Source organism: Pontibacter toksunensis (assembly GCF_042686245.1).
Classification (GTDB): Bacteria; Bacteroidota; Bacteroidia; order Cytophagales; family Hymenobacteraceae; genus Pontibacter; species Pontibacter toksunensis.
The window spans coordinates 1-57671 of the sequence record NZ_JBHUOX010000003.1 but is presented as its reverse complement, the minus strand read 5'-3'; the positions used below and the strand labels follow the sequence as shown (position 1 = coordinate 57671).

Here is a 57671-nt window from a genome sequence, read left to right as displayed (position 1 = left end):
CTCTGAGAAGCCGGGTTCTGCCAATGCAGAAGACACCCGAAACGCCATAGACGCCCTGCTGGCAGGCAAACCGGTGCCTGTTGCCAAAACGAAAACATTTGGCTGCTCCATTAAATGGGCCGACAAGAAAGAGATGGCGGAGCGGGCAAGGGCGCAGTGGGCAAAGGAAGAGGTAACGCTGAATGTGATTGATGAGCCAGCGCTGAGGGACCTGCTGAAGAATAACACAGATAAGGTGCGCCTGGTAAATGTGTGGGCCACCTGGTGCGGCCCCTGTGTGCAGGAATTACCTGATTTCGTGGACATCAACCGCATGTACCGCAACCGCGATTTTGAGTTCATCACTATCAGCGCCGACAAGCCGGATAAAAAAGACAAGGCACTGGCAACTCTCAAGAAACTGCAAGCCTCCAATAAAAATTATCTTTTCAACTCAGAAGATAAGTATGCTCTGATAGAAGCCATTGATCCGGAGTGGCAGGGCGCGCTGCCTTATACCCTTCTGATAGAGCCGGGAGGGAAGGTGCTGTATCGTAAGCAAGGCACCATTGTGCCTGCTGAGATGAAAAGAAAGATTGTAGAAAAAGTGGGAAGGTATTACTAAGCTTAGTCTTGGGGAGAAAAATTCAGGAAAGCCTATTTAGGTACTGTCACTGGAGGCATAGAAAAAACCTCATACAGATATACCTTTAACAAGAACTCCTACATTCTTTTTCTATTGAGAAAGTTGAAAAATACATATTAGCTCTTGTTCAGCATTTTATTTAAACCATGAAGAACTTTAAAATTTCAATTCTTGTGCTCCTGCTTTTAGGAATTAGCTCCTTCCTTCTTTTAAGCGCCGCTAATCCTAAAGAAAAAAAGCTTCGGCATGTTGTAGCTTTTAAATTTAAACCGGAAGTTACCAAGGAACAGATGCAGAAAGCTACTCAAGACTTTCATGCTCTGAAGGGAAAGGTGCCACAGATTATTGAATTTGAAGGAGGGCCTGATGTGTCCTTCCAAGATAAGAGCGGGAAGTTTACCCACTGCTTTATTGTCACAGTCAGAAATGAAGAAGATTTAGCTGCCTACGGGAGTCATCCAGACCATCAGGCCTTCAGTAAATCTGTAGACCCTCTTTTGGAAGAAGTAATGGTGGTTGACTATTGGACAGAGTAGAATATGGATGATGCAGGGAAAGGCTAGCAGTATTAACCTGTACATAGCTGTCTCAATTTGTCCTACAAGTTAACTATTGCCGCCGTACAAATAAAAGAAGGCGGCTACATCTTATCAGGTGTAGCCGCCTTCTTTTATTTGTTTAAGCCTCTCCTGTTATTCTTTCGGCTTATTCTGCCCTCCACCTCCTGGGTTGGCAATGGAATTGCGCATATCAGTGTCTGACTGGATGTTCTGCATGCGGTAATAATCCATAATGCCCAGGTTGCCGCTGCGGAAGGAAGCTGCAATGGCCTGCGGCACTTCTACTTCTGCCTGAATTACGTTGGCACGGGCCTCCTGCGCTTTGGCGCGCATTTCCTGCTCTACGGCTACGGCCATGGCGCGGCGCTCTTCGGCTTTCGCCTCAGCCACTTTTAGATCGGCCCCGGCCTGGTCTATCTGCAGCTTGGCACCAATGTTCTCACCTACATCTATGTCGGCAATATCAATAGAAAGAATTTCGTAGGCAGTACCGGCATCCAGGCCTTTCTGTAATACCAGTTTGGAAATAATGTCCGGGTTCTCCAGAACGCTCTTGTGAGAGGTGGAAGAACCGATAGATGTTACAATACCCTCTCCCACACGCGCCAGGATGGTTTCTTCGCCGGCGCCACCTACCAGTTGGTTGATGTTGGCGCGCACCGTAACACGGGCCTTTGCGATAAGCTGGATACCATCCTGCGCCACAGCGGCCACGTTAGGCGTATTGATTACCTTCGGGTTTACGGAAGTGGTTACGGCCTCAAACACGTTACGGCCTGCCAGGTCTATCGCGGTAGCCTGTTTGAAGGAAAGCGGAATGTTTGCCTTATCAGCAGAAATAAGCGCCTTGATAACAGTGGGTACATTGCCGCCTGCCAGGTAGTGCGTTTCCAGTTCTGTTGTGGTCAGGTCGATGCCCGCTTTGGTGGCGTTGATCATGGAGTTGACAATAAGGCTGGGCGGCACCTTTCTAATGCGCATGAACACCAGCTCCGCCAGGCCAACCTTTACGCCAGAGAAAAGGGCGGTTATCCAGAGGCTGATAGGCACAAAGTACAGGAATATCATCAGGGCCACGATGACTCCTGCAATAATTAATAATACCGATAGGTTTTCCATCTGTGTTTTTTAGCTGACTTCTTCTACTATAATTTTATTTTGACTCAATCTGATAATGCGGATAGCTTTGTTTGGTGCCACAAACTCTCCCTGGGTCTGCACCTCATGGTGGCGCTCAGCAAACAGCGCAGTTCCCTGGGGGCGCAGCGCCGATACGGTTTTGCCAACCTCGCCTTCCTCCAGCAGGTGTGGGTTGTCTTCGTTTACATGGCCGCGGTTCTGGTTTTTCAATGCAAAGTGCGACCAACTGTCGGATCGGAAGCTGTAGACAAACGCTAACGCACCTACGAGTACTGTGCCGGCAAGTATAATATGCCCGATAGTAGTGCCCAGTGCCGCATAGCCAATCCATACGCCGATGGCAGTCAGTATGAAACCTATAATACCCACCACAGTAGTGCCCGGCACAAAAACCAGCTCTACAACAATGAGGAGCAGGCCAATGCCAATCAGCAATACAACTGTAACCCAATCTAGTAACATAATGCAGTGCGTTTATATAGGTAAATATAGTGAATTCTTTGCACGAAGCGCTACAAATTGCTGGCTGCAGTATTATTGTTTAACTGCTGCATGCACAAATTGTTAGACGGCTGTTGGATGGGCAGGTGAAAGGAGCAGCAGAAGGACAGATTCCTGCAGAGCACAGCTAGCAGAGGGCAGGGTGTTTCCAGCGCAACAGAAGGCGCTCAAGGCAAAAGTGCCGCCCCCGGATAGGGAGGCGGCACTTTTATAATGCTATTGCTACGGCAGTTGCCGAATAACGAACACAACAATCTACGAGCAACGAAGCTAGTATGCTTTTGCAAAGTACACGCGCTGCTTGCTTGGCTTTCCTGTGAGCATATCCACACCGTCTTCTTCTTCTGTGTTCAGAGCAATGCAGCGGATGGTTGCCTTCGTCTCTTCTTTGATGCGTTCTTCTGTTTCAGGCGTGCCGTCCCAGTGCGCCAGCACAAAGCCGCCTTTGTTCTCCAGCACCTCCTTAAACGCATCATAAGTGTCTACTTTGGTGGTGTGCCCCTCCCGGTAAGCAAAGGCCCTGTTATAGATGTTTTCCTGTATTTCATCCAGCAGCGCAGGAATGTAGCTGGCAAGCGAGTCAAACTGCTGCGTGCTCTTCTCCTTTGTGTCGCGGCGGGCAACTTCGGCAGTGCCGCTCTCCAGGTCACGGGCACCGATAGCAATACGCACCGGCACGCCCTTCAGCTCCCACTCCGCAAATTTAAAGCCCGGGCGCTCCGTGTCGCGGTTGTCGAACTTCACGCTGATGCCTTTGCTTTCCAGTGCCTTCTTCAGGGCATTCACCTTCTCACTGATTTGAGCCAGTTGCTCTTCGCCTTTGTAAATCGGCACTATCACCACCTGGATAGGCGCCAGCTTTGGAGGCAGCACCAGGCCCTCGTCGTCGGAGTGCGCCATTACGAGCGCGCCCATTAAACGCGTGCTCACGCCCCACGATGTTCCCCACACATGCTCCAGGTCACCTTCTTTAGTAGCAAACTTCACATCAAAAGCCTTGGCAAAGTTCTGGCCCAGGAAGTGCGATGTACCAGCCTGCAGCGCTTTACCGTCTTGCATGAGCCCTTCGATACAATAAGTGTCCAGAGCGCCTGCAAAACGCTCGCTTGGGGTCTTCACGCCTCTCACTACCGGCAGGGCAATATATTGTTCGGCAAAGGTGGCATATACTTCCATCATTTGCTTTGTCTCGGCTACAGCCTCCTCAGCGGTGGCGTGTGCCGTGTGTCCTTCCTGCCACAGGAACTCTGCTGTGCGCAGGAACAGGCGCGTACGCATTTCCCAGCGCACCACGTTCGCCCACTGGTTAATCAGCAGGGGCAGGTCGCGGTAGCTCTGAATCCAGTTTTTGTAGGTGCTCCAGATAATGGCTTCTGAGGTAGGGCGCACAATAAGTTCTTCCTCCAGTTTCGCGTTCGGGTCCACACGCAGCTTACCTGGTTTGTCGGGGTCAGTTTGCAGGCGGTAGTGGGTTACCACGGCGCACTCTTTTGCAAAGCCCTCCGCGTTCTGTTCCTCAGCCTCGAACAAGCTCTTGGGTACAAACAGCGGGAAGTAAGCATTCTCGTGGCCTGTGTCCTTAAACATATCGTCCAGCACGCGCTGCATCTTCTCCCAGATAGCGAAGCCGTATGGTTTGATCACCATGCACCCGCGTACGGCGGAATTTTCGGCTAAGCCAGCTTTTTTTACCAGCTCATTATACCATAAGGAGTAATCTTCGCTTCTTTTAGGTAACCCTTTGCTCATCTTTAAACTAATTTTATTATATATGGCTTACTTATAAGGCTTTTGGAACAGATTTTGCTACTTTATAGACAAAAGCCTGATATCATTCTGGCACAAAATTACGTTAATATATTATACTATAGATAAGGTTTTGCGCCATCGTGTGTTTATCTTTAATATAGATTGAAATAGATCAATTCTTTTACAGCAGATTACAGCAGAGGCCATGAAAAAATATACATTACTTACAGTAGCCCCCATGCTCGCACTGATGGCGGTAGGTTGCAGCAGCCCTATAGCTATGCAATCTACGGAGTATGATGATATGTACTACAGCTCATCAGACAAAACAGAGTATGTGGAGCCAGAGGCAACAGCTAGTCAAAGATATGAGGAAAACAGCACAGAGCAGGCCTTAGCCGAAGGAGAAGTGCTGAACCCGGAATATTCAGGTAGCAACGCCAGAACAGATAACTATGACGGTGATGAGTACTACGACGGACGTTCTTACGATGCCCGCAATAACTGGTACCAGCCAAGCTACTCTTTTGTAGACCCATACTGGGGTGCAGCTTATGCTCCGCGCATGTCCAGTATTGCCTTCTATGATCCGTTCTACGACCCATTCTTCGATGATCCGTTTTATTACAGCTCATTCAGCCGTAGCCCGTACTGGGGCTGGAACAGGGGCCTGAACATTAACATTAACTATGGCCTTGGCTGGGGTATGCCGATGGCCTGGGGTGGTGGTTTTTATAACCGTCCTATGATGGGCATGGGCGGCTGGTGGCCAAACAGCTACGGATACGGTTATTACAATGGCTTCCGCCATGGTTTCAATAACGGATTTTATGGAGGTAACCCATATTATGGAGGCTTCTATGACAGACCTGTTGTGATTGGTAACCCTGTAAGAATACAGAATAGCCCACGCGGATCACGCAGTGCTGTAGTTACAGACAACCCTGCTTCGCGCAGACCTATCAGAGGTGGCGTGAATGAGGGAGAGAGCATCGGCAGACAGACAGTAGGTTCAGAAAGCGTAGGCCGCCCTGCACGCAGAAGCGAGGCCACGACTTCTCCGAACAGAACAGAAGGAAACATAAGAATACAAGAGGGAGAAAAGGCTACATTGCCAACCCGCCCTAGCCGTGCAAGACGCAGCGAGCCTGCCGTTAACCAGCAGGAGCAGCGCGCTTTACCAAACAGAGTTGAACGCCGTAGCCGTACGCAGGAGTATCAGCCGCAGCAACAACAGGAACGTCGTGTTCAACCACAGCAACAGGAAAGGCGCGTACGCCAAATAGAGAGCCGTCCGGCCCGTACGTATGAAAGCCGCCCGGAGCGCACATATGAGAGTCGTCCGACACCTTCTTACGAGCGTAGCAGCCCGATGCAAAGCAGCCCGACGCCACGTAGCAGTGGTTCCTCAGGGAGCAGTGGCGGCGGACGCCCACCAAGAGGGGGAAATTAATCTAATCAGTAAAGCATAAACCAAATAACATGAAGAAGATAGTTTTGGCCAGTCTGGCGCTTGCGCTGGGCTGGAGCGGAACTGCTTTTGCTCAAACCGAGGTGGATGCCCTGCGCTACACTCAACTGGGCGTAACAGGCTCTGCACGTGTACAAGGTTTAGGAGGCGCGCAAACAGCATTAGGCGCTGACATCTCCAACCTTTCATCTAACCCTGCCGGTATAGGCTTGTTCCGCCGGTCAGAGTTTAGTTTTACACCAGCATTACAGTTCAACACAACAGATACCGATATAAACGGGGCGCGGCAGTCAGATGAGCGCAACCTGCTCACGATTCCGCAGGCAGGCATTATCCTGTCTAACCGCAAAGGCGACGAGGATGCCAGCGACTGGCGCGGCCTTAACTTTGGTATAAACCTGACAAGGCTCAATAACTTTAACCAACGCATCAGCTATAACAATACCATAGATCTTGATGAGCGTTTTGAACAGGGTCTTTATGGTAATACAATTGTAGATTACTTTGCGGACCAGGCAAATAACAGAGCCCTGAGCGGAGGCCAAACCCTTCGGCAAAGCTTGGATGCTGAGTTTGGAGAAGAAGTCTCTATAGAAGGCCTTGCCTACAGCACCTACCTGATTGATATTTTTGAAGATGCGCAGGGGCAATATGCAGAACCGCTTTACTCCTTGGGCGATATCGCTCAAAGTGAAGTGATTGAAAGGAGAGGATCTCAGAACCAGATTGACATTGGCGTAGGTACCAGCTACCGTGACCGGATTTACTTGGGGGCTTCTGTCGGCATTGTAACTACAAACCTAACACAGGAGAGCACTTTTCTGGAATCAGGTAACTATGTTGCCAGCTTTGATGAAGATGGCAACCCGGTTAGAGAAGGTAACTATAGCCTGGAGCTATTTGACCAGTTTACAACACGTGGAGCAGGCGTAAACCTGAAAGTTGGTATAATTGCCAGGCCAATTGATGCCCTGCGTTTAGGGGCCTCCATACAGACGCCAACGGCTTATACGCTTACTGACACATATCAGCGTTCTTTGTATTCAACTACATTAAACCCTGATACGGGCGTACCAGAAGATAACAGTGCTTCCGAAGTGCCGGGAGATTTTTCCTATAGCCTTACGACACCTTTCAAAGCAACAGGTGGTGTAGCTGTTTTCCTGGGCAAGTATGGTTTTATTACCGGCGATGTGGAATACGTAAATTACGCCGGCACCCGCTTTTCAGCAGATGACACTTACGGGAACGGTTCCGGTAACATGTTTACAAACCTGAACAACAGCATCTCCAGTATGTACCAGTCAGCTATGAGCTATAGAATAGGGGCAGAAGGCCGTTATGAGTCGTTCAGGGTGCGTGCAGGATATGCCCACTCCGGAGACCCTTATGCAAGCTCAGAGCTGGATGGTGCTATTAACTCTGTTTCGTTAGGTGCAGGTATCCGGCTGCAGAATTACTATGCAGACCTGGCCTATGTCAGAAGCACAAGCGACAGCCGATACTCGCCTTACCAGTTCGGAGATGGCACTGAGCCAGTGGTTGGTATCAGCAACACGCAAAATTCTGTGCTGCTCACCGTAGGGTATAACTTCTAAGTTACTTAAGCAAAAAGAAGCAGGCAGCCTTTTATCAAGGCTGCCTGCTTCTTTTTGCATAGAACTGGTTTTGTGCCGCTGCAGGCGGTACAGGTACGGTTTTGGCTAGATCGTATGGTGAAACGATATTATTCCTATAATTTAGAGGAAGGAAAAAACTTACAAAACACATGTATATTAAACTAAAAACAAATCTTTTAGCTGCCGTGCTTTTGTGCTTCGTTTTTGTGGCACAGGCGCAGCAGAAGAAAGACATTACGCTGGAAGATATTTACCGCAACGGTACGTTCCGGGCGGAGTCGGTGTATGGCGTGAACTGGATGAAAGACGGCCAGTTCTACAGTTCCACTGTGCCAGACGAGAAGAACAGGGTGTATGACATCGTAAAGTATAACGTCACGACCGGACAGCCTGTCAGCACCATTATTGAAGGCGAGAACCTGGTGCCGGCAGGCAGCAACACACCTATCCAGTTCGACGACTATACCTTCAGCTCAGATGAACAGAAGGTGCTGTTCGCAACGGAGAGTGAGCAGATTTACCGCCGTTCTTCCAAAGCAGATTTTTACATATATGATATTCCTACCAGGAAACTGACAAAGCTCAGCAGTGGTGGCAAACAAATGTATGCGTCTTTCTCCCCGGACGCGAAGCGCGTTGCCTTTGCCCGCGAGAACAACATGTTTGTAGTGGACCTGAGCAACATGCAGGAGACGCAGATTACCACCGACGGCAAATTCAACTCTATCATCAACGGGTATTCTGATTGGGTGTACGAAGAGGAATTCTCCTTTGCAAAAGGCTTCCATTGGTCTCCGGACGGGAAGAAGATTGCTTACTATACCTTTGATGAGACAAACGTACCCGAGTTTAATATGCAGAAGTGGGGCGAGCTTTATCCGCAGGACAATAAATTCAAGTACCCGAAGGCTGGTGAGGCAAACTCAAAAGTAAAAGTATCGGTGTATGATGTAGCCAGCGGCAAGGTGGTGAAAATGGACACCGGCAATGAGGCCGATGTTTACATCCCGCGCATCAAATGGACGAATAACCCGAACCTGCTGTCTATCCAGAAGATGAACCGTTTGCAGAACACCCTGGAGATTCTGCATGCTAACGCCACCACCGGTAAAGCTGATGTAGTGCTGAAGGAAACAGATAAGGCCTACATTGATGTAACAGATGACCTGACTTACCTGAACGACGGCAAGAACTTCATTCACTCTTCTGAAAAAGATGGCTACAACCACCTGTACCTCTACAACATGAACGGCAAACTGGTGCGCCAGATTACCGATGGCAACTGGGAGGTTAGCGAGTTTGTAGGGTACGATGAGAAGGGCGACCGCCTGTACTATATGTCTACGGAGGTGTCGCCACTGGACCGCCACCTGTACAGCATCAGCAGCAAGGGCAAAAACAAAAAGCGCCTGACCGACAAAGCCGGTACGCACCGCGTGAACATGAGCAATGACTTTAAGTACTACCTCGATTATTATTCTGCTGCCAATGTGCCACCTACTGTTAGCCTGCACACCGCAAAAGACGGTAAATTAATTAAAGTACTGGAAGATAACCAGAAGCTGAAGAATACGCTGGCGCAGTACGATATTGCAAAGCAGGAATTCTTCAACATGAACACCGCTGATGGTACAAAGCTGAACGGCTGGATGATTAAGCCGACAGATTTCGACCCGAACAAGAAGTACCCTGTGCTGATGTTTGTGTATGGTGGCCCGGGCTCCCAAACCGTAACCAACAGCTGGGGCGGCAACAACTACCTGTGGTACCAGACACTGGCCGACAAAGGCATGATTATAGTAAGTGTGGATAACCGTGGCACAGGTGCCCGTGGTGCTGAGTTCAAGAAACTGACCTACGCTAACCTGGGTAAATACGAAATCGAAGACCAGATTGAGGCGGCAAAGTGGTTAGGCAACCAGCCTTATGTAGACAAAGACCGCATCGGTATCTGGGGCCATAGCTTCGGAGGCTACATGACGTTGCTGGGCCTGACCAAAGGCGACGGTATATTCCGAGCCGGAATTTCTGTGGCTCCGGTTACAAACTGGCGCTTCTACGACAGCATCTATACGGAGCGCTACCTGAAAACGCCACAGGAGAACGCTGCCGGCTACGACCAGAATTCGCCACTATCTTTCGCGGACAAACTACAGGGAAACCTCTTGCTGATACACGGTACCGGCGACGATAATGTGCACTTCCAGAATGCTGTGGCCATGCAGGATGCCCTGATTAGCGCCAACAAGCAGTTCGAGAGCTTCTATTACCCGAACCGCAACCATGGCGTAGGGGGAGGAGTTACCCTGCTGCACCGCTTCAAGATGATGACAGACTTCCTGGAGCGCAAGCTGATTAATCCAGAGAAAGACGGTAATCTATAATGGCTAAAGCCTGTGAACAAAGAAGCCCATCAGAAATGATGGGCTTCTTTGTTTAAACTGTATTTATGTCAGCTACGAAATGACTCCTTCAAAGTACTTACAGCCTGTTGCAGCTGCAAATACTGCTGTTTATGCTCGGGATGCCTGTTCTCTGCCAAGGCTTGCACTTCGCTCCAAATAATGTCTACTAATGGCTGAGCCGATTGAAGCTCATTCCTGCTTTGATCCAGTTCGAGTTTTGTCTTCGCAGCTCCATATACACGTTTACTAGTTTTGCCAGGGCTTTCAACGACTCTATTTTTTGCTCCGCCAGTTCTCTGGGCCGGTTACCTATTACACAGAGAGAATCCAGTGCATGTCCGCATCCCTTCACGGGCACACCGGCATAAAATGCAATATTCGGCTCACCTCTTGTTAATGGGTTATCATGAAAGCGTTCATCATACCTTGCAGCAGGTACTATGAATGGTTCGTTTGGATTCAGAATAGCATGGGCACAGAAAGAATATTCACGGGGAGTTTCTTGTATTTCCATTCCCTGCCTCGACTTGAACCACTGCCTTTCTTCATCTACCAAAGTCAGAAGGGCTATAGGCAGGGCTGCAAAAGGATTTGTGCCGCTCAAATTGCCAGGAAGAATTTAAATCGTATAGTTGTTAAAGTACCATCTGATAAGGCCAGGATTAGGTTGCTGAGAAAAATATGCAAAAATTTAGACAGGGAATGGTGATATTTCAACCTTCAGCCGGATAAACAGTTAAAAAGCATATGCAGACACTAGCAAAACCAGTGATGGCTGCTGACATACGCGAGGCGCTGGTCAGAAACCGGGAGCAGACCCTGGAGGAGATATATGGCAAGGCATACCCCATGGTGCTCCATTATGTGAAACAGCATCAGGGCACAGTAGACGATGCCAAAGACCTGTTGCAGGAGGCCATCATCCTATTTTATGAAAAGGTGGTGCACGAAGAGTTTGTCTTAACGGCATCTGCCACTACCTATATTATGGCTGTCTGCAAAAACCGCTGGCGCCGGGAACTGGAGAAACGCAACCGGCAGCAGGAACTGCCGCCTGATATAAACGAACGCATAAAGGAAGAAGCGAGTGCCGATGTCGATCAACCGCTCTTCAGCATAACGCATTTTGTGGAACAGCTGGGGGAGAAGTGCAAAGCCATTCTGGTGGCATTCTATTACCTGGGGCAGCGCATGGAGCAAGTGGCGGAGCAGCACCAGTACCGCAACGTGCGTTCGGCCACTGTTCAGAAGTTCAAGTGCCTTGAGCGGCTGCGCAAGTCACTGGCCTCTTATTCCATCCACCATTTCAGATAGTACACGATGCGCCCCGAATTAGAAACGATGCAGTTGCTGGAGAACTTCCTGAGCGGCAATCTGGCCGAGGAGGAAGTGGTGGAGGTAGAGATACGGCTGCTCTGGGACCAGGAGTGGCAACAGCAGGTGGCACAGCAGCAGTTGGCTTACCACGCCATCCGGGAGTCCGGCAGGCAGCACCTGCGCCACGAGCTCCGGGCTATCCACCAGAAGCTTTTCGGCTAACGCGCCGACAGATACATACTTTCGCTGTTTCAAGCAGCTGCGGAGGACTGATGGATATAAAGCTATGCCTGCCATCTGCTTATCCGGATATCATACATAACACTAAATCTTCCTTACACCACACCTAAGCTGCACCTTCAAAATTTGCAAGGGTGAGAGACTATTGCCTTTTCTTTTCAATTGATGACTTCAACTTATACATAACCACTATGTACCATTCAGATTATTATAAGCAGGAATTCCGAAAGTTCGCCGTGCACGGGCAAGGCGTAAATGGCTTGCTGGTAGACCAGTATATGCACCGCGTAGATAGCAATGCGCACCTGCACCGCATCGACAATATGACACGATCCGTGATCGAAGAGCGCCCCACACACTTCCGGGAAATCGATGTTTTCTCGCGCCTGATGATGGACCGGATCATTTTCCTGGGTATGCCGATAGACGATAACATTGCCAACGTAATCACAGCGCAGCTGCTCTTCCTGGAGTCTGCCGATGCCAAAAAGGATATCCTGCTCTATATAAACAGCCCGGGCGGCTCGGTGTATGCTGGCTTAGGGATATATGACACCATGCAATATATAACACCAGATGTAGCCACTATCTGCACTGGCGTCGCACTGTCGTTTGGAGCGGTGCTGCTGACGGGCGGCGCCAAAGAGAAGCGCTCTGCGCTGCCACACGCCCGCATCATGATTCACCAACCTTTGGGCGGGGCACAGGGGCAGGCCTCTGATATCGAGATCACGGCCCGCGAAATCCTGAAAATGAAGAAGGAGCTATATGAGATTATAGCCTTGCACAGTGGCAAATCCTACCAGGAAGTCTATGACAACTCCGACCGCGACTACTGGCTCAAAGCTGAGGAAGCGAAGGAGTATGGGTTGATTGATGAGGTGTTGATGCGGGAATAGTAATTAATTGAAATTATACAGGAAGCTGATAGGAGACAGATTTTTTCTTTGGTCGAGATGGCATAAGAAGCATAAAAGGCTACAGCTTCACGCATACATTCTGCGGTTCGGTAAAAAAGCGTAGCGCCTCAAAGCCACCTTCACGGCCAACACCGGAGTTTTTCATGCCGCCGAAGGGTGTGCGCAGGTCGCGGAGGAGCCACGTATTGATCCAGATAATGCCGGAGTGTACCTGGTGCGCCACACGATGGGCGCGGGTAAGGTTTTGTGTCCAGATGGTGGCAGAGAGGCCGTAGTCGGTGCAGTTGGCGTACGGGATTACTTCTTCCTCGGTATCGAAGGGTGTGAGCGTAACCACAGGTCCGAAAATTTCTTCTGTGTTGGTGCGGCAGTTGTAGGGGAGGCCTTCGATAATAGTTGGCGCAATAAACCAACCTTTGGCGCAGCGGCCTTCTACCCGCACCTGTTGCCCGCCAGTTAATATGGTGCCGTCTTCCCGCTTTGCCAGTTCTATGTAAGACAGCACCTTCTGCATGTGCTGCTCGGATACCACGGCTCCTTGCTTCGTGCCATCCTCCAGTGGGTCGCCCACCGTCATGGCTTTTACTTTTTCTACAAAGGCATCCCTGAACTTATCGTACAGCGGGCGCTCGATAAAAATGCGGGAGCCGCAGAGGCAAATCTGTCCCTGGTTTGCAAACGAGGAATGGATAGAGGTATGAAGCGCGTTGTTAAAATCGCAGTCTGCGAATATGATGTTTGGGTTCTTCCCGCCCAACTCCAGCGACAGCTTCTTGAACATAGGCGCTGCCGTAGCGGCAATGGAACGCCCGGTTGCAGTGCCACCTGTGAAGGAGATTACCGGCACCTTCGGGTGCGCTACCATCGCCGCGCCCACCTTGTGCCCGTAGCCATGCACAATATTCAGCACGCCCGCCGGCAACCCAGCTCTCTGGCACAACTCCGACAGCAGGTAGGCGGTCATGGGTGTTACCTCGGAGGGCTTTGCCACCACGCAGTTTCCGGCAGCCAGGGCAGGAGCAATCTTCCAGGTGAACAGGTAGAGCGGCAGGTTCCAGGGCGAGATGCAGCCCACTATGCCATGCGGGTGCCGGATGGTATAATTGATTGCCTCCGTTCCTTCCATGTAATGCGCCTCCGAGGCAAAATGCTGAATGGCGGTGCCATAGAAGCGCATGTTGCTGCTGGCGCGCGGAATGTCCACCGTCTTGGCCAGTTTCAGCGGTTTACCATTGTCCACTGATTCAGCTTCGGCCAAGCGGTCATGGTGCTGGTCAATCAGGTCCGCAATGCGCATCAAAAGCTGACCCCGCTTTTCCGCAGGAGTGGCCGCCCACGCAGGAAAAGCCGCCTGTGCCGCCTGCACCGCTAATTCCACGTCCTGCGCATCAGAGTCGGGAATAAGGGAGTATACCTCGCCAGTAGCCGGGTTGTAGTTGTCGATGTACTGTCCCGTTACTGGCGCAATGAGCTGGCCGTTGATGTAGTTTTGAAGCTTTTGCATGTTGCCTCCCCCTGCCCCCTCCTAAAAACAGGAGGAGGTATTTTGTAAAGTTATTTTTATTTATGTATTCAATCTACCTGTGCTGTACCTGCCGCTGCTTAAATAGTAGGGAAAAAGCTCCCTCTCCTGTTTTTAGGAGAGGGTTGGGGAGAGGTTAATAGGCTGGGGGCTAAATACTCCCCGTTCTGCCTCCATCTACTGCCAGGCTAACGCCATTGATGTAGGCGGCGGCGGGTGTGGCCAGGAAGGCAGCGGCGGCGGCAACTTCTTCCGGTTCGGCAAACCGACGAGCAGGTATAGCGGCTTCCATCTCTTCCTGCACCGCTTCTTTACTGCGTCCCGATTTTTCTGCCCTGCTCTCCACCAGCGACCAGATGCGGCTGGTTTTGGTAGAGCCAGGAAGTACGTTGTTCACCGTAATACCAAACTGCCCCAACTCATTGGCCATTGTTTTGGCCCAACTGGCCACCGCGCCACGGGTAGTGTTAGACACACCCAAGCCCGGAATGGGTTCCTTTACAGAAGTACTGATGATGTTGATGATGCGTCCGTATCCGGCTTTTTTCATCAGCGGCACCACGGCCTGCACGAGCTGGTGATTGTTAATAAGGTGCATGTTGAAGGCCTTGAGAAACTCTTCCGGCGCAGCCTCCGTGATTGGTCCACCCGGAGGACCACCGGTGTTGTTGACCAGAATGTGCACCTTATCCTGCTCCTGCACATACGCCTTTATCTGCAGGTATACTTCATCCGGATTCGAGAAATCAGCCACAATGTAATCGTGCTGCTGACCATTGGCCTGTTCAAGCTCCCGGACTGTTTCCTTTAGCTTTTCCTCATCTCGGGCTGCCAGCGTAACGCTGGCACCTAAAGCGGACAGTTCTTTGGCTACTGCCTTGCCAATGCCCTGCGTGCTGCCGCAGACAATGGCGCGTTTGTTCTTCAGGTCTAAATTCATAATTTCAATGTACGGAAAACAATGTAAACTTGCCTGCTCATACAGCAGCGGGTGCCAGAGGTGTTACCATTTTAAGCCTCTTTTGCGTACCTTCAAATGAACAACATCATCAACTTAACGACACAAAACAATGGCTATAACAAGACCCTTTAACTTTAAAGCTTGGATAGAAGAAAACCGCCACCTGCTAAAACCACCAGTGGGTAACCAGCAGGTGTTTAAAGGCAACGACGATTTTATTGTGATGGTGGTAGGCGGACCAAACGCCCGCAAAGACTACCACTACGATGAGGGTGAGGAGTTCTTTTATCAGTTGGAGGGCGACATTGTGCTGAAGATCATTGAAGACGGCAAGCCAGTGGATGTTCCGATTAAAGAAGGCGAAATATTCCTGCTGCCGCCCCGCGTGCCACACTCCCCGCGTCGCCCGGCAAATACGGTAGGCCTTGTGATGGAGCGTTACCGCAAAGCAGGAGAAAAAGACGGCTTCCTGTGGTTCTGCGAAAACTGCGGCAACAAGCTATATGAGGAATATGCTGATGTAACAGATATTGTAGGACAGCTGCCTGTGATTATGGATAACTTTTGGAAGAGCGAGGAGCGCCGCACCTGCAACAACTGTGGCGAAGTGATGCAACCACCCGTTCAGCCTGCTGAAGCGAGAAAGTAAGAATGTATTACAAAGTAAAAAGCACCCTCGCAAACATGCTATATATACATGTTTGCGAGGGTGCTTTTTGTTTAGACTGCTTTTCTTGATGGTGTCAGTCTTTCATTCCCCTCTTAAAGAAAGCGGCTCTTTCTCACCTTTGTCATCCTGAAAGGAACTTGTGGGCAAGCCGCAGAGGCTTTACTCTCTTCTAACAGGAACAGGATCCTTTCAGGATGACAGGAAACAGTGAACGGATGATTATTGAATGAAGAAAATCGGGTTTATTGCCTGCTCATCGAATCATCTATGTACTGTGGCAAACAAAACTATGCCTGCTCGGCTTTAGTAAGTATAAAGCAATTATGCTACTATGAACAAAATCAGCCTCGGCACATTATCCTTCTTTACTGCTATAGTCTTTCTGTCTGGGTGTAACTCAAAGCATCCGGTGGTGCAGGAGCAGCCTAAAACCATAGAAACGCCTGCAGGGCAGCAGGTGACTTTGCCTCCGCCACATGCCACGGAGTCCAGCCGGAACTTCAGCAACGTCATTGGCTGGGAGAATGGCAGAACACCAAAGGCTCCCGCAGGATTTACCGTAACAAAGTATGCTGATGGCCTGCAGAACCCGCGCTGGCTGTACGTTACTCCGAACGGCGATGTGTTAGTAGCAGAAGCGAGTACAGAGGTAGGCTTCTGGAAGAAGCTTGGCGCGAAAATAATTGGCATTACCAAATCCATGGCGCTGGGCAATAGTGCCAACCAGATTACCCTTTTCAGAGACACCGATAAGGACGGAAAGCCAGATGTACGGGAGACTTTTCTGAGCGATTTAAACCAGCCCCTCGGCATGTTGGTGCTGAACAACCATTTCTATGTGGCCAACACAGATGGCGTATGGCGCTACCCTTACCAAACAGGGCAAACCACCATTACGGCGAAGGGAGAGAAAATTCTGGATCTACCTGCTGGGGGCTATAACAACCACTGGACGCGCAATATTATCGCCAGCGCTGATGGCTCTAAGTTATATGTGGCTGTTGGGTCGGCGAGCGACCATGGCGAGCACGGCATGGAGTATGAAGTGCAGAGAGCGAATATTCTGGAGATAAATCCGGATGGTACGGGCGAGCGTGTGTATGCCAGCGGCCTCCGAAATCCGGTAGGTATGGATTGGGCGCCCGGCACCAACACACTCTGGACGTCTGTGAACGAGCGAGATGATCTAGGAGATGAGTTGGTGCCGGACTATTTGACGAGTGTGCAGGAGGGAGGCTTCTATGGCTGGCCCTACGCTTACTTTGGCCCCAACGAAGACCCGGAATGGCTGGGCAAACGGCCGGACCTGGTGGAGAAAACGATTGTGCCGGATGTGCCACTTATATCACATTCCGCATCTTTGGGCCTGGCTTTTTATGATAAAATCACTTTTCCTGAGAAATACCACAACGGGGCATTTGTGGGGCAGCATGGTTCCTGGAGGCGATCAGAGTTAGTGGGTTATAAGGTGGTGTTTGTGCCTTTCCAAAATGGAATGCCTGCCGGTCCTCCGGAAGATTTCCTGACGGGCTTTTTTGCCGACAGCGGAGATGATGAAGTGTATGGGCGCCCGGTCGGAATTGCGGTGCTGCCAGATGGTTCTATGCTCGTGGCCGATGATACCAGCAATACCATCTGGCGGGTAAGTGCCCAGCGGTAGGGTGGAAGTACAAATGCTGCCAGGGCTTCTTCTTTGCTGCTAAGCTTTTGCTCTGAAACATGCGTAATAAGTAGAAAAGCTGTATATTGATGGATTGCCCTTTGCCGCAATGCCGGCATGCAGGTTGTTTTCATCCCTTTCATATATGCAAGATAAGAAGCCCCAAACCACGCCTACTGGTGGTGCCAACCTGTTTAAGGTCGACATCCACACGCATATTCTGCCGCGCACATGGCCGGACCTGCGGGAACGCTATGGCTATGGTGGCTTTGTGAGGTTGGAGCACCACAAGCCCTGCTGTGCCCGTATGATGATGGATGATAAGTTCTTCCGGGAGATACAAGACAACTGCTGGGATCCCAAAGTGCGCATGCACGAGTGCATACAGTACCAGGTGGGGGTGCAGGTGCTGAGCACGGTGCCTGTGATGTTTAACTATTGGGCCAAACCAGAACACACCTACGATCTCTCCCGCCTGCTGAACGACCACATAGCAGGCGTAGTGGCAGATTACCCCGACCGCTTCGTGGGTTTAGGCACGCTGCCGATGCAGGCGCCAGACCTGGCAGTAAAAGAGCTAGAGCGGTGTGTAAAAGAGTTGGGCCTGGCGGGTGTGCAAATTGGCACCCACATCAACGAGCATAATTTAGATTCCCCGTTTCTTTTCCCAATTTTCCAGGCAGCAGAAGAACTGGGCGCTGCTGTTTTCGTGCACCCTTGGGACATGTATGGCAAAAAGAAGATGAGCAAATACTGGCTGCCGTGGCTGGTGGGTATGCCTGCCGAAACGAGCCTGGCCATCTGTTCTATGATATTTGGAGGTGTGCTGGAGCGCCTGCCAAAGCTGCGGGTGGCTTTCGCACATGGTGGTGGTTCCTTCCCGGCTACCATTGGCCGTATTGCCCAAGGCTTCGAGGTTCGCCCGGACCTGTGTGCCGTCGACAACAACGTAAACCCCCGCGAGTACCTGGGCAAATTCTACTTCGATTCGCTGGTGCATGAGCCAAAGGTGCTGGAGTACCTAGTTGACCTGGTGGGGGCAAACTGCATCGCCCTCGGCACCGATTATCCTTTCCCGCTCGGCGAACTGGAGCCTGGCAAACTCATCGAGTCTATGCCCTATGACCGCGTTACAAAAGACCGGATGCTGCACGGCACTGCCCTGGAGTGGCTGAACCTGAAGAAGGAGCAGTTTTTGCCGCAGCAAATGCAGCAGAAACTAGCGTAAGCCTCTACATTTCATGCTTCTCCTCATATTCCCCAAATACCCTTTGGCAAGATTGGTAGTTCCTTTAGCTACCTAGGAGTGCGTTAATTTATCCTTAAAGTATTTAACTATATAAATGTTAGATTATATTTAGAAGCAAAACATTTTATTAGCTAGCTATATCTATGAAGTTAAAACTTTTACTTTTCCTGATTTTTTGTTCTACTGTTGCATACGCTCAAATTCAGGGCGAGAAAGGAAGCCTGATTTTAAAGAATGGGAATATTCTAAATGGAAAGGTTACTTATTATTATGATAACCCTAACAATATCATCCTAAATGCGCATCAGGATGCAAAAGAAATGTTTTCTCCGGAGCAGGTGACAGAGATAAAGTTAGAGAACGGTGAAAAGTTTGTAGCTAAGCCTTATACCATGGAGGATAGTATTATAATCCTGCAGGTGCTTCTAGAGTCACCAAAAATAAGTCTGTTCAGGAGAGAAGATAATTCTGAGCTGCACTACTATGTTCTGAAAGATGCCACCTTGCACAAGCTTGAGAATAACGATATTGTTGTTTATCAGGAAACGAAAACTTATAGAAAGAAAGACCGCAAGTACGTAGGCACTCTTAGTTCCCTGATGCCAGACAGAATGGACTTGGTTGAAAAGCTAGACAAGGTACAGTTGAACGAGCATGATTTAACAGAAGTAATACTGGAATACAATAAGGGAGATCTTTCCTACTACTGGAAATCAGATAACAAAGTACGCAGAAAACCAAATTGGATAGCTTTCACGCAGTACAGCCAGTACGGTTCTGTTCTAGGCACGCCTACAGCGGGTTACTCATCCGGTATGATGATAGGGCTGCAATATTATTTCTCAAAACATAGCCGCTATTCTTTCAAAGTCTCCCTGGACTACTCTAGTTACATTTTAGATGATGAAGAATTCTCTGTAAAAGGGCTAGGTGTAAGGTATCAGCATGATATAAAAAAGGCAGAAAAGTACAGCTTTTATTTGCTTTTGCATGTTGCCGACATAGCACATTTGACGGTTGTAAACGAGAGGCAGGTAATAACAACAGCAGGACAGTTGGTGCTTTTGCCGCGGTTTAGCCCTGGTGTCGGCTTCGAGGCTAGACCTTTTCCCAGAATGGCAGTTTACTCTGAGATAAACCACTTACTAAACTTGAAGTATTTTCCAAGGTCATTCAGTCTGGGCTTAAAGTATGATTTTGGCCGCACAAGTTGGTAAGCTTTCTTAAACTTTTTGCTTTCCCGGGTCAAACCACCCCTAACCCTTCCTTGTCCAAGGCGGGGAGCCCGTAGTTGCTAATTTATTAGCTGCTTTTGCATTGCATCTGTTTATCTCAGTCGGCCTTTAACTTTTAGTAAGGCTTTGCGGAAATACGCCTGCACCAAAGACCTCGCAGCGTGCGCAGCTCCTGCGAGCGTCTGCGCCAACAGCCTTTCAAGACCTGAACTCGAAACTCAGCACTCTAATTCTTATATTAGCAGCATTCAGAAAACAATAGCTGCGTAAAACAGCTTACTTATAAAAAACATCCGCACAAGCATGAACTATCAGAATACCCTGGCTTTCGCACAGGAGCAGGACCAGCAAGACCCGTTAAGGCATTTCAAAGACCGCTTTTACTTTCCGCAGGTAAACAAACAGGATGCGATTTACCTCTGTGGCAACTCCCTGGGCCTGCAGCCGAAGTCAGCGCAGATGTACATCGACAATGAAATGTATAAATGGGCGAACCTGGCGGTGGAGGGGCACTTTAAAGGCGAAGAGCCCTGGGTAAACTACCATGAACTGCTGACTCCTGGTGCTGCCCGTGTGGTGGGTGCCAAAGAAAGCGAGGTAGTGATTATGAACCAGCTGACGGTGAACCTGCACCTCATGCTGGTGTCTTTTTACAGACCGGAAGGTAAGCGGTATAAGATCATAACCGAAGGCGGGGCTTTCCCGTCTGATCAGTATGCCCTGGAGACGCAAACAAAGTATCACGGCTATAACCCGGACGAAGCCGTGATAGAATTGTTCCCGCGGGAGGGGGAGCACGCCCTGCGCACCGAAGACATCCTCCAAAGTATAAAAGAACATGCGGATGAGCTGGCACTGGTGATGATGGGCGGCATTAACTACTATACCGGGCAGGTGTTTGAGATGGAAGCCATCACAAAGGCAGGCCACGAAGCAGGTGCTTTTGTAGGTTTTGACCTGGCACATGCAGCTGGTAACGTGCCCCTGCAGCTGCACGACTGGAACGTGGATTTTGCCGTGTGGTGCACCTACAAATACCTAAATTCCGGCCCGGGCGGCACGTCCGGAGTGTATGTGCACGAGCGATTTGGCAACGACCCCGGAATACCCCGCTTTGCCGGTTGGTGGGGGCACAATGCAAAAGAGCGTTTCCAGATGAAGAAGGGCTTTAAGCCGATGGAAGGCGCAGCAGGCTGGCAATTGAGCAACGGACAAATTCTTCCCATGGCGGTACACCGCGCTTCGCTGGAACTGTTCGACGAGGCAGGCATGGAAAGCCTGCGCGCCAAGAGTGAAAAGCTGACAGGCTACCTGGAGTGCCTGATTGACGATGTGCCGGTGGGGGAGGATGTGCTGGAGATGATTACGCCGCGCGACCCGCAGGCCCGCGGCTGCCAGATATCCATGCTGGTGAAACAGAACTCCCGCCAACTGTTTGATAAACTGATGGAAGCTGGCATTATCGTAGACTACCGGGAGCCCAACGTTATTCGGGTGGCACCAACGCCGCTTTACAACAGCTTTGAAGAGGTATACCGCTTTTCTGAGATCCTGCACGAAAGTCTGCAACGGCATTAAGATTTTTTAATTTATTACAGAAACGGAGGGGAAGCGCACAGACTGCCCCTCCGTTTTGCGTTGATAGCAGGACGCCGCGGCTTTACTTTGCTCCCCGTTTTCAGTATATAATAGCTAGCATTAAAGCAGCCACAAAATAAGACATGGATTTTACGATTGAAGATATCTTACTTAGTGCGTCCATCCTCCTCTTTCTGAGCATCCTGATTAGTAAGAACCTGGGTAAGCTGGGGATTCCCTCCCTGGCGCTGTTCCTGGGGGTCGGTGTGCTGGCCGGTTCAGAGGGTATCGGCGGCATTTATTTTGATGACTCCCAAACGGCGCAGTCGCTGGGAACCATTGCGCTGACAATTATACTTTTCTCAGGTGGCCTGGACACGCGCTGGGAGAGCACCAGGCCTATACTCTGGCGCGGCATTACGCTGGCTACGCTGGGGGTTTTTCTAACGGCTATGTTAGTGGGGCTTTTTGCCACTTATGTGCTCAACTTCACGTTGCTGGAGGGTCTGCTGCTGGGAGCCATTGTGTCCTCTACCGATGCGGCAGCTGTATTCTCCATCCTTCGCACCCGGAACATTGGCCTGAAACACAACCTGCGGCCAACGCTGGAACTGGAGTCCGGCAGTAACGACCCGATGGCCTACTTCCTGACCGTTAGTTTTACCTTTCTGCTCACAAACGGAGAGGCCAGCATCTGGCAGCTGGTGCCCATGTTCTTTCTGCAGATGACGATTGGTGCCGTGATGGGCGTGGTGATGGGTCGCGTCATGGTCTGGACAATTAACCGCATCCGGCTGGACCAGGAGGGCCTGTACCCGGCGCTGACGCTGGCCATGGTAACTTTTACCTTTGCTTTCACAAACCTGATTAGCGGTAACGGCTTTCTGGCAGTGTACGTTTCGGCGGTTATCCTGGGCAACAATAACTTCATTCACAAGCGCAGCCTCACCAAGTTCTACGACGGCATTGCCTGGCTCATGCAAATCCTGATGTTCCTGACGCTGGGACTGCTGGTGTTCCCGTCGCAAATGCTGCCTGTTATTGGTTCTGCCCTCCTTGTTTCGCTGTTCCTGATTTTAGTGGCCAGGCCTGTCAGCGTATTTATCGGGATGTCTCTCTTTAAAACTACGTGGAAGGACAAGCTGTTTGTGTCGTGGGTAGGCCTGCGGGGGGCGGTGCCGATTGTGTTTGCCACATACCCCCTGCTGGCCGGTGTGGAAAGGTCGGGCATGATTTTCAATATCGTGTTTTTTATCGTGCTCACGTCTGTTATGCTGCAGGGCACCACCTTGAAGCTGGTGGCAGACTGGCTGAACCTGAGCCAGCAGGACAACAGCCCTAAGCGCGTACAATTGGGTGAGGATTTGGGGTACGCGTCCAGCAGTTCACTGGTAGAACTGCTGCTGCCCGGCAGCAGCCCCGCCGTTGGGAAACCACTGGTGGACCTGCAGTTGCCCAAAACTTCCTTGATTGTGCTCATAGACCGGGGCGGCAAGTTTGTGACACCAAACGGTGCCACAGAACTGGCTGCAGGAGACAAACTGATGGTGATGGTTGACCAGGACGAGGCGCTGCACGAGGTAAACCAGGCACTGGGGCTATAATAAGGATGTTCTGATTCTCTTTAGTATAGTATGCCGTATTAGGATATGATGTGCAGCTGCTAAGACTTATTGGAACAACTGCAAAAACCTGGCTATAGCTGGCATGGCTAACAGAAAGAATAAAGCATAGTATAGTCATCAGCATAATCCGCTTGTCAGTCCTTTAAGGTTAAAAAGCAGTTTCATTTTCCGGACACCATCATTGGCAGCAACTAAAGAGATATGATTCGAGCCTACACAAGCAATAATAAGGAAGAGCTCTTAATCTTACTAAGGCTTAACACGCCGCAGTATTTTGATGTATCGGAGGAAGCCGATTTTATAGAGTATCTTGACCACCGCCTGGAAGACTATTTTGTAGTGGAAGAAGATGGGCAAATCATTGGCTCAGGCGGCATCAATTACTTTCCGGAGTCCAAGCTGGCCCGCATATCCTGGGACGTTGTTCATCCTGATTTTCAGGGAAAAGGTGTCGGGAAAAGACTTATGTTGCACAGAATAGAGCATATCAGGAAAAATCCTGCTATAGATTTCATTGTCGTCCGGACAACGCAGCGCGTGTACCCTTTTTATGAGAAGATGGGGTTTAAGCTGGAGAAAACGGAAAAGGACTTTTGGGCAAAAGGCTTTGACCTTTACCAAATGAGGAAAATACTGAAAAGGTAAGTTCAGGTTTGTAGAGGATTTCCTGAAGGCATCTTCGAAAGTAATGACAGGTCAGAATAAAGACCGGACGTATTCGCGAGCGCTGCAAACCTGAAGGTGGCCAGTGCAGCAGATACATACCCTTCAGCGACACCAGCTTACCTTTTCTGCGGTTGTTTTAGAGCCGCTACCGGCTATTCTAATCTTATAAGGGCTGATGCCGTAGAACAATGAGATACATGTTGAACAAAATTATACTACTATGAAAAAGATGGAATTGAATGTATGGAAAGCTCTTCGCACTGGCCTTGCCTGTACCTTGATGGTAAGCATGGTTGCCTGCGGCGGCACCGAAGAAGCAGAAACAGAGGAACTGGCAGAAGTGGATACCATGGAAGAAGATGCCGGTGTAATGGATAACTGGGACACAGAGCGCTTTGGTACTTCGTTTACAGAAACAGGCCGTTTTGGTGGCTGGGACGAGAACGACGACAATATGCTGGACGAAAATGAGTACTACGGCAGCTACTACGACACCTGGGATGTGAATGATGACAACGCTCTGGATGAAGACGAGTGGAACAATGCTTCCAGGGACTTTGGTATGGAAGGCCAGAACTGGGCCGACTGGGACGTCAACAAAGACAACAGATTAGATGAAAACGAATTTCGTACCGGGGCTGCCAGAAACAACAACTACAGCACCTGGGACAGAGACGGTGATAAGATGCTGAACGAGCGGGAGTACTCTGATGGAGTTTTTGGCCTTTGGGATAACGACCGTGACGGTGCACTTACCAACGATGACTATAATACAAGATACAACAGGTACTACGGCAATAGAGAGTAAGACAAGTGCCGGATTAAAAAAGGAAAGCCTGCAGCTATTAACGCTGCAGGCTTTCCTTTTTTAATCCGGGTATGTGTGCCCTTGGCCGGGCTTCAGGCAGGAGAAGCCTTGTCCTTTACGCTTACTACCTATACCTTTAGCTTCTCACTTTCTCTGAACTCCCTCATCCGCCTGAAGTAATCTTTAGCGGCAGCCATTACCTTCGGCGACAACAGCAGGGCAGATGTCATGGTGGGGATGGCCATCATGGCGTACATGCCGTCAATCAAGCTAATGACAGCCGTAATAGAAGCAGTGGCTCCCAGCACAATGGTGAATACATAAAAGTAGTTATAGTAGTACTTATACTTTGCCCCGAAGAGAAAGCCGAAGCACTTGGTGCCATAGTAGGAGTAGGAAAACAAAGAGGTGAAAGCGAAGATGAGCACGCAGAGCACCAGGATGTAGCTTCCGAAGCCAGGCATGGCATCGTTAAAGGCCGCAGCCGTTACCGAAACACCATTGGCTCCCGAGTCATCCCAGGTGCCTGTCACAATAATGGCCACGCCTGTCAGGGTGCATACTACAAGCGTATCAATGAGCGGGCCCAGCATGGCAACCAACCCCTCGCGGATTGGCTCGTCTGTTTTGGCGGCACCGTGCATCATAGAAGCCGTGCCAATGCCGGCCTCGTTCGAGAAAGCAGCCCGGCGTGCGCCAGCTATAATAATGGCTCCTACGGCTCCGCCCAGCATCGCCTCTGCAGTAAAGGCATCTGTAAAAATCAAAGCAAAAGCACCCGGTATGCTGGTGTAGTTAGCCGCCATAATGTAAAAAACCGCTGCCATGTACAGCAGCACCATACCTGGTACCATTTTGCCTGCCACATGGCCAATGCGCTTTATACCTCCGAAAATAACCAGCGAAGTAATCAGCACCAGGACAAGCCCAATGCTGAGGTCGGAGTAGAAAGGGTCTGTGAAGCCTATGCCGTTTGGCACGAGTACTACCTCTCGTATAACCTGAGTAAGCTGGTTTGCGGTAAAAATGGGCAGGGCCCCAAATAAGCCTGCTATGGCAAAGAAAATCGAGAGTGGCATCCACTTCTTTCCAAGGCCTTCTATAATCACATACATGGGGCCTCCCTCTACGTGCCCGTTGCTGTCTTTGCCACGGTACATTACGGCCAGCGAACAGGTGAAGAATTTGGTGGCCATTCCCACAAAAGCGCTCACCCACATCCAGAACAGCACGCCCGGGCCTCCTACGGTAATGGCAACAGCCACGCCGCTTATGTTGCCCATGCCAACTGTGGCGGCCAGCGCACTGGATAAGGCCTCAAAATGATTGATGTCCCCCGGGTCGTCCGGATCGTCATATTTACCGCGCAGCACATCCAGGGAATGCCCCAGGTAGCGGAAAGGCAGGAACCTGGAGTACAGCATGAAAAAGGTGCCGCCCCCCATGAGCAGTAAAAGCAAAGGCAGCCCCCAGGCGGCGTCGCTGAAGGCAACTAAAAAACTTTCTATTGCTTCCAAAATTGTGCGGAATTAGAGTCTGTAGAAACAAATATAACCATTGAAGCAGGTTAAACCCGAATAAATAAAAGTAGAGAGCCCGGCGGCAACAGCTGACTTTACAAAACTATACGGATACAAAGGCAGTAACTTGATTCGTACCAGGTTAAGTAAAGTAGCAAATATCTGGCAAAAGCTACCTGCACCTGCCTGCTTTTACGGCATTACAAACCAGAATGCGTATGTATGCCTATCTGTAACTGACGGTGTGGTAAGGGCCTGGCAGAGCAGAAAACACAATTCCCCTGTTATAAGTGGCCGAATCTAAATAAGAGTACATCTGATGGATGATTATATAATTGCAATGACGGTGATAGGGCTGGCGGCTCTTTCCATGACATGGGTTCCGACACTCATGGAAAAGACGCCCATCTCGTACCCTATCGTATACCTTGCGCTGGGTGTGCTCATTTACCTGCTGCCCCTGGGGCTGCCATCGCCCGACCCAATCTGGCGGGAAGACTATGTAGTGCGGATTACAGAGCTAAGCGTTATTATTTCCCTGATGGGAACAGGACTCAAGATCCGTCGCAGGTTTAGCTTCAAGCGGTGGCGGATTCCGCTGCGGCTTGTAAGCATTACCATGCTGCTGAGCATTGCGGCCATTGCATTGCTGGGATGGACCTTCCTTGGTTTTTCTGTGGCCGGAGCTGTTTTACTGGGTGCCGTGCTCGCTCCTACCGACCCGGTGCTGGCAGAACAGGTGCAGGTGGGCCCCCCGGATGAAAAAGAGGAGGATGTGGTGCGCTTTTCGCTTACGGCGGAGGCAGGCCTGAATGATGGCTCCGCTTTCCCTTTTACCTGGCTGGCGGTGGTGCTGGCCATATCGGCAGGAACGGGTGACGAGTGGTTTACGGATTGGGTATTGCGTGACCTGCTGTACAGGATAATTGTTGGAGCAGGGGCAGGCTACCTGATAGGGCGCGGGTTGGCATACCTGCTTTTCACGCTTCCTAAAAAAACGAAGTTCCCCAAGGCAAAGCACGGCTTCCTGTCGCTTTCAGCTACACTGGCAACCTACGGTGTAACCGAGCTGCTGCATGGCTATGGCTTTATTGCTGTGTTTGTGGCAGGCCTTACCGTAAGCAGCATTGAAGCAGAAGATGAATATAACATCGAGATGCACGATTTTGTGAACCAGGTGGAGCGGATTCTCATGGTGATCCTGCTGGTGCTGTTTGGCGGTAGCCTTGTAACAGGTATCCTGGACTATCTTACCTGGCAGGGCGCGCTGGTAGGCATTGTGTTCCTGTTTCTTATCAGGCCCATTACAGCCCTGCCCAGCATGCTGGGGACTTACTCTACATTTAAAGAGAAAATGGCTGTCTGTTTCTTCGGCATCCGGGGTATTGGCTCGTTCTTCTACCTTTCTTTTGCTTTAGATAAAGTAGGCTTTGCGGAGGCGAACGAGCTGTGGTCTGTTGTGGCGTTTATTGTGATGGTCTCTATTATACTGCATGGCATAACTGCTACAAAAGTAATCACTAACCTGGACCTGGAGCGTAAGCAAAGTGGCCGCCCTGTGCTGGAGACAGACCAGACACCTGACGAGATCCATTAAGAAGCACAAAGCCTCCAACCTGGCCTTTTAAACGTTATCTGATAGTTTAACTCTCTATTTTTGCAAAAGCTGCCCTTACCCAACGCCGAGGTATACTATGCCCCCCGGTTTTTTAGCCCGGAGGAAAGCAATGCTTACTTCCGGGAGCTTGAGCAAGGTATAAACTGGCAGCAGGAAAGCATCCGGATGTTTGGCAAAGAGCTGCCCATGCCGCGCCTCACCGCCTGGTACGGCGACAAAGGGTACACTTATTCCGGCTTGTACAATGAGCCAAAGCCGTGGGTACCGGTGCTGCAAAAGCTGCGGGAACAGGTGAAGGAGGCCACCGGGCAGGAGTATAACAGTGTGCTGCTTAACTTTTACCGCAGCGGCAACGACAGCATGGGCTGGCACTCCGACGATGAGGCAGAACTGGGGAAAGAGCCTTCTATTGCCAGCCTGAGTTTTGGCGGAGAGCGCCGGTTCAGTTTCAAACACCGCACCAGAAAAGACCAGAAGCCGGTAAGTATAACGCTGGAGCATGGCAGCCTGCTGCTGATGCAGGGCCCCACGCAGCACCACTGGCTACACCACATCCCCAAGACCAAACGACCCGTACAACCACGCATCAACCTTACCTTCCGGAACGTGAAAGGATAGCAATCTTTGCCATTCCGGGCCGGAAGCCGTTACTTTACGTCGTCAAGCGGCCGTGGGCCCTGCATGTTATATGACCGAGAAGAAGAACATTGCCATCATGGGAGCCGGTTTGGTGGGCTCGTTGCTGTCTCTGTACCTGGCCAGGCGTGGCCACAAAGTAGACCTGTACGAGCGCCGACCGGACCTGCGCACCACTATAATAGATGGCGGCCGTTCTATTAACCTTGCCCTCAGCGACCGTGGCTGGCGTGCCCTCAAAGGCATTGGCATAGAGGAGGAGGTGCGCAAAGTAGCCATCCCGATGCGCCGCCGTGTGATGCACGACGAACAGGGAAACCTCACATACCAGCCATACGGCAAAGAAGGGCAGGCCATCTACTCTGTGTCCAGGGGCGGCTTGAATATGGTGCTGATGAACCGCTCGGAGCCGAACCCGGATATTACCTACCACTTCAGCCGCCAGGCCATGGATGTGAACCTGCGCACAAACGAGGTGCAACTGCGCAACGTGGAAACCGGTGAGATTGAAACCATACAGCCAGACCTGCTCTTTGGGGCCGATGGCGCTTTTTCGGTGGTACGGGGTGCTATGCAAAAAACCGAGCGCTTTAACTATGAGCAGCATTACCTCGAGTACGGCTACAAAGAACTGACCATACCTGCGACAGCAGAAGGCAGCTGGGCGATTGAAAAAAACGCGCTCCATATCTGGCCGCGCGGCAATTATATGATGATTGCCCTGCCCAACGTTGACGGCAGCTTTACCTGCACGCTATTCTTCCCCTACGAGGGCGAGCACTCTTTTGCCAACATCAAAACCAAGGATGATCTGCTAAGCTTTTTTAATGAAGTATTTCCGGATGCCGTGCCTTTGATGCCGGAACTTTCAACAGAGTACTTTGAGAATCCTGTCGGCTCATTGGTTACCGTAAAGAGCTTCCCGTGGAGCTACGAAGGAAAATCTCTGCTAATAGGCGATGCCAGCCATGCAGTGGTGCCGTTTTACGGGCAGGGTATGAATGCGGGCTTCGAAGACATTACGGTGCTGGATCAGATGCTCGACAGCTTCGACGGAGAAGACTGGGAAGCATTATTCAATAAGTTCGAGCGCCGCCGCAAGCCTAACGCCGATGCCATTGCCGACCTTGCTGTGATGAACTTTATCGAGATGCGCGATAAGGTAGCCAATGCTCGTTTCCTGCTCCGCAAAAAGATAGAAGGTAAAATTTCAGAACAGTACCCCGACAGGTGGATTCCGCTATATTCTATGGTTACGTTCACCGACCTACCTTATTCTTATGCAATGGAAACGGGCCTGAAGCAGGAGGAGATAATGAAGAAGGTGATGAAGCACATCAAAACCGTAGAGGATTACGACAAGCCGGAAGTGCAGCAACTGTTGGAGAAACAGCTTGTCCAGAAAGAGAAATTGAAGCCGTATAAGGCGAAGGAAGTTTAGCGGTCCAGCCAGCTTTTAAACGACTGCACCTTTTCCCGGCTCACCACCACCTCTCCGGCAGGCGCTGAATGATGCAATTCCAGCTTTAGGCGGCTGTTAGACCAGGTGATAATATCCTTGATAGCCTTTTGCCGAACCAGGTAGCTGCGGTTCACCCTGTAAAAGACATCCGGGTTTACCAGTTGCTCTACCTGCTCCATGGTATAGTCAATCGCATAGCGCTTGCCACTGGCACATTGCAGGAAAGTGGCTTTCTCATAGCTATAGAACGAAGCTACTTCCTCCACAGGAATCAGGTGCAGGTGTTCCCCTACTTTCACCACAAACTGGTTCTTGTAGTTCTTTTTGCCGCTAAGCAATTGCAAAGCCTGCTCCAGTGCGCCCTGTTGCGGAGTTGCAGTGGCCTGCCTGTTTAGCTTCCTGAATTTCTCCAGTGCAGCCTGCAACTCGTCCGCATCAATAGGTTTGAGCAGGTAATCAATGCTGTTTACTTTGAAGGCTTTAATGGCGTATGCATCGTAAGCTGTGGTGAAAACAACCGGCACCTCCACCGGCACCTGTTCAAATATCTCAAAGCTCAGTCCGTCGGCCAGCTGTATGTCCATGAAGATGAGGTCGAGCTGCGGTCTAAGCCTTAGCGTTTCCACGGCTTTACAAACTGATGGTGCCGTGGCTACTACTTCTGCGGTGTTGTCGAGTTGGAGCAGCATGTTTGTCAGTCGGTCTGCCGCCAGCTTTTCGTCTTCTATAATAAATATCCGCATTATCCCTTAAAGTATAAAAGAGGCATTTTCACAATAAAAGTATGTGCCGTAGCATGTATCTGTACCTTTTTGTTAGTGAGATAGCTATAGCGGGACTCGATGTTCGGCAATCCTATGCCTTTGGATTCTTTCCCTTCCCGAATGCGCCGCTCCTGCAGGCTGTTCTGCACTACAAGATAGTCATCCTCTACGTATAAATGTATCCGAAGCGGTTCTTCCTCCAGCGCCACGTTGTGCTTAATAGCATTCTCCAGCAGCATTTGCAGGGCAAGCGGCACTACCATCAGAGTCGGGTCTAAGGGTAAATCATTTTGTACCTGCATTGCCTCCCCATGCCGTATTTTCTGCAGGTAAATGTAAGAATTCAGAAAGTGCAGTTCCTCCAGCAACGGCACCACTTCTTTCTGGCGGCTGTCGAGCACGTAGCGGTATACTTCAGACAGCTTCCGGATAAACTTTACCGCCTGCTGCTGGTCTGTCTCAACCAGGCTGGTGAGCACATTCAGGCTGTTGAACAGGAAATGCGGATGTACCTGTGCCTTTAGCGACTCGTACTGCGAGGCGATGTTTTCCTTCTTCAGCCTTTCGGCATTAATAGCGGTTTGCCGCCAGCTTTGCAGGAAGTGCCAGCTATGGAAGCACAGGGAGATGATGAAGGTGACAACGATAGGGACGGTTAAGACATGAACCCAGTCTAGTTCGGTTAGCTCCTGTGGAGAGGAGATAAAAATGATGTGAGCAAATACAACAATAACAACAGTAAGAAGCACAGTCGCCACCACGCTGATCACAAAGCGCTTCGTGGGGTTCTCTAACCAGGGGTAGCGCTTCGCCAGAAAAGGAATAAGCATGTTAGTATTGCCCTTCCATATCAGGATAAAAAGAGAAAAGGAAAACAGGAAGTTATATACAGCCTCTTCTAAACGCTGGCCCAAAATAGGCGGGCCTACGGCTATGGCGCCAACAGCGGATAAAATCCAACCCAGGACCTCCCGTAAAACTGCCCGCAGCTTACCTTTCTTTTTTGCTGCCACTGCGGCTGGTTTAGGTGCTACTAGTTCTTCTTTCAACAATGTCATCCGGAAGTATAAAAGTGAATTTAATTACTTGCAGTGATTTTTACTATCACTGTTTCCGCTGTGGCCTTTCTTCTGGCTTTTTGTTTATACTTTGTGATGAAAAAGCTAATAATAGCAGTGCCAATTACAGTTGGCCCCAGCCATGCCACCAGAGGCGGAAGCAGCGTGTTGTTTACGACCAGAAAAGCGGTGAAAGCGGCAATGTTACCAGCAATCATGCGTGTAATGTGGTCGTAGAGCCAGAAGTTCTTATCGGCCGGAGCTTTGGTATACTTGCGGACATCTTTCGCTGCGAGGGCCAGTGCTATACTTCCGAAAACTACAGACACGGTACTGCTACTGCTACCTGAACCACTCAGTATTCCGGACAGTCCAAGGTAAATAAAGAAAGCCGCAAAGGCAGCCATCGTAAGGGATATCACCCAGTCCAGAAGCGGTGCTTTCTGCCCGCGCGCCAGCCCCTTTAAGTATAAGACGCGGTAGCCGGAACTTACCAGATAGGCACTGAATACCCCGATGATCAGCAGAAAAAGGCTATGGTGCGCAGGCAGGACCGCCATGCTTATGGCTGTACCTGATACGAGCATCATGGCATAGAAAAAAAGCTTGCCCGTGCGGCTGTGTTGTTTGCCTCCTTTCTTGTTAATCATGGAAAGGGGGCCTGCAACCAGGGCTAACGTGCCAGCTGCTATGTGCAGGATGAGCAATGTCTTGAATAAAGCTTCCATGGCTGTTGGTGTTGAAGTTTGATACAGACCAAAGGTGTAAAAGCTTTCTTCTAGTGTAAACTGAAAGTGGATGAACTGTAGATAGGCATGGATGAACTGTATAAAAGAAGCGTTACTACATTGCAAAGCCCCAGCTTTCGCCTGTACACTTAGAGTATTGGATGGACGATGGAAGCGTGCCTGTTGCCTGTTGAAGTGCTATCTATATCCGGAACAGGAAGGTAAGAAGAGTATACTGTCCCCAACAGTCGCATTTGTCCCTGCTTGCCTCCATTTGTACAGAAAATCAGCTGGCCTGAAGCTAATTCTCACGGACTGTGGCGTGAAGAAAATGGAGCCCTGTTATGGAAGGGAGGCACAGATTGCTGCTTGTTCCATTCCTGCTCCTAAAGGCCGCTGCACAACTATTTCCCTCTAAAACAGGTATAAATGGCAGGTATCTGGGAAAGAGCCCTGCCTGACAAATCAATTTTTACACCTCTTACTTATTAAATCCAGAGCTTTATGAACTTTGTAAATAAATTGAAAGGGGCAGCTATTGCTGCGCTTATACTAGGCTTTTCTACTGTTGGTACAGTAGCAACTGCACAGCAAGCCACAACGCCTCCGGCACAGCAGGGGGTACAGCAGAACTTTTCAGATGCCGATCTGAAGCAGTTTGCAGATGCCAGCAACCGCCTGATGGCAGTGCAGCAGGAAGGGGAGAAAACGATGCTGGGCATTCTGCAGGAAGAGAAACTGAGCATCGATAAGTTCAACGAAATGGCGCAGGCGCATCAGCAGCAAAAGCTGGCTGAGGTGAGTGCCACTCCTGAGGAAATGGCTGCTTTTAACAAGGCAGCACAACGTATGATGGAGATGCAGCCCGCTATGCAGAAAGAAGTAGAAACGGCTATCCAGAAAGACGGTATGACACTGCAAAAGTACGAGCAGATCATGATGGCCTACCGCCAGGACCCTGCCCTGCAGGAGAGAATAAATAAAATGATGGGACAGCAGTAAGCGCGCTGTCGCATCATTTAGAGCAACAAGAAAGCCCCGCCGGGATACCTGGCGGGGCTTTCTTGTTTTTATCAATCCTAACTATAATTACTCTTTCTTCTCCGGCTCCTGGCCGTGTGCAAATTCCATGATGCGGAATGTCCTGGCCTTGCGGTCGTAGTAGCCATAGTGCAGCTTATCGCCGTAGCGGTACACCGTCTTGAACTCGGGCTCCGGCTTCAGATCCTGCTCAAAGTTCTCGATCTTTTCCTGCAGTACTTCCGACTCTGCCTTCGACTCCACCTTTGCTAAGCCATCAGCACTGAGCACAGACCTGAAGTAGGTGCTGGTGCCCGGGCCTGAGTTGAAACCGCTTCCCTGGCCATATGGGTCATAGAAGTAGCGGCTGTAGAAAGGCGAATTCAGGTAATACGTCGGAATATTATAAGCTGGTGTCCAGCGTCCCGGCACCATCATCAGCCCACGCGAAGTTCTTATATAGCGGTCTGGTGTGCGCACCATACGGCCCATATCATCGCGGCCATTTCTTTCTGATGGCGCCTTGTAAGAACCAATCGTCAACTGAAGCGTGCTGTCGCTGAAGGCATCCACCGTGATGGCCGGTACACCGTTGGCCAGGTTCTTCATCACCTTCGACGTCTTCTCTATTACTGACTTATCAGAAGAGAAGAGAGACTTAGCGCCGCGCTGCTGTACAGGCGTAGACTTGATGGCAATCTCTTCATCGCCGCTGTAGGCATACTCCTTAATCGGCTTTAAGGTATTGAAGTCAAAAGCCGTCAGTTTAAACTGATCTTTCTCAAGTTGCACCCTGAACAACTTATCCTTATGCAGGAAAGAATTGAAAGTCGGCTCACTCCCCTGCTTAACAGCCGGAAGGGTGCGGTAATTTGTCTCACCTGTACTCCAGTCCAGCGTCAGGATCTCTGTAGTGGCTTCTTTATTGCCTTTGCCTTTCAGGTCAAACCCATCGAAGATCATATGTATTTTCTCACCACGGATATAGATTTTGCTGCGGTGATGCCCCGTAAACACATTTTGCTCAATGTCGTCGCTTACATAGATAAGGTCTGTTTCGCGGGCATAGCGGTCGCGGGTGCGCGGCAACTCAGGCTTGAAAACCCTGTGCTCTAAGCGCGCTGCTTCCTCATCAGTGTCCCGGTACAGATGCAGGTTGTTGTCCTTGTCGGTGTAGAGCATATAAAAGTGCTCCTTATTGCCGAAACCGCCCAGGAAGTTGGCATTGCGGGCAACCTGCAACTGCTCGTCCTGCATGCTGCGGAAGGCTCCCGTTCTGCGGTGAACTGCAAAAGGACGCACATACTCCCGGCGGCCGTTTGTATAGCGGCTGTAGAAAATGAACTCGTCATCTGTTACACGGGTACCCAGAATCTGCGGCTCCTGCGACATACGGTACGGAATCTCGTGCTGCGCAATCTGCTTTCCGTCTGGTGAGAGCAACGAAAAGTTCAGTTTGCCGCCTTGGTAAAAGTATATCACCACGTTACCGCTCTCGTCTGCTACCGTTACTAAATCCTCGGCGCGGTTCATGGGAAGGTCTATATTTGCGAACTCTGTCTGAGCATTTGCCACAGTAGCTACGGCACCCATCAAGAGCAGGCTTAGAAATATTTTACGCATAATATAAGGTGTTGATTGTTATAGAAATATAACTGCAAATTCTTGGCCAAAGTGTAAAAGAAAGCAGGCAAGGCACAGAAAATCTTAGTTGATCCTGTTGCTTTGCCTGCTGTAGCCAGTAGCGCCTTCATGGTTCTACAAAAATTTGCTCATTCCTGTACATACGAATTTCCCCGCAAAAGAAGAGTGCTTCAAAGAGGTGGTATGCCTATAACAGGCTACTATCGGCTCACGCAGAAAGCGATGGACAACTGAATCGTATGATTCTTCGCCTTAACGGATTTGTCGAGCACGTTTGCCAGGCCCAGGTGGTGGCGCAAGCTAACAGTGTACTTGCTTTCGTCTCCGTAAGAAAAGCCGTAGGCAAGGCCATAATCCATTCCTTCTAAGTCTGGAGAGTTACTAAAGGCTTCAAACTCATACTTCTGTGAGACCAACAGTGCGCCATAGGCACCACCCTGTATACTTGTGTTGGGTTCAATAAAGTATTTGGCGGTTACGGGTACTGTAATGTAGTGCAGCAGCAGGTGCCCTCGTTCCATTTCCGATCCCTGTAGCGAATACTGCACCTCTGTCTGGATACCGACCTTGTCGGTTTCCATCGTGAGCAGGTAGACGCCGGCATGAGCACCTGGTTGCCAGTTGGTGCCGGCAATATCCTGGCCTGCAATGGTTGCAAAGTTAAGCCCTAGCCTTATACTGGTGTACTTGCTTTTTTCAGCATTAGGAGGTGTGTCCTGTGCAATAGCAGGGGAAAGACAAAGCAGCAAAAGTGCTGCTAAAACTGCGTATAATCTTATCATGGCCTGACTAAAAGTTGGAAACCCAAATATAGGAAAACCTAATTGCTATGCTATGGCAAATAAAAAGCCCGGCTATTACTACAGCCGGGCTTTTTCATAAAAGTATAAAATGATTTTAGAACTCAGCGTTCTGCGGTGTTCTCGGAAAAGGAATAACGTCCCGGATGTTGCCCATGCCGGTAACAAACTGCACCATACGCTCAAAGCCGAGGCCAAAGCCGGCGTGCGGGCAGCCTCCGAAGCGGCGGGTATCAAGGTACCACCACAAGTCCTCTTCGTGAATGCCTACACCTTTCATGCGTTCTATCAGTATATCCAGGCGCTCCTCCCGTTGCGAACCACCCACAATCTCACCGATGCCTGGTGCCAGTATATCCATGGCAGCAACAGTTTTGTTGTCGTCGTTCACGCGCATGTAAAACGCTTTGATGTCTTTCGGGTAATCTGTCACGATAACTGGTTTCTTGAAATGCTTCTCCACCAGGTAACGCTCATGCTCGCTGTGTAAATCCGCTCCCCAACTCAGGTCATACTGGAACTTCTTCTTTTTATAGTGGTTCGAATTCATTAAGATGTCGATGGCGTCGGTATACGTAATGCGCTCAAAGTCATTGTTAACCACAAACTCCAGTTTATCCAGCAGCGTCATCTCCTGGCGCTCATTCTGCGGCTTGGCTTTATCTTCCTCTATCAGGCGCTGGCCCAGGAACTCAATGTCTTCGCGGTTATTGTCCAGCGCATAGCGGATGATGTATTTGATAAACTCCTCAGCCAGGTCCGCGTTCATCTTCAGGTCGTAGAAAGCCATCTCCGGCTCAATCATCCAGAACTCGGCCAAGTGGCGCGTGGTGTTGGAATTCTCTGCCCGGAACGTTGGCCCAAAGGTGTAGATGTCGCTGAAGGCCATGGCCGCCAACTCGCCCTCCAACTGACCGGAAACAGTCAGGTTGGTGGATTTGCCGAAGAAGTCTTCCTCAAAGTTGATGTTGCCGTCTTCGGTACGAGGCAGGTTGTCCAGGTCCAGTGTGGTGACGCGGAACGTCTCACCGGCACCCTCTGCGTCGGAGGCGGTAACAATAGGCGTGTGCATGTATACAAATCCCTTCTCGTTGAAGAACCTGTGTACAGCGAAAGCAAGTGAGTTTCTGACTCTGAAAACAGCTCCGAAGGTATTCGTGCGGAAGCGCAGGTGCGCAATCTCACGCAGGAATTCCAGCGAGTGTGCCTTCTTCTGCAACGGATACGTTTCGGGGTCTGCCTTACCCAATACCTCTATGCTGCTGGCCTGAATTTCGTAGGCCTGTCCTTTGCCCTGCGAGGCTACTAACTCACCGGTTACGGCGATGGCGGCACCAGTGGTCACATCTTTCAATGTCTCCTCGCTGAACTTCTCAGCGTCGGCAACCACCTGCAGGTTATTTATAGTAGAGCCGTCGTTTACGGCGATGAAGCTTACAAACTTATTGCCGCGCTTGGTGCGCACCCAGCCTTTCAGCAGTACCTCTTTGCCTGCTTCGGCACCCGTTAACAGGTCTTTTACTTTTGTGCGTTGCATGTATATGGTTGTTATGGAGTATCAGGACACAAATAGCAGGATACAAGAACGGATGTTTTCTTTTACCTTCTAATCCGCATGGTCGGGCAGGCACAGGTGTTTACCTGTCAAGTCTTGTATCTTATATCCTGATACTTGTGTCTTCCTAAAAGTCCCTCAAAGTAACGATATTTTAACCTTTTTTGTAAATGCGAGTAAAATTATCCTAAATTTGAATGTGTACTTAACAGCACGTTTTTCTTTAATCAACCTATGCAGCGACTCGATTTAAGACAACTTTTATCTCAGAAGTTATCGCCGCAGCAGATACAATTTATCAAGCTGCTGCAGATACCTACTGTTGAGTTGGAGGCGCGCATAAAAGAAGAAATGGAGATGAACCCTGCCCTGGAAGAGGGGCGTGAGGAATCTGCCGAAGAGTATAACGAGTCGGACGATTATGAAGGGGAGGACGATTATGGAAAGGATGATGACGTTGACCTGAACGACTACCTGAACGACGACGAGATAAGCGGCTACAAAATGCAGGGAGACCGCGGCGGTGACGACGAGGACAAGGAGATGCCCATCGCCATGACCTCCACGCTCACCGATTCGCTGATGGACCAACTGGGCTTCCTGGACATGGACGACAGGCAGTATGCCATTGGGATGCAGCTGATCGGCAGCATCGATCATGATGGCTACATACGCCGGGACCTGAGTGCCATTGCCAATGACCTGGCCTTCTCCCAGAACATAGAGACAAGTGAAGAAGAGATAGAGCAGGTGCTGCACCTGATCCAAAGCTTTGACCCTGCCGGTATTGCGGCCCGCGACCTGCCAGAGTGCCTTCTACTACAGCTTGAGCGCCGGGAGCAGGAACCTACTACGGTGCTGGCGGAGCGTATTATCCGGGAGTCTTTTGATGAGTTCACAAAAAAGCATTACCAGAAGATACAGAGCAAGTTCAACATCTCGGAAGACGAGCTGAAGAAAGCAGTTGACCTGATCATCAGGCTAAACCCGAAGCCGGGTGGTGCCGGTGCCAGCATGACGCGGGTACAGTATATTATCCCGGATTTTATTCTCACCAACGAGAACGGGCAACTGCAGCTGTCGTTGAACTCGCGCAATGCTCCGGACCTGCGCATCAGCCGCTCTTATTCTGAGATGTTTGATGCCTACGACAAGTCAGACAAGAAGGACAAGAAACTGAAGGAGACGGTGACCTTTGTGAAGCAGAAGCTGGATGCCGCCAAGTGGTTTATAGATGCTATCCGGCAGCGCCAGAACACGCTGTTGCGCACCATGGAGGCCATCATCAAATACCAGCACGACTTCTTTTTAGAAGGGGATGAAAGCGAACTGCGCCCGATGATCCTGAAAGACATTGCCGAAGAAATCGGGATGGACATCAGTACCGTGAGCCGCGTAGCCAACAGTAAGGCTGTGCAGACAGAGTTTGGTATTTACCCGCTCAAGTACTTCTTCTCAGAAGGTATTGCTACTGACTCCGGCGAAGACGCCAGTAGCCGCGAGGTAAAGCACATCCTGAAAGAAATCATTGAGGGCGAGAGCAAACGAAAGCCGCTTTCGGATGAGAAAATTGAGAAGATGCTGAATGACAAAGGTTATAACATAGCCCGCCGTACCGTCGCCAAATACCGGGAGCAGCTAAACATCCCCGTAGCCCGCCTGAGAAAGGAATTATAGTCCGCCGCCTTACCTGAATCCAGACAAACCTGATGCTAAATTAGCAAATTTCCCGCTGTTGTGTCTGCTCCTTGTGTCGGTAACGACGAAGCAGGTATGCTGCTTTGTATGTTTCTGCCAGGAAGAAGTAATGTTATATAATTAACCAAAGCCGCACTTTACAACGTACACCCGAGAAACTTAAATAGCAGAGATGAAAGTATCTTTTGAGGAGTTAAAATCAGAATTTAAGCGCGTGCTCCTGAAGGTAGGCTTTGAGGAAGAAAGAGCTGCAATGTGTGCGCGGATATTTGCCGAGAACAGCAGAGACGGCGTGTACTCGCACGGCCTGAACCGCTTCCCGGTTTTTGTGCAGATGGTAAAAGACGGCCTGATTGATGTGCAGGCCGAACCAGAGAAAGTAGGGGAGCATGGCGTAACAGAGCAGTGGGACGGACACCTGGCACCAGGCATGTATACCGCTACAAAGGCAATGGCACGCGCTGTAGCACTGGCAAAAGAAAACGGCATGGGCTGCGTGGCCGTCAGAAACACCAACCACTGGATGCGTGCCGGCACGTACGGCTGGCAGGCGGTTGAGGCCGGTTGTATAGGTATATGCGCCACGAACAGCATTGCGAACCTGCCTCCATGGGGCGGAACCGAACCGCGCTTAGGCAATAACCCCCTCGTGGTTGCTATTCCTCGAAAAGAAGGTCATATTGTGCTGGATATGGCCATTTCGCAATTCTCTTATGGCAAGCTGCAGGAGTATGAGTTGAAAGGGAAAGAACTCCCTGTAGACGGTGGATATGATGAACAGGGGAACTTAACGAAAGACCCGGCTCAGATTAGAGAAACAGAGCGGAGCCTGCCCATCGGTTTCTGGAAAGGATCTGGGCTGTCGCTGGTGCTGGATGTGCTGGTGTCTTCCTTAAGTGGCGGACGGTCTGTAGCGAAAATCACAGAGGCAGGAAACGAGGCCGGAGTTTCGCAGTTCTTCCTGTGCATAGATGCCGGCAGGCTGGATGAATCGATTAGCAACAGCATTATTGAGTATACAAAAAGCAGCGGTGTGATGGACGAAGGCGGAGAGATACGGTATCCGGGGGAGAGTTCCTTAGCCACACGCCGCCGAAATGAAAAGGAAGGCATACCGGTAAATGAGGAAATCTGGAAACAGGTTTTAGATCTGTAAAGGCCTGAATCCAAAGCAGGCTGCAAACTTCAGGACAAAACCTGTATGATGCTGCTGAGTTGTGCTGTTGCAGTAATACAGAAGCTTGTAAACCGACCTCGTTGTGCTTTCTGACTAGCAAGCTGTTGGAGAGAAGTCACAGCAGCGGCAACTTATGATTGAACAGAATTAATTGGAGAATTGCTGCGTAAGTAACAACCACTATATTAAATTTGTCTTATTACTTTACTGGATGCTTTTGCTCAGGAGCCCATTCATCATTCGTGTTTTATAATTCTATCAAGTGAACCGTACCCTTGCGCAGGTGCTGTCGGTTGTATTTCACCCGCTGTTGCTCCCGACGTATCTTTTCGCAGTCATCTTGTACTACATGCCTACGGCTACCCTTACCTTACCCTACCGCATCCGGTGGATAGTGCTGAGCATGATCTTTTTTACCACCTTCATTATTCCGGGTGTGGCCGCTTATAGCCTGGTGCGCCTGGGTCATCTCGATTCCATAGAGATGGACCGGCGGGAGCAGCGCAGCTTGCCGCTGCTGTTTACGGGTATCTGCTATGCGCTTACATCCTACCTGCTCTACCGCGAGCCTTCCTTTGATGCCATTTTTTACTTTGTGATGGGCGTTATTGCTGCTTCAGTTTTCCTGACATACATCATCACGCAGTTCTGGAAAATAAGTGCGCACAGCATGGGCATGGGAGGAGGTTTAGGTTTGCTGCTGGTGCTGAACTGGGTTGCCCCGGACGCTATGATGATAGGTCCGATCGCCTTGGGCATACTGCTGACAGGTGTTGTGCTCTCTGCCAGGCTGTCGTTGCACGCACACACGCCCGCTGAGGTATATGGCGGCTTTGGCAGCGGTTTCCTGTTAGCACTGGGTGCTGCCTATGCAGGTCTTTGATGACAGTTTACTCCGTAAAACTGAAGGCCTTTCACATTCAACATCAGTGCGGTTGCTGAAAAAAAGGTTTATTGCTGTTCCTCAAAAGGCATAGCCAACAGAGAGGTTTAGCTGCGGCAAAGGCACCACAAAAATAGCAGAGTTGTTTTCTGCCGCCACGCTACGGCCGATAATATGCTCTGGCAGGAGCTCGTCAGCGTTATTGGCAAGGGCAAATTTAACCCGCCCACCAATTGCGCCGCCTATATCTGCCGTCAGGTGGTTCGAGAGCTTGAACTGCACACCTAGTTGGTAGCCGAGGTCCAGGGAGTGCTGGTACAGGCGGCCAATAAATTTATAGCCCGGCTCACTGGGGTCTTGTGCTGGCAAGTCGAAAACATTCTGCTCAAACGCCACAAAACGATATCCGAATACAGGGCCGTGGAAGAAGCCGAAGGGCGCACCCTCATTCTTCGCAGTATACTTGCGCTGACTCATCCGGATGCCTAATCCCTTCGCGTTTTTACGTTCCGGAACCCAGTCGTCGCCTTTCAGGAAACTCCAGTAAATGTAGCTTAGGCCAAACTCATTGGAAATACGCTCTGCGCGCATTTTCTCATACCCAAGATATACTTCACCAATCTGTAGCGGGTATAGTTTTACAACGCGGTCATAAGAGGTGTCTATATTCTGAATGTCACGCTCTATCTGTGCCTTGGCTATAGACAGTGGTGCAAACAAAAGTACAGCAGTTAATATCCAGTAGATGCGGTTCTCCTTCTTCATTTCAGGCTACTCATTTCAAGATTGCAACACTATTACAGTAATTTTATTTGAGGGTTTAGATACTCTCTGGTTGTGAAATGTACAAATCAGGTTATCTTGTATTTTGCTAAGAAAAAAAGCTGTGTTATCTTATTTCATTAGCCGACAGGTAGTAATAGCTAAAAGTAATTATTGGTACGTTTAACAACTTGTATAAGCGCAGATCGTATAATACAAGCTGTTTGCTGTAAAACAGCGAAATTTAAATAAAATAAGAATTTAAAAAAAATACAAATATGAAAAAGTTTGCATCAACAGGATTTATAGCAGGAGCCATACTTTTTGGTGTGGCATCCTGTAGCCAGGAGCAGGGGGCTGTAGAAGAGGCGCAGGAAACAAACGAGCAACGCGCTGAGGACACTGCCATGGAAGATCAGATGACGAACATGTCTGATTTTATGACCAGAGCAGCCAGCAGCAACATGCTGGAAGTGCAGGCAGGGCAGTTGGCGCAGCAGAAGGGACTGATGCAGGAAGTGAAGAGCTACGGTCAGATGATGGTGACAGACCATCAGAAGGCGGGTGACCAGATGAAGCAGCTGGCGCAGCAGAAAAATGTTGTGCTTCCTGACAGCATGAGCCAGGAGCATATGGAGCAGTTGGAGGAACTGCGCAACGCAAACGGCGCTGAGTTCGACAACCAGTACATCGACCTGATGGTAAGCTCGCATGAGAATACGGTCAGCTTGTTTGAAGATGCCTCCAATGACATAGAAGACCAGGAGGTGAAAAGCTTTGCCACTACTATGTTGCCGTCACTGCGCCAGCACCTGGAGCAAGCCAGGCAACTAAATGAGACAACGGACAATACTACGAACGCTGGTACGCCTACAGAGCAATAATCAGGCAACGTTCTATATATAATTGAAGTAGTATAAAGCATCTGCAAGGCTTATCTTGCAGATGCTTTATATTTTAAATCAATTCGAACCATGAAAAGAACTATACTCATACTTTTAACCGCCACAACCTTATTATGTACCACTGCCTGTGGCTCCGACGACAGCATTGATCAGGCTGTAGAGCAGAGCATGGAGCAGTTTGAGGCAAATGGCGTGGAAGGCATGCGAAACGACGCCTTGTTTGCGGCAGAGGCAGCCAGTGCCAGCTTGCTGGAAATGCAGCTCGGAGAGGCTGCTGTAGGTATGGCCGTTAGCCCTGAAGTGAAGGAACTGGCGCAGGAAATGATGCAGGCCAATCAGCAGATGCTGAATGATCTGCAGCAGATAGCTACTCAGAGTAATTTCGTGCTGCCCAGCACGCTCGGTGAAAGGCACCATGAAGTATACCAGGAAATAACTGCCAAAACAGGTATTGCTTTTGACCTTGCCTACGTAAACCGCCTCAGCGACGAGCATGAGGAACTAATACAGCGGTATGAAGATATAGCCGAAAACGGACAGGACATGGCGCTAAAGCAGTATGCCTCGAAACAACTGCCCCTGCTGCGGCAACACCAGCAAATGGTGGAAGAACTGGAAGAAACAATCAAGAATGCATAAAGAAACAGCGGCTACCAATAAGTAGCCGCTGTTTTTTTATGCGCCTTCATGCTTTAAGCTTCTTCGCTTTCGCGGTAGTGGCTCGTCTCCAGCTCTTCTTTGAGAAATTTAGCCGTATAGCCTTTGCCTGCGGCCACTACTTCTTCCGGAGTGCCTGTGGCTACAATGGTACCACCTGCATCACCACCTTCCGGACCGATATCGATGATATAGTCCGCTACCTTTATCAGGTCGAGGTTGTGCTCGATGATAAGTACGGTATTGCCCTTGTTCGTTAGCTTGTGCAGCACATCCGACAGGTGCTCAATGTCCTGGAAATGCAGACCGGTAGTTGGCTCATCGAGGATGTAGAATGTCTGGCCTGTATCTTTCTTAGAGAGTTCTGTTGCCAGCTTTACGCGTTGTGCCTCTCCACCAGACAAAGTGGTTGCCTGCTGGCCTAAGGTGATATAACCCAGGCCTACTTCGTTCAGCGTCTGTATCCGGCGCAGGATGCGTGGCTGGCTATCAAAGAAATCTACGGCTTGCTCCACGGTCATGTCCAGCACATCGGTGATAGACTTGCCTTTGAAGCGTACTTCCAGTGTCTCGCGGTTGTAGCGCTTGCCTTTGCAGACTTCGCACGGCACGTATACATCCGGCAGGAAGTTCATCTCGATGGTGCGCATACCAGCGCCCTCGCAGGCCTCGCAACGTCCGCCCTTCACGTTAAAGGAGAAGCGGCCAGGGGAGTAGCCTCTTATCTTGGCTTCCGGCAGTTGCGCAAACAACGTCCTGATATCCGTGAAAACACCGGTATAGGTAGCAGGGTTAGAGCGCGGCGTGCGGCCAATCGGCGACTGGTCTACCTCAATTACCTTATCAATATGCTCCAGGCCTTCTATCTTTTTGTATGGCAGCGGGTCACGCTTTGCCCGGAAGAAGTGCGTGTTCAGGATAGGGTACAGCGTGTCGTGAATCAGCGATGACTTGCCGCTGCCCGACACACCCGTTACGCAAATCATTTTACCCAGCGGCAGCTCCAGCGTTACGTTCTTCAGGTTATGGCCTGTGGCACCAATCAGGCGCAGTGACTTTCCTGTTCCCGGGCGTTTCTCCCGCATAATTGCTATGCCACGGCGGTTGCTCAGGAAGTCGGCGGTGGTGGTGCCTGCTTGCAGCATTTGCTCCGGCGTGCCGGCTGTTACCACCTGGCCACCATGTATACCCGCACCCGGACCGATATCCACTACATAATCTGCCTGCAGGATCATGTCTTTATCATGCTCCACCACAATGATGGTGTTGCCAAGATCACGGAGGTCTTTTAGAGCGTTTATCAGGCGCTCGTTGTCGCGCTGGTGCAGGCCAATGCTTGGCTCGTCCATGATGTAAAGCACTCCCACCAGCTGCGTACCGATCTGTGTAGCCAGGCGGATACGCTGGCTCTCGCCACCGGACAGCGTTCGCACCGGGCGGTGCAGGCTCAGGTATTCAAGGCCCACATCCAGCAAAAAGCCAATGCGCTTCCGGATTTCCTTCAGCAGTTCCCGCGCAATCACGTTCTGGCGCTCACTCAGCCTGTCTTCCAGCCCCTCAAACCACGAAGCCAGTTTGTTAATGTCCAGCACCGAAAGCTCCCCGATATTTTTGCCGTCTATCTTAAAGTGCAGCGACTCTTTCTTGAGTCTGTAACCGTTGCACTCCGGGCAAACGGAGGTCTGGGTAAAGTCCTCAATCCAGGAGCGGATATTGTCAGAGTCTGACTCCATCTGGCCCTTCAGGAAGTGGATGATGCCCTCAAACTCTACAACATAGTTGCCTTTCTTGGTGCTTACCTCCAGGTCCTCCTCCAGTCCATACATCAGGATGTGCAGCAGGTCGGCGGGCAGGTCTTTGATAGGGGTGGCCACAGAAGCCTTAAAGTGCTTGAACAGCGCTTCAATCTGCTTGAAAATCCAGATATCGCGGTACTCGCCCAGCGGAGCAATGCCGCCCCGGCGAATGCTCAGGCTCTTATCCGGAATCACCGTTTCCTCAGTTATCTCCTGTATCTCACCAAGGCCATTACAAACAGGGCAGGCACCGTATGGGGAATTAAAGGAGAAACTGTTCGGAGCAGGGTCGTCGTAGGCGATGCCGGTGGCAGGGTCCATCAGGTGGCGGGAGTAAAAGTGCGTCTGGTTGGTGTCAGCATCCAGTACTAGCGCTGTTCCCTTGCCATGCGTCAGGGCATTCTGAATGGAGCCGGACAAGCGGAAACGGTCTTCCTCCTTCACCACAAGCTTGTCCACTACAATTTCGATGTCGTGGATTTTGTAGCGGTCCACCTGCATCTTCGGTGTTATCTCCACCAACTCCCTGTCTACGCGGGCCCGTATAAAGCCCATCTTGCGGATTTGCTGGAACAGCTCGCGGTAATGGCCCTTGCGGCCTTTCACCACCGGTGCCAGTACGACAAGCCGCTTCTCGCTGAAGTTCTCCAGGATATGGTTAACAATCTGGTCGTCGCTCTGGCGCACCATCTTGTCGCCGGTTACATAGCTAAAGGCCTCGGCGGTACGCGCCCAAAGCAGGCGCATAAAATCGTAGATTTCCGTGATGGTGCCTACTGTAGAGCGAGGGTTGCGGCTCGTCGTTTTCTGCTCTATGGAGATTACCGGCGAGAGGCCTTCAATCTTGTCTACATCCGGGCGCTCCAGGCCACCCATAAACGAGCGGGCGTAGGCCGAGAAAGTCTCCATATAACGGCGCTGCCCTTCGGCATAGATGGTGTCGAAGGCCAGCGATGACTTGCCGGAGCCACTGATGCCGGTGAATACCACCAGCTTGTAGCGGGGCAGCTTAATCGAAATATTCTTGAGGTTGTGTTCACGGGCGCCGTATACTTCTATCTGTTGCGCTTCACCGTCCATGGCAGGCGCGGTGGTGGCAGTATCAGGTGCAGTGGTGCCGGAAACTATTTGTTGCTCTTGGTTGAAAGCCATTCAGCGTGTGTGGTTTTAAATCGCAAAGGTACATAATCTTAGGCTTCTGCAGCAGCAAAATCCTAACCCTTCTTAACAGCAACCAGCAGCAATTGGTTTAGCCTGCAACAAGATAAATAGGCAGTTCTAGTCGACGTTACCGTACTTGGTTGGTTCCTTTTCGTTTAGTTCAGCGTGCTGGTGGCTTGTATGCGTATAATCGTTCCGCTGTCGCTCTATAAGCTTTTGCTTTTGAAGGTATCTGTAGAAGCTGTAAGCAGCGAGCCCAAGCCCCAGGGGCATCGAGATAATACCGATGATCTCGAGGTATAAATGCTGAGAGAGCTTTATGGCGGCAAACCCACCGGCTATAATCGTGATAGCCGTTCGCAGATAAGCCATCAGCGTGCGTTCGTTAGCGAAGATAGTGCGCTGTATGGCCATCTGGTCACGAATTTCTACATTCTTCTTTTCCTGATGCTTCAGCTTCTTCTTCAGCTTCTTTATCTTTTCCTTCTCCGGATCGGACATAAACTCTTCTTTTGTGGGGAAATACCAAGGGCAGGGGAAACAGTGTGTAGCCGCAGCTACGGAGATACGTTCGGTGATCCAGCCTTGTCCTGTTCTGCCACCTCTGCATGTATAGGGCTTGTTGGCGTGTAGGAATAGGTATGGCGCGCCACCTCACGCTTTTTAGTGGAGAACCTGTAGTAGCCAAACAGAGAAATTCCTAAGCCGATAGGAATAAAGACAAGCCCGATTCCAATGTAAAAAGGGTCTTCCTCAAAGACTTTAATGAACGTGAGCCCCGCCAGCACCATAGCCGTGCCCGTACGCATATAAGCCAGGAAAGTCCGTTCGTTGGCTAGCTTAGTCCGCTCCATGGCCAGGCTGTCCCTGATTTCCAGGTTATGCTTTTCCTGAATCTTCAGCTTTTTCCTTAGCCTCCTCTTGGCTCTTTTGTGAAGCAGTTCCTTTATGCTCATGTAAAAGTGTACGAAAGGAGGCAGGTAAAGGTAAAGTATATTCGGCCATACTTCTGTCTTCATTCATTTTCCCTTTCCCTTTCCCTTTCCCTTTCCTGCACCTGCTCATAGCTGCCATACCTGAAAGCTGCATGTGCTTTTCTGATACTGGCCAGGCGACGGATGGGATCTGCCAGTGCCGGATGAGGCTTCTAAATGGAGCTGCTCAGGGTGAAGCGGGGTATCTGCGTCAAGTAGCCTGGTTCCGCTGATTTCCCATTCACTGCCATACTGAACAGCTGGTTGAGCGAGAATGCGAGTGTTCAAAGTAGTTCTTGTCGCTGTGGCCTGAGTAGGGGCCTTGTAGCACTCACAGTTAGTTGGTGGAGCCCAACATCTCCGGGTTTGCCCAGTGGCAACAGCCCCCATGAACCACTTCCCTGAAACCGGCAGTTGTCCTGAAGTCCGCGGCAAAGGCTTGCCAGGTCACGGAGGAAATGTAAGGCCACCTGCTGCTTCCACTATCTGCTGCACTCCCACGGCATTATAGCCTTTGGCGGATAGCAGGCTAAGGGAGCAGTTTAAGATGGCGAGTGATTATCACGTATCAGGGCTTTGTATGAAACACCGTTGAGCGGGTGCAGCAAAAACAGCGTGATTCCGGGCCTTGCCATGTAAAACAGAAAAGCAGGCCCGCGGAGCGCCTGCTTTTCTGTTATGAGCATACCTGAAGTAAGGTAGGATATTAAAAGTTCGGAGACAGCAGGTACTGGCTGTAGAAGTCGTCAATGATTTTAACGGCTTCTGAGGCATCGTCCACAATATGCACCAGGTCCATATCCTCCGGGCTGATGTTGCTTTCCTCTTTAAGCATCACGTTTTCGACCCATTCCATGAGGCCTCCCCAGAAAGACCGGCCCACCAGCACGATAGGGAAGGCTCCGATTTTCCTTGTCTGGATAAGCGTAATCGCCTCAAACAACTCGTCCAGTGTCCCGAACCCGCCTGGCATTACGATAAAGCCCTGCGCATACTTTACGAACATCACCTTGCGCACAAAGAAATAATCGAAGTTGATGAGCTTGTCAGAATCAATGTAAATGTTGTTGAACTGCTCAAATGGCAGCTGGATGTTAAGGCCAACGGACTTGCCACCCTCCGAGTGGGCGCCTTTGTTACCGGCCTCCATAATGCCCGGACCACCACCCGTAATCACACCGTAGCCGTGGCGCACCAGCTTGGCGGCAATCTCTTCAGCCATCTGGTAATACTTGTGGGAGTTTTTAGTTCGGGCAGAGCCGAATATAGAAACGCATGGTCCTATCTTGGCCAGCTTCTCAAAGCCTTCCACAAACTCAGACATCACCTTGAATATCTGCCAGGAGTCTGCAATCTTTATCTCGTTCCAGTCTTTGTCTACAAAGGCCTGGCGTACCCTGATGTCCTCCTCAGAGGCAGGAGGCGCTGTGGACTCGCCGCTTTCGCGCAGATCCGTAATTGAAGTAGCTTTATTCTTGTTTATATCCGGGTTCCGGATAGTCTGGCCACTGCCTGAGTTAACTGTTTCTTCGTGTAATTTGGTTTTACTTGTCTTTCTGAGTTTTGTCATAAGTTCTGTATCTTCTTCAGGAGCTTGCTGCTCCAGAGCACCTTCCTAGCAGGTGCGTTCGTCTCGTTAAATGTAAAATGGCTGCTGTGGTACAGCGAGGCAAACCCTGGAAGCCTGGTGCTAACTATTTAGAGCGGATGGCGATAACTGGGTCTAAGTTCGAAGCCAGAACAGCTGGAATAATGCCTGACAACATCCCTATCACGGCCGATACGCCGAGGCCAAGTATAATGTTGCTTATTGAGAGCCCTATCTCCATCATGTCCTGCGGGATGAGCGTGAGCAGAAACACCAGCAGGATGCCTGCCGCTCCGCCCAGGAGGCTCAGGAACACCGACTCAAATAAGAACTGGAACAGGATAAAATAGTTTTTGGCTCCCAGCGATTTTTGAATGCCAATGATGTTTGTCCGCTCTTTCACCGATACAAACATGATATTGGCAATACCAAAGCCTCCCACCAATATAGCGAAGCCTCCTATCACCCATCCTGCTAAACCCACTACTTCAAAAAATCCGCCAATAGCCTGCGTGGCCATTTCAGGTCGGTTCATGGCAAAGCTGTCTTCATCACGGGGGCGCAGGCCACGTACCGTGCGCATGATGCCGCGTGCCTCATACTCCAGTTCCAACAGGCCCGGGTCATCATCACGACCCTTTACTACAATGGCAGAGCCCACGCCATTAGGCCCGGTAGCAAACATTTTGCTGTACGCCAGATACGGCACAATACCCATCTGGTCGAAAGGAAAGCCGCCAAACATACTTTCTCCCTGCTTCTCCAGCACACCAATGATGCTGAACCGCTGCCCGCCTACCTTAATTTGCTTCCCGATGGGGTCCTGCCTGGGGAAAAGTGTTTCTGCTACTTCGCTTCCGATAAGGATAACGTTACGACCGGCTTCCACCTCCTGTGGTATAAAATAGCGTCCTCTTTCAATAGGCACTTCCATTGCTCTGTTGTATTCATACGACACGCCCATTAAAGTGGCATCGCTAAAGCTGCTGTTGCCATTTTTAAAGGTGTTGCCTCCCCTGTCAGAGAAGATAGCCACACCATCGGCCATGGTAAGGCGCCGCTCTAGCTGGCGAAACTCCCGGATTGTGGGTTCCGGCCGCTGAAAATATTTCCACCAGGGATAATTCGGGCCAAAAGACCAGGGCCATTTCTGAACATAGATTACTTTCTCGCCGATAAAACTCATGCTGTCGCGCACGTTACGCTCAAGTGAGTCTACGAGTGTGAACACAGAGATAATGGCGAAGATACCGATGGTTACTCCCAGCAGGGAAAGAAGGGTGCGCAGCATGTTTGCCCGAAGTGCCTGCCACGCAAACCGGAAGCTTTCTGCAACAAGACGTAAATATATCATAGTTTTTTTCTAAGTCAGGCTATAGCAGGGCGAAGTAGTTTCCTTAAAAGTAAGAAATATTCGGGCAAACTGAGTAAAATTGCGGCTTGATTTTTTGGTTTCTACAGAACAGTTATCTATGAACCCATCCAGGCTTTTTAACTGTTCTCGTATCAGAGGGAGAACGAACTAAATACCATAATATTTACATTGTTGTTCGGCTCAGTGCAAAAGCAGCGCTGAATATAGCTTGAAACGGGTTTAAGTCCCCTCTTAGTTTGCCCCTAACACCTCTAAAACCTGTAATTATTTCCTTAAGGTTTACATGAGATGTTCACCTCAGAGTAGATGCTTTCGCTTAGTTCATCGCACAACTGTGGGTTCATCGCGCAACGGCTTCTTGTGTAACTTTTTCATGTGTGTTTTGTAAAATACAGATATGTATTTCTTGTCGCACCAATTGCTACTCATATGCAGGCATGTAGTGGCTGTATTTCCAATACAATCGGACCTAAGTTAAAGCTGCTTCGGAGCAGGTGGCTCAAAGGCGTGAACAGTGGGGAGTACTGCGAAGGGATGCAGTACACTTGCCAGTTGATAAAGCAGCATCAGCTTGTTTACTGGTTGCACAGCACATGGGGCATTCTATATTTCCGTTGATACGTAAATTATTGTTGCGTTTCAGATGCGTGGCTTATGCAGTTAACAACAGACCTCCTGGCTTGTGAAATAGCCACTGACTCTTCCCTGCTCCGGAGCCGGTGGCTTGGCGAATTGACCAGCAGGACTTACAGGAAGAACCTGCTACACGCTTGTGTACTATTAAAGGTGCACAACCTAAGCTACTGGCTTTACCGCACCTCCAAGCACTATACCCCTGACGTCAGCGATCAGACTTGGATGCAGGACGTGCTATTCCCGCTGCTTAGGCAAACCAACCTCCAAAGATGTGCCGTGGTCGTGTCAGAGGACATTTTCCAGCAACTTGTCGCAGATACCCTGTGCAGCAGGTCAAACCGGGTCTTCAAGGGCAAAATCAAGTAAAAACCTTCATCGATTCAGTAAGCGCAGAGGACTGGCTAACGACACAAGGCTAATAGAGCATCTGTCAAATATTCCCCTTGCTACAACTTCGCCGGAAGCCTAAGTAGTCTTTGATACTATCAGGAGCGGATACCTTTAACCTTGTGGGGCTGACGGAGCATCTTTACGCTTCAAGATAATCTTATCAATCTTATACCCGTCCATGTCTACAATCTCAAAATCATACCCGTTGTGTTCGAGTCTCTCGCCAACAACCGGCAGCCTGCCCATGGTATAAGAAATAAAACCCGCCAGCGTAGCGTAGTTGTCAGAATCCCTCCCGATTACCTCCTGCCTCAACTCCCTGTTTAGCTCATGCACCTCAATGGAGCCGCTGACCAACAAGGAGCCGTCTTCCCTTCTGACAATCTCCGGCTCTTCCATCTCATCCAAGTCGGGCAGGTCGCCCACTATGGCTTCGAGGATGTCATGCACCGTGATGATGCCCTCTATCGTGCCGTACTCGTCCACCACAATGCCAATATACTGCTTAGCCTTCTTAAAGCTGTTCAACACGGCACTTGCCAGCATCGTCTCCGGGATAAAGATTGGCGGCTGCAACACGCCTCTGAGCGGTTCCCCTCTGTTGTTTGTCAGGTACTCGTAGAACCGCTTGGCAGTCAGAATGCCAATGACGTTGTCAATGCCACCATCAGCGGCAGGGAACTTGGAGTGGGCGCTCCTTTCAATTTGTTCTTTAATGGCTGTGAGCGGCTGGTTGATATCGATATACTCTACCTCTTTCCGATGCGTGCGCAGGTTCTTCGCCCGCTGCTCCGAGTAAGTGAAGATGTTCTGGTGCAACTGGATTTCATCCTTTGCCAGTGTTCCCTGTTTACCTGCAGTCTTTAGTATCTGCCTCAGTTCTTCCTCGGACATCTTCTCCTCCGTTGGCTCCTTTATGCCCAGCAGCTTTATGGCGAGATTGGTAGAGCCGGACAACAGCTTCACCAAAGGCATTGTGGCTTTTGTGAACACCTTGACAATGGGCGCAACGGCAAGGGCTATGTTGTCAGCATTGGAGAGCGCTACCGTCTTGGGTATCAGTTCCCCTATCACGATGGAGAAGTAGGTTATCAGCCCCACCACCAGTACAATGGCAAGCGTGTCCGCATAAGGCGCAAGGAAAGGTACACCCAACAGCCACGCCTCTACATCGCCTGACAGGGCTGCCCCGCCGTAGGCGCCGGATACGATGGCGATGAGGGTGATGCCCACCTGTATGGCGGAGAGGAAGTTCTCGGGTGTTTCAAGGAGTTTCACCACATCCTGTGCGCCTCGGTTTCCCTGTTTTGCTTTTTGGGCAATTCTGTTCTTGTTGACCGAGATGATGGAGAGTTCGGAGAGTGCGAAAAATCCGTTTAGCAGGGTCAGGAGTATCAGAATGAGTATTTCCATGTATTCAATGACAGGACAGTAGCAGCAACAACAGTCTATACTTCAATTATAGCCAAAAGGATTACGAAGCCATTTACAGGGAGACCTGAAGATGAAACAGCTACTGCATCCCTGCGTCATGTAGTAGCCTATTTCAAAAAAATGTATGCTCGGGTTTTTGGTTACAAAAGATGTAATCAATAAACAGACTAAAAATAACGCAGAAATCATTCTACCACGACGGGCTGGAACAAAAATTTAGAGCAGGTTCGAAAAGAGAACCATAGGCTGGCTGGTGATTAAATTAGGCTTAGACCCAACCGCACCCGACATGCACCTTGGACACGCTGTTGTACGCAGGAAGTTGAAGCAGTTTCAAGACATGGGGCATCAGATTGTGATTCTGGTCGGAAGCTTCACAGCGGGAATTGGAGAACCTACTTGAAAGAACAAAAGCCGCAAGCCATTAAACATTGAAGAAGTTCAGCGCAACGCAGAAACGTACATCAGCCAGTTATCAAAGGTAATTGATGTAAGCGAAGCCAAAGTTGTGTTCAATTCTAGATGGTTGGATGAACTACCCCACAGGAATTTATTTAGCTGCTCTGACTCGTCCTGAAGAAATTTGACCGTCGAAATAGAAGACATCACTTAAGCCGTATCAAAATTCCCCAGTTGTGCAGGACAAACACACCGGTGACAGACACTCATCAACTGGTGGTTTCGTAAAAGGGGCTGAAAAACAGTAAAACGAAAAGTTACCAATGGATACTGCGAGTTTGATAGAATGGGGCGGCTTCCTGCTTATAGTTGCCTTGGTGTTCATCGAAACGGGCCTGCTGGTGGGGCTGGTGGTACCGGGCGGGGAGACCCTGGTCTTCACGGCAGGCCTCCTGGTGAGTACGGGCGCCCTGAAGGTTTCTATTGCCGTGCTGCTGGCCTCGCTTATCCTGGCGGGCATCGCCGGGGACACCTCCGGGTACTTCATCGGGCGGAGGTTCGGCACCAGGCTCTTCCATAAGGAGGATACCTGGTACTTCAGGAAAAAATACCTGCGCCTGGCGACAGACTATTTCGGGAAGCACCGGAAGGCCTCCCTGGTCTTAGGCAAGTTCCTGCCCATCATCCGGCCGTTCAGCCCTGTGATAGCCGGAACGACCAACATGAAGTTTGCCTCGTTCGCCCTGCTAACACTGGTGGCCAGTCTGCTCTACATGGGGGCATTCGCCCTGACCGGGTATTTCCTGGGCCGCCAGTTCCCTGTCATCAGGGAATATCTGGGCTGGATCCTTCCCATCAGCATCGCGGTGGCGCTTGTTCCTATTGTCCGTCAGATCCGGAAAGACAGCAGGAGAGGGTAAAAGGAAAAGTTCTTTGTTATGAGGAGCCTGCGAACAGGCTGCATCAGTGTTTCTATCCGGAGCCAGGAATAATTTAACCTTCCGAGCCGCTGAGGCTAAAAAATAAGCGTGGCGCTGAAGCCGGCATTTTCCGGGCCCAAATTCGGTGTCATCAGGAGCTTTTGTCTTCGGTTCTTTAGCTTCTGGTCTGCCAGTTCGTATAAGTAGTTCACGCCTTTCGCGCTGAGGTAACCCACCGCGGCGCCTTTCATCACATCAGTAGCCCAATGCACGTTGTCATGTACCCTGGATATGCCGACAAGTGTGGCCACCCCGTAGGCGATGGGCGGAACCAGCTTGTGCTCCCGATACACTGTGGCTATGGAAGTGGCAACTGTAAAGGCTGTCGAAGTATGCGAAGAAGGAAAGGAAGTATGGTCTGAATTCCGGAAAGGGCCATCAAATCTGTCGTTTTCAGTGGCAACGTCCGGACGGTGCCTGCCGAAAGCTCTCTTGAGGGTACTCGTTGCTGCTGCATTCACCAGTATACTGCCTATAGAGACCATGCCTGCTTTCTGCAGCTTCTCATCCTTAAATATCAATCCGGAGGCAAGCGCCACGCCAGCCGCGGGCATCAGGTACTTCTGGCGGCCAAGAGGCTCTACAGCGCCTGCTACATGCTCTGTTACAGTGCTTCTGTAGCGCTGCGAGAAGTTCTGCACAGGCTCATCGAGGAAAACAAACGTGGTGGTCCAGAAGCCAATATCGGTGGCTATCAGGGCAGTGTTCTTTACAGCAGGTGAGAAGAATCCCACTAACTTCCCCGTCTCCGCCCCCTCGTTAGGCTGTAAAAAAGAGGAAACCTGCACCGTGCTATCAGAAGGGACCTGCGCCTGTGGCTGCGCAAAGATGCTGAGAGGGAAGAGCATCGCTGCAAAAAATAACTATACCTGTACAAGTGTGCTTTCAGAGAAGCAGCATGGTGCTGACATGGCTAATAATAATGTAAGAGGAAGAGTACTTGAACTGTTTTTTGTGTTCTAAAGGGAGTGGCACTACTGCTTTGTTCATAAGCTTTTGTTTCTCACCTTTTTCTTCCCCAATGGTAGCACCCAATGTTGTAGTAATTCTGTAGTGCAAAATTAAGTGCGGCAAAGCTTCTTCAATCAGGCAGGGCTTTGGCGAAAAGCAAACCAGCTGAATTTGAATATCGGTAAATCGAAAGGGACCCTTACAACTTGTCGCCAGGTCTGAGGAAGGACACAAGCTGCTTTAAAGGGCAACCTATAAATGGCTTAAGCGCCTTTTGGAAGCCTCCTGATAAGGGCCCAGCCCGCTTTCACTCGCAACGTAGATGTCGCCTGTGTCGCTGAATGCCAGTCCCTCCGGCTGGCGGAGCTGTTTTCTGTCCAGCACCGTTGTTTTCTGTATCAGGCCCTGCTGAATCAGGGTATACATGCGGTGGTTCACCCCATCCAGCAGATACAATTCTACTATGGCTTCATTTAGCTCCAGTGAGGAAGGCAGAAGTGTGTCATAGACGCTCTTCTGCTTCTCGGGCTTAGTTCACTTTTTTGCTTAGCCCGGCTTTGAATGGAGAACAGGAATGCAAGAAGAAGTAAGGTTGATTTCACGTTGGCTGTTTTTAGTTTCCAGCGCAACTCTATCGCTTAATTCTGAAGGAAAACAGTAGCCATCTCAGGTTTCTGCTGTCATCTCTGATTCCCGCCACTGTGAAACACCTTTTCTCCGCTGCCGTTTTACAATCTATGTAGTCATTTCTAACCTAAGCAGATGATGTTTTGAGGCTCCACAGTTTACTCACCGCATACCTTGCCTGGCTAAGTGTGCTGCTGGCGGCACCGCTGCAGGCAGTGGCCCAGGAGCAGGATTCAGCAGGCATCAACATCGTGGTTCCTGCTGACACCGTTCTACCCGGGCAGAAAGCCCCTTTTACAGATGCGCAGCGTCTGGAGGCAAGCGACAAACGGTTCCTGAGAAGGGCGGTTCTTCCTTCGGCTGTGCTGATAGCGGCAGGCGTTTATACGTACGGGGGGCGGGGCATCTTAAGCAGCAACGATGTCTTTGACTACAGGAACCAGACTTTCCCCGACTTCGGGACCAAGGCGGATGATTTCGCCATGTTCGCACCTTTGGTGGGGCTATATGGTTTTAACCTCATCTCGCCGCTGAACCGCCACAAGTTGGGCCGCCAGACGGTTCTGTTCTTCTCTGCCGTAGGAGTTACATCGGCCATAGTCGGGCCCACCAAATTAACCACCAGCATTGAAAGGCCAAACGGGGAGCCTTACGCCTTCCCCTCCGGCCATACCGCCTACGCCTTTACCATTGCCACCTTCATGGATAAGGAGTTCCGGCACACGAGCCCCTGGATTAGCGTGGTGAGTTACGGCATTGCAGGCGGAACGGGCGTGCTGCGTGTGCTCAACAACGAACACTGGATGTCGGATGTGCTGGCAGGTGCCGGAGTTGGTGTACTCTCTGTGAATATGGTATACTGGGTACATGCCAAGTTAACCGAGGGCGGCGGGCTGAACACCGCTGTAGTACCTGTGGTGTTGCCAAACGGCAGCCCGGGAGTCGGTATGTACCTACAGTTCTGATGAACAAAGGGTTTGGCTAAGCTCGAATGAGACCTGTACAGTTCCAACACGTTGTTCCGTGGAACAAAGACATGGCGCGATGGCTACCTTAGAAGCCTGATGCTGCGCATGAGGGTAATGTAACCCTCTCCGTCTTTGTCATTCCCCACCCGCTTTCGATCCTCCGCAAACAGAAAACCAATCCGATTTGCATCATTTCTCCCTTCTGCTACCGTGAGCATTTGCATTATCCCATCATTCCTCTAAGCTGAAATTAGTATAACCTGTAACAGCTGTTATGATAGGTAAAGAGTTTGATGATTGTGAAGGCAGCCCATAATTACCACACTTGCTGATACATGATAGAGCAGCAAACATATAAAGCTTGCACGATTGTGCTCAATGTATAGGAATCCAGGCTTATGGAAAACGCGTTGGCTGATGTGTGCCAAGCCCTCAACTTCAGGAACCGCCTATTTAATGGCCGTAGCCGCAACTATTCTGGTATAAACAGCAAAACCGCTTCTACACCAGTTAAGGCGGTCTTACCGATAAGTCTTACTCCGCTGCGGCGCACATGCCAATCAAGTTTTTACGATGCGGATGAAATTGTTTAGTCGGCACTTAATGTCAACTAACCCATGTTTTGAGCTCTTGCTCATGAAAACACTCTGTTGAACATAAAAGGTGCTATAGAACAGCTCAAGTAGTACTGCTGAGGCTAGTCCCGCTGGTTATGCCTATGGCATCTGGTTATAATCAATCCAGCTTAGTTGTAGAATATCATTCCTCCGCCACCGTCAAAGCGTGGGTTTACGACGTTGTTGAACAGCGAGCCGAACCTGTAGCGGACCCCGAAGTTGAAGTAGAAGTCATAGTTGGAGTCTAGCTGGCGCCGCCTGGTCAGCAGGTCCTGGTCAGAGACCGTCCCCTTGATGATGTTCAGCTGGTCCCGCTGTATGGCGTAGTACCCGCCCAGGTTCAGCGAAAGCCCCTTGACCAGCCGTA

Annotated in this window: 52 protein-coding genes and 2 pseudogenes (1 of these 54 running past the window's edge); 29 read left to right on the top strand and 25 right to left on the bottom strand. The window is 50.3% G+C overall.

The window, feature by feature from the left end; genetic code table 11:
- Together ACFS7Z_RS05095 and ACFS7Z_RS05090 are read left to right on the top strand one after the other, a co-directional pair.
- On the top strand, positions 1-604 hold the 3' portion of the coding sequence (locus ACFS7Z_RS05095) for a redoxin family protein (protein ID WP_377481876.1). It extends 515 nt beyond the left edge of the window; 604 of the gene's 1119 nt are visible here — the last part of the coding sequence; its start codon lies off the left edge, out of view; the stop codon is at positions 602-604.
- 167 nt (positions 605-771) lie between these two features.
- A complete protein-coding gene (locus ACFS7Z_RS05090; RefSeq protein ID WP_377481873.1) occupies positions 772-1161 on the top strand; it encodes a Dabb family protein in 390 nt (129 codons plus the stop codon).
- A gap of 156 nt (positions 1162-1317) precedes the next feature.
- Here ACFS7Z_RS05090 and floA read toward each other — a convergent pair whose 3' ends face one another.
- From floA to proS, 3 genes are all read right to left on the bottom strand, one after another.
- Positions 1318-2304, bottom strand: a complete 987-nt coding sequence (gene floA, locus ACFS7Z_RS05085; RefSeq protein WP_377481869.1) for a flotillin-like protein FloA — start codon at positions 2302-2304, stop codon at positions 1318-1320.
- Between the two features lie 9 nt (positions 2305-2313).
- Positions 2314-2787 carry a hypothetical protein gene (locus ACFS7Z_RS05080; RefSeq protein ID WP_377481866.1) on the bottom strand — a complete coding sequence of 158 codons (474 nt, stop codon included), beginning with the start codon at positions 2785-2787 and terminating at the stop codon, positions 2314-2316.
- 309 nt (positions 2788-3096) lie between these two features.
- Positions 3097-4575 carry a proline--tRNA ligase gene (proS, locus tag ACFS7Z_RS05075; protein ID WP_377481862.1) on the bottom strand — a complete coding sequence of 493 codons (1479 nt, stop codon included), beginning with the start codon at positions 4573-4575 and terminating at the stop codon, positions 3097-3099.
- Positions 4576-4780: 205 nt separating this feature from the next.
- Between proS and ACFS7Z_RS05070 the strand changes: the two genes are divergently transcribed.
- From ACFS7Z_RS05070 to ACFS7Z_RS05060, 3 genes are all read left to right on the top strand, one after another.
- Entirely contained in the window at positions 4781-6028 is a 1248-nt protein-coding gene (locus ACFS7Z_RS05070; protein ID WP_377481859.1) for a hypothetical protein, read from the top strand.
- Between the two features lie 29 nt (positions 6029-6057).
- Positions 6058-7644, top strand: a complete 1587-nt coding sequence (locus tag ACFS7Z_RS05065) for an OmpP1/FadL family transporter (protein WP_377481856.1) — start codon at positions 6058-6060, stop codon at positions 7642-7644.
- Positions 7645-7814: 170 nt separating this feature from the next.
- Positions 7815-10049, top strand: coding sequence for a S9 family peptidase (locus ACFS7Z_RS05060; RefSeq protein WP_377481853.1), 2235 nt, complete (start codon positions 7815-7817; stop codon positions 10047-10049).
- A 187-nt stretch (positions 10050-10236) separates the two neighbouring features.
- Here the strand turns inward: ACFS7Z_RS05060 and ACFS7Z_RS05055 are convergent, their stop codons facing one another.
- Positions 10237-10626, bottom strand: a complete 390-nt coding sequence (locus tag ACFS7Z_RS05055) for a GAF domain-containing protein (RefSeq protein WP_377481850.1) — start codon at positions 10624-10626, stop codon at positions 10237-10239.
- Between the two features lie 191 nt (positions 10627-10817).
- On the opposite strand from ACFS7Z_RS05055, the gene ACFS7Z_RS05050 reads away from it, so the two are divergent.
- The 3 genes from ACFS7Z_RS05050 to ACFS7Z_RS05040 all read left to right on the top strand — a co-directional run bounded on the left by ACFS7Z_RS05050 (position 10818) and on the right by ACFS7Z_RS05040 (position 12526).
- The gene (locus ACFS7Z_RS05050; RefSeq protein WP_377481848.1) at positions 10818-11384 is read left to right on the top strand and encodes an RNA polymerase sigma factor; all 567 of its coding nucleotides are present in this window, start codon (positions 10818-10820) and stop codon (positions 11382-11384) included.
- A gap of 6 nt (positions 11385-11390) precedes the next feature.
- Positions 11391-11609, top strand: a complete 219-nt coding sequence (locus tag ACFS7Z_RS05045; protein ID WP_377481846.1) for a hypothetical protein — start codon at positions 11391-11393, stop codon at positions 11607-11609.
- A 209-nt stretch (positions 11610-11818) separates the two neighbouring features.
- Positions 11819-12526: a ClpP family protease gene (locus ACFS7Z_RS05040; RefSeq protein WP_377481844.1), complete on the top strand. Its 708-nt coding sequence runs from the start codon at positions 11819-11821 to the stop codon at positions 12524-12526.
- A gap of 79 nt (positions 12527-12605) precedes the next feature.
- Here ACFS7Z_RS05040 and ACFS7Z_RS05035 read toward each other — a convergent pair whose 3' ends face one another.
- Complete coding sequence (locus ACFS7Z_RS05035) at positions 12606-14051, bottom strand: aldehyde dehydrogenase (protein ID WP_377481841.1); 1446 nt, start codon at positions 14049-14051, stop codon at positions 12606-12608.
- Between the two features lie 169 nt (positions 14052-14220).
- Complete coding sequence (locus ACFS7Z_RS05030; protein WP_377481838.1) at positions 14221-15009, bottom strand: SDR family oxidoreductase; 789 nt, start codon at positions 15007-15009, stop codon at positions 14221-14223.
- A gap of 130 nt (positions 15010-15139) precedes the next feature.
- Between ACFS7Z_RS05030 and ACFS7Z_RS05025 the strand changes: the two genes are divergently transcribed.
- The 8 genes from ACFS7Z_RS05025 to ACFS7Z_RS04990 all read left to right on the top strand — a co-directional run bounded on the left by ACFS7Z_RS05025 (position 15140) and on the right by ACFS7Z_RS04990 (position 24521).
- Complete coding sequence (locus tag ACFS7Z_RS05025; protein WP_377481835.1) at positions 15140-15679, top strand: 3-hydroxyanthranilate 3,4-dioxygenase; 540 nt, start codon at positions 15140-15142, stop codon at positions 15677-15679.
- 352 nt (positions 15680-16031) lie between these two features.
- A complete protein-coding gene (locus ACFS7Z_RS05020; RefSeq protein WP_377481832.1) occupies positions 16032-17360 on the top strand; it encodes a PQQ-dependent sugar dehydrogenase in 1329 nt (442 codons plus the stop codon).
- 145 nt (positions 17361-17505) lie between these two features.
- Entirely contained in the window at positions 17506-18588 is a 1083-nt protein-coding gene (locus ACFS7Z_RS05015) for an amidohydrolase family protein (RefSeq protein ID WP_377481829.1), read from the top strand.
- Between the two features lie 164 nt (positions 18589-18752).
- The gene (locus tag ACFS7Z_RS05010; protein WP_377481826.1) at positions 18753-19826 is read left to right on the top strand and encodes a hypothetical protein; all 1074 of its coding nucleotides are present in this window, start codon (positions 18753-18755) and stop codon (positions 19824-19826) included.
- Positions 19827-20147: 321 nt separating this feature from the next.
- Positions 20148-21422, top strand: a complete 1275-nt coding sequence (gene kynU / locus ACFS7Z_RS05005) for a kynureninase (protein ID WP_377481824.1) — start codon at positions 20148-20150, stop codon at positions 21420-21422.
- A gap of 143 nt (positions 21423-21565) precedes the next feature.
- Positions 21566-23026, top strand: coding sequence for a potassium/proton antiporter (locus ACFS7Z_RS05000; RefSeq protein ID WP_377481821.1), 1461 nt, complete (start codon positions 21566-21568; stop codon positions 23024-23026).
- A gap of 222 nt (positions 23027-23248) precedes the next feature.
- A complete protein-coding gene (locus ACFS7Z_RS04995; protein ID WP_377481819.1) occupies positions 23249-23692 on the top strand; it encodes a GNAT family N-acetyltransferase in 444 nt (147 codons plus the stop codon).
- A 241-nt stretch (positions 23693-23933) separates the two neighbouring features.
- Positions 23934-24521, top strand: a complete 588-nt coding sequence (locus tag ACFS7Z_RS04990) for a hypothetical protein (RefSeq protein ID WP_377481817.1) — start codon at positions 23934-23936, stop codon at positions 24519-24521.
- Between the two features lie 128 nt (positions 24522-24649).
- Here the strand turns inward: ACFS7Z_RS04990 and ACFS7Z_RS04985 are convergent, their stop codons facing one another.
- Entirely contained in the window at positions 24650-26029 is a 1380-nt protein-coding gene (locus tag ACFS7Z_RS04985; protein ID WP_377482540.1) for an alanine/glycine:cation symporter family protein, read from the bottom strand.
- 331 nt (positions 26030-26360) lie between these two features.
- Here ACFS7Z_RS04985 and ACFS7Z_RS04980 point away from each other — a divergent pair, with 331 nt between their 5' ends.
- From ACFS7Z_RS04980 to ACFS7Z_RS04970, 3 genes are all read left to right on the top strand, one after another.
- Positions 26361-27638, top strand: coding sequence for a cation:proton antiporter (locus ACFS7Z_RS04980; RefSeq protein ID WP_377481815.1), 1278 nt, complete (start codon positions 26361-26363; stop codon positions 27636-27638).
- A 60-nt stretch (positions 27639-27698) separates the two neighbouring features.
- Positions 27699-28277: an alpha-ketoglutarate-dependent dioxygenase AlkB family protein gene (locus ACFS7Z_RS04975; protein WP_377481813.1), complete on the top strand. Its 579-nt coding sequence runs from the start codon at positions 27699-27701 to the stop codon at positions 28275-28277.
- A 70-nt stretch (positions 28278-28347) separates the two neighbouring features.
- Positions 28348-29736, top strand: a complete 1389-nt coding sequence (locus tag ACFS7Z_RS04970) for an FAD-dependent oxidoreductase (protein ID WP_377481811.1) — start codon at positions 28348-28350, stop codon at positions 29734-29736.
- Here ACFS7Z_RS04970 and ACFS7Z_RS04965 read toward each other — a convergent pair.
- The 3 genes from ACFS7Z_RS04965 to ACFS7Z_RS04955 are packed head-to-tail and all read right to left on the bottom strand — an operon-like array spanning position 29733 to position 32307.
- Positions 29733-30500 carry a LytR/AlgR family response regulator transcription factor gene (locus ACFS7Z_RS04965; RefSeq protein ID WP_377481809.1) on the bottom strand — a complete coding sequence of 256 codons (768 nt, stop codon included), beginning with the start codon at positions 30498-30500 and terminating at the stop codon, positions 29733-29735. The genes ACFS7Z_RS04970 and ACFS7Z_RS04965 overlap by 4 nt on opposite strands.
- Positions 30500-31579, bottom strand: coding sequence for a sensor histidine kinase (locus ACFS7Z_RS04960; RefSeq protein ID WP_377481807.1), 1080 nt, complete (start codon positions 31577-31579; stop codon positions 30500-30502). Before ACFS7Z_RS04960 ends, ACFS7Z_RS04965 begins: the two co-directional genes overlap by 1 nt.
- A 20-nt stretch (positions 31580-31599) precedes the next feature.
- On the bottom strand, positions 31600-32307 hold the full coding sequence (locus tag ACFS7Z_RS04955; RefSeq protein ID WP_377481806.1) for a hypothetical protein: 708 nt from the start codon (positions 32305-32307) through the stop codon (positions 31600-31602).
- 504 nt (positions 32308-32811) lie between these two features.
- Here ACFS7Z_RS04955 and ACFS7Z_RS04950 point away from each other — a divergent pair.
- Positions 32812-33309, top strand: coding sequence for a DUF4168 domain-containing protein (locus tag ACFS7Z_RS04950; protein ID WP_377481804.1), 498 nt, complete (start codon positions 32812-32814; stop codon positions 33307-33309).
- 87 nt (positions 33310-33396) lie between these two features.
- Here the strand turns inward: ACFS7Z_RS04950 and ACFS7Z_RS04945 are convergent, their stop codons facing one another.
- The 3 genes from ACFS7Z_RS04945 to asnS all read right to left on the bottom strand — a co-directional run bounded on the left by ACFS7Z_RS04945 (position 33397) and on the right by asnS (position 37308).
- Positions 33397-34950, bottom strand: a complete 1554-nt coding sequence (locus ACFS7Z_RS04945) for a hypothetical protein (protein ID WP_377481802.1) — start codon at positions 34948-34950, stop codon at positions 33397-33399.
- Between the two features lie 221 nt (positions 34951-35171).
- Positions 35172-35753, bottom strand: coding sequence for a porin family protein (locus ACFS7Z_RS04940; protein ID WP_377481800.1), 582 nt, complete (start codon positions 35751-35753; stop codon positions 35172-35174).
- A gap of 115 nt (positions 35754-35868) precedes the next feature.
- Positions 35869-37308, bottom strand: a complete 1440-nt coding sequence (asnS, locus tag ACFS7Z_RS04935) for an asparagine--tRNA ligase (protein WP_377481798.1) — start codon at positions 37306-37308, stop codon at positions 35869-35871.
- A gap of 252 nt (positions 37309-37560) precedes the next feature.
- Here asnS and rpoN point away from each other — a divergent pair, with 252 nt between their 5' ends.
- The 3 genes from rpoN to ACFS7Z_RS04920 all read left to right on the top strand — a co-directional run bounded on the left by rpoN (position 37561) and on the right by ACFS7Z_RS04920 (position 41084).
- Positions 37561-39003: an RNA polymerase factor sigma-54 gene (gene rpoN / locus ACFS7Z_RS04930; RefSeq protein WP_377481796.1), complete on the top strand. Its 1443-nt coding sequence runs from the start codon at positions 37561-37563 to the stop codon at positions 39001-39003.
- A gap of 193 nt (positions 39004-39196) precedes the next feature.
- The gene (yiaK, locus tag ACFS7Z_RS04925) at positions 39197-40180 is read left to right on the top strand and encodes a 3-dehydro-L-gulonate 2-dehydrogenase (protein WP_377481794.1); all 984 of its coding nucleotides are present in this window, start codon (positions 39197-39199) and stop codon (positions 40178-40180) included.
- Between the two features lie 283 nt (positions 40181-40463).
- Positions 40464-41084: a hypothetical protein gene (locus tag ACFS7Z_RS04920; RefSeq protein WP_377481793.1), complete on the top strand. Its 621-nt coding sequence runs from the start codon at positions 40464-40466 to the stop codon at positions 41082-41084.
- An 81-nt stretch (positions 41085-41165) separates the two neighbouring features.
- Here the strand turns inward: ACFS7Z_RS04920 and ACFS7Z_RS04915 are convergent, their stop codons facing one another.
- Positions 41166-41849: an ABC transporter ATP-binding protein gene (locus ACFS7Z_RS04915; protein ID WP_377481791.1), complete on the bottom strand. Its 684-nt coding sequence runs from the start codon at positions 41847-41849 to the stop codon at positions 41166-41168.
- A gap of 275 nt (positions 41850-42124) precedes the next feature.
- Between ACFS7Z_RS04915 and ACFS7Z_RS04910 the strand changes: the two genes are divergently transcribed.
- Both ACFS7Z_RS04910 and ACFS7Z_RS04905 read left to right on the top strand, forming a co-directional pair.
- Entirely contained in the window at positions 42125-42730 is a 606-nt protein-coding gene (locus ACFS7Z_RS04910; RefSeq protein ID WP_377481789.1) for a DUF4142 domain-containing protein, read from the top strand.
- 90 nt (positions 42731-42820) lie between these two features.
- Complete coding sequence (locus tag ACFS7Z_RS04905) at positions 42821-43390, top strand: DUF4142 domain-containing protein (protein ID WP_377481786.1); 570 nt, start codon at positions 42821-42823, stop codon at positions 43388-43390.
- A 53-nt stretch (positions 43391-43443) separates the two neighbouring features.
- Here the strand turns inward: ACFS7Z_RS04905 and uvrA are convergent, their stop codons facing one another.
- The 6 genes from uvrA to ACFS7Z_RS04875 form a co-directional block, all read right to left on the bottom strand.
- Positions 43444-46356, bottom strand: a complete 2913-nt coding sequence (gene uvrA, locus ACFS7Z_RS04900) for an excinuclease ABC subunit UvrA (RefSeq protein WP_377481784.1) — start codon at positions 46354-46356, stop codon at positions 43444-43446.
- A gap of 126 nt (positions 46357-46482) precedes the next feature.
- On the bottom strand, positions 46483-46866 hold the full coding sequence (locus ACFS7Z_RS04895; protein ID WP_377481781.1) for a YidH family protein: 384 nt from the start codon (positions 46864-46866) through the stop codon (positions 46483-46485).
- A gap of 56 nt (positions 46867-46922) precedes the next feature.
- Complete coding sequence (locus ACFS7Z_RS04890; protein ID WP_377481778.1) at positions 46923-47384, bottom strand: DUF202 domain-containing protein; 462 nt, start codon at positions 47382-47384, stop codon at positions 46923-46925.
- A 497-nt stretch (positions 47385-47881) separates the two neighbouring features.
- The gene (locus ACFS7Z_RS04885; RefSeq protein WP_377481775.1) at positions 47882-48025 is read right to left on the bottom strand and encodes a hypothetical protein; all 144 of its coding nucleotides are present in this window, start codon (positions 48023-48025) and stop codon (positions 47882-47884) included.
- Positions 48026-48045: 20 nt separating this feature from the next.
- Positions 48046-48909, bottom strand: a complete 864-nt coding sequence (locus tag ACFS7Z_RS04880) for an LOG family protein (RefSeq protein WP_377481773.1) — start codon at positions 48907-48909, stop codon at positions 48046-48048.
- Between the two features lie 124 nt (positions 48910-49033).
- Positions 49034-50281, bottom strand: a complete 1248-nt coding sequence (locus ACFS7Z_RS04875; RefSeq protein ID WP_377481770.1) for an ABC transporter permease — start codon at positions 50279-50281, stop codon at positions 49034-49036.
- 675 nt (positions 50282-50956) lie between these two features.
- Here ACFS7Z_RS04875 and ACFS7Z_RS04870 point away from each other — a divergent pair.
- Positions 50957-51304 (top strand): hypothetical protein, encoded by a 348-nt coding sequence (locus ACFS7Z_RS04870; RefSeq protein WP_377481767.1) that lies wholly within the window; start codon positions 50957-50959, stop codon positions 51302-51304.
- 135 nt (positions 51305-51439) lie between these two features.
- On the opposite strand, the gene ACFS7Z_RS04865 is transcribed toward ACFS7Z_RS04870, so the two are convergent.
- Positions 51440-52741, bottom strand: coding sequence for a hemolysin family protein (locus tag ACFS7Z_RS04865; RefSeq protein WP_377481765.1), 1302 nt, complete (start codon positions 52739-52741; stop codon positions 51440-51442).
- 274 nt (positions 52742-53015) lie between these two features.
- Between ACFS7Z_RS04865 and tyrS the strand changes: the two are divergent.
- Positions 53016-53339, top strand: a pseudogene (gene tyrS / locus ACFS7Z_RS04860) (tyrosine--tRNA ligase).
- Between the two features lie 145 nt (positions 53340-53484).
- Complete coding sequence (locus ACFS7Z_RS04855; RefSeq protein ID WP_377481762.1) at positions 53485-54081, top strand: DedA family protein; 597 nt, start codon at positions 53485-53487, stop codon at positions 54079-54081.
- A gap of 95 nt (positions 54082-54176) precedes the next feature.
- Here the strand turns inward: ACFS7Z_RS04855 and ACFS7Z_RS04850 are convergent, their stop codons facing one another.
- Together ACFS7Z_RS04850 and ACFS7Z_RS04845 are read right to left on the bottom strand one after the other, a co-directional pair.
- Complete coding sequence (locus ACFS7Z_RS04850; RefSeq protein ID WP_377481759.1) at positions 54177-54989, bottom strand: phosphatase PAP2 family protein; 813 nt, start codon at positions 54987-54989, stop codon at positions 54177-54179.
- A 355-nt stretch (positions 54990-55344) separates the two neighbouring features.
- Positions 55345-55548, bottom strand: a complete 204-nt coding sequence (locus tag ACFS7Z_RS04845) for a hypothetical protein (protein WP_377481756.1) — start codon at positions 55546-55548, stop codon at positions 55345-55347.
- Between the two features lie 314 nt (positions 55549-55862).
- Here ACFS7Z_RS04845 and ACFS7Z_RS04840 point away from each other — a divergent pair, with 314 nt between their 5' ends.
- The gene (locus tag ACFS7Z_RS04840) at positions 55863-56684 is read left to right on the top strand and encodes a phosphatase PAP2 family protein (RefSeq protein ID WP_377481753.1); all 822 of its coding nucleotides are present in this window, start codon (positions 55863-55865) and stop codon (positions 56682-56684) included.
- Between the two features lie 83 nt (positions 56685-56767).
- On the opposite strand, the gene ACFS7Z_RS04835 is transcribed toward ACFS7Z_RS04840, so the two are convergent.
- Together ACFS7Z_RS04835 and ACFS7Z_RS04830 are read right to left on the bottom strand one after the other, a co-directional pair.
- Positions 56768-56905, bottom strand: a complete 138-nt coding sequence (locus ACFS7Z_RS04835; RefSeq protein ID WP_377481750.1) for a hypothetical protein — start codon at positions 56903-56905, stop codon at positions 56768-56770.
- 527 nt (positions 56906-57432) lie between these two features.
- Positions 57433-57671: pseudogene (locus ACFS7Z_RS04830) on the bottom strand (hypothetical protein); the annotation flags it as partial.

Excerpts from the sequence above, each read along its gene's own strand:
- ACFS7Z_RS05020 (WP_377481832.1), top strand. The coding sequence starts at position 16,032 with ATGAACAAAATCAGCCTCGGCACATTATCCTTCTTTACTGCTATAGTC.
- ACFS7Z_RS04850 (WP_377481759.1), bottom strand. The coding sequence starts at position 54,989 with ATGCTCTTCCCTCTCAGCATCTTTGCGCAGCCACAGGCGCAGGTCCCT.
- kynU (WP_377481824.1), top strand. The coding sequence starts at position 20,148 with ATGAACTATCAGAATACCCTGGCTTTCGCACAGGAGCAGGACCAGCAA.
- ACFS7Z_RS05035 (WP_377481841.1), bottom strand. The coding sequence starts at position 14,051 with ATGCAAAAGCTTCAAAACTACATCAACGGCCAGCTCATTGCGCCAGTA.
- ACFS7Z_RS05000 (WP_377481821.1), top strand. The coding sequence starts at position 21,566 with ATGGATTTTACGATTGAAGATATCTTACTTAGTGCGTCCATCCTCCTC.
- ACFS7Z_RS04880 (WP_377481773.1), bottom strand. The coding sequence starts at position 48,909 with ATGACAAAACTCAGAAAGACAAGTAAAACCAAATTACACGAAGAAACA.
- ACFS7Z_RS04945 (WP_377481802.1), bottom strand. The coding sequence starts at position 34,950 with ATGCGTAAAATATTTCTAAGCCTGCTCTTGATGGGTGCCGTAGCTACT.
- ACFS7Z_RS05030 (WP_377481838.1), bottom strand. The coding sequence starts at position 15,009 with ATGAATTTAGACCTGAAGAACAAACGCGCCATTGTCTGCGGCAGCACG.
- ACFS7Z_RS04905 (WP_377481786.1), top strand. The coding sequence starts at position 42,821 with ATGAAAAGAACTATACTCATACTTTTAACCGCCACAACCTTATTATGT.
- ACFS7Z_RS04910 (WP_377481789.1), top strand. The coding sequence starts at position 42,125 with ATGAAAAAGTTTGCATCAACAGGATTTATAGCAGGAGCCATACTTTTT.
- ACFS7Z_RS05070 (WP_377481859.1), top strand. The coding sequence starts at position 4,781 with ATGAAAAAATATACATTACTTACAGTAGCCCCCATGCTCGCACTGATG.
- ACFS7Z_RS05080 (WP_377481866.1), bottom strand. The coding sequence starts at position 2,787 with ATGTTACTAGATTGGGTTACAGTTGTATTGCTGATTGGCATTGGCCTG.
- ACFS7Z_RS05015 (WP_377481829.1), top strand. The coding sequence starts at position 17,506 with ATGCAAGATAAGAAGCCCCAAACCACGCCTACTGGTGGTGCCAACCTG.
- ACFS7Z_RS04995 (WP_377481819.1), top strand. The coding sequence starts at position 23,249 with ATGATTCGAGCCTACACAAGCAATAATAAGGAAGAGCTCTTAATCTTA.
- ACFS7Z_RS04885 (WP_377481775.1), bottom strand. The coding sequence starts at position 48,025 with ATGCTCATAACAGAAAAGCAGGCGCTCCGCGGGCCTGCTTTTCTGTTT.
- yiaK (WP_377481794.1), top strand. The coding sequence starts at position 39,197 with ATGAAAGTATCTTTTGAGGAGTTAAAATCAGAATTTAAGCGCGTGCTC.
- ACFS7Z_RS04950 (WP_377481804.1), top strand. The coding sequence starts at position 32,812 with ATGAACTTTGTAAATAAATTGAAAGGGGCAGCTATTGCTGCGCTTATA.
- ACFS7Z_RS04890 (WP_377481778.1), bottom strand. The coding sequence starts at position 47,384 with ATGAAGACAGAAGTATGGCCGAATATACTTTACCTTTACCTGCCTCCT.
- ACFS7Z_RS05090 (WP_377481873.1), top strand. The coding sequence starts at position 772 with ATGAAGAACTTTAAAATTTCAATTCTTGTGCTCCTGCTTTTAGGAATT.
- ACFS7Z_RS04855 (WP_377481762.1), top strand. The coding sequence starts at position 53,485 with ATGGATACTGCGAGTTTGATAGAATGGGGCGGCTTCCTGCTTATAGTT.
- ACFS7Z_RS04870 (WP_377481767.1), top strand. The coding sequence starts at position 50,957 with ATGCAGTTAACAACAGACCTCCTGGCTTGTGAAATAGCCACTGACTCT.
- ACFS7Z_RS04940 (WP_377481800.1), bottom strand. The coding sequence starts at position 35,753 with ATGATAAGATTATACGCAGTTTTAGCAGCACTTTTGCTGCTTTGTCTT.
- uvrA (WP_377481784.1), bottom strand. The coding sequence starts at position 46,356 with ATGGCTTTCAACCAAGAGCAACAAATAGTTTCCGGCACCACTGCACCT.
- ACFS7Z_RS04960 (WP_377481807.1), bottom strand. The coding sequence starts at position 31,579 with ATGACATTGTTGAAAGAAGAACTAGTAGCACCTAAACCAGCCGCAGTG.
- ACFS7Z_RS04895 (WP_377481781.1), bottom strand. The coding sequence starts at position 46,866 with ATGTCCGATCCGGAGAAGGAAAAGATAAAGAAGCTGAAGAAGAAGCTG.
- proS (WP_377481862.1), bottom strand. The coding sequence starts at position 4,575 with ATGAGCAAAGGGTTACCTAAAAGAAGCGAAGATTACTCCTTATGGTAT.
- ACFS7Z_RS04970 (WP_377481811.1), top strand. The coding sequence starts at position 28,348 with ATGACCGAGAAGAAGAACATTGCCATCATGGGAGCCGGTTTGGTGGGC.
- ACFS7Z_RS05060 (WP_377481853.1), top strand. The coding sequence starts at position 7,815 with ATGTATATTAAACTAAAAACAAATCTTTTAGCTGCCGTGCTTTTGTGC.
- ACFS7Z_RS05040 (WP_377481844.1), top strand. The coding sequence starts at position 11,819 with ATGTACCATTCAGATTATTATAAGCAGGAATTCCGAAAGTTCGCCGTG.
- ACFS7Z_RS04965 (WP_377481809.1), bottom strand. The coding sequence starts at position 30,500 with ATGCGGATATTTATTATAGAAGACGAAAAGCTGGCGGCAGACCGACTG.
- asnS (WP_377481798.1), bottom strand. The coding sequence starts at position 37,308 with ATGCAACGCACAAAAGTAAAAGACCTGTTAACGGGTGCCGAAGCAGGC.
- ACFS7Z_RS05045 (WP_377481846.1), top strand. The coding sequence starts at position 11,391 with ATGCGCCCCGAATTAGAAACGATGCAGTTGCTGGAGAACTTCCTGAGC.
- ACFS7Z_RS04865 (WP_377481765.1), bottom strand. The coding sequence starts at position 52,741 with ATGGAAATACTCATTCTGATACTCCTGACCCTGCTAAACGGATTTTTC.
- floA (WP_377481869.1), bottom strand. The coding sequence starts at position 2,304 with ATGGAAAACCTATCGGTATTATTAATTATTGCAGGAGTCATCGTGGCC.
- ACFS7Z_RS04915 (WP_377481791.1), bottom strand. The coding sequence starts at position 41,849 with ATGAAGAAGGAGAACCGCATCTACTGGATATTAACTGCTGTACTTTTG.
- ACFS7Z_RS04875 (WP_377481770.1), bottom strand. The coding sequence starts at position 50,281 with ATGATATATTTACGTCTTGTTGCAGAAAGCTTCCGGTTTGCGTGGCAG.
- ACFS7Z_RS05025 (WP_377481835.1), top strand. The coding sequence starts at position 15,140 with ATGGCTATAACAAGACCCTTTAACTTTAAAGCTTGGATAGAAGAAAAC.
- ACFS7Z_RS05050 (WP_377481848.1), top strand. The coding sequence starts at position 10,818 with ATGCAGACACTAGCAAAACCAGTGATGGCTGCTGACATACGCGAGGCG.
- ACFS7Z_RS05010 (WP_377481826.1), top strand. The coding sequence starts at position 18,753 with ATGAAGTTAAAACTTTTACTTTTCCTGATTTTTTGTTCTACTGTTGCA.
- ACFS7Z_RS04835 (WP_377481750.1), bottom strand. The coding sequence starts at position 56,905 with ATGCTCACGGTAGCAGAAGGGAGAAATGATGCAAATCGGATTGGTTTT.
- ACFS7Z_RS04990 (WP_377481817.1), top strand. The coding sequence starts at position 23,934 with ATGAAAAAGATGGAATTGAATGTATGGAAAGCTCTTCGCACTGGCCTT.
- rpoN (WP_377481796.1), top strand. The coding sequence starts at position 37,561 with ATGCAGCGACTCGATTTAAGACAACTTTTATCTCAGAAGTTATCGCCG.
- ACFS7Z_RS04980 (WP_377481815.1), top strand. The coding sequence starts at position 26,361 with ATGGATGATTATATAATTGCAATGACGGTGATAGGGCTGGCGGCTCTT.
- ACFS7Z_RS04955 (WP_377481806.1), bottom strand. The coding sequence starts at position 32,307 with ATGGAAGCTTTATTCAAGACATTGCTCATCCTGCACATAGCAGCTGGC.
- ACFS7Z_RS05065 (WP_377481856.1), top strand. The coding sequence starts at position 6,058 with ATGAAGAAGATAGTTTTGGCCAGTCTGGCGCTTGCGCTGGGCTGGAGC.